49 protein-coding genes, 1 tRNA gene and 3 pseudogenes (1 of these 53 running past the window's edge) are annotated in these 57,671 nt (G+C 43.3%); 21 read left to right on the forward strand and 32 right to left on the reverse strand.

What is annotated here, in order from left to right; all coding sequences use genetic code 11:
- The first annotated feature begins 175 nt into the window (after positions 1 to 175).
- Positions 176 to 781 (forward strand): beta-phosphoglucomutase family hydrolase, encoded by a 606-nt coding sequence (locus AACT42_RS23170; protein WP_094183046.1) that lies wholly within the window; start codon positions 176 to 178, stop codon positions 779 to 781.
- Positions 782 to 808: 27 nt separating this feature from the next.
- On the opposite strand, the gene AACT42_RS23175 is transcribed toward AACT42_RS23170, so the two are convergent.
- Both AACT42_RS23175 and AACT42_RS23180 read right to left on the reverse strand, forming a co-directional pair.
- Positions 809 to 1,282 carry an FKBP-type peptidyl-prolyl cis-trans isomerase gene (locus AACT42_RS23175; RefSeq protein WP_064626184.1) on the reverse strand — a complete coding sequence of 158 codons (474 nt, stop codon included), beginning with the start codon at positions 1,280 to 1,282 and terminating at the stop codon, positions 809 to 811.
- Between the two features lie 19 nt (positions 1,283 to 1,301).
- Positions 1,302 to 1,928: a thiol:disulfide interchange protein DsbA/DsbL gene (locus AACT42_RS23180; RefSeq protein WP_047690361.1), complete on the reverse strand. Its 627-nt coding sequence runs from the start codon at positions 1,926 to 1,928 to the stop codon at positions 1,302 to 1,304.
- Between the two features lie 154 nt (positions 1,929 to 2,082).
- Here AACT42_RS23180 and AACT42_RS23185 point away from each other — a divergent pair, with 154 nt between their 5' ends.
- A complete protein-coding gene (locus AACT42_RS23185) occupies positions 2,083 to 2,700 on the forward strand; it encodes an OmpA family protein (protein WP_013867846.1) in 618 nt (205 codons plus the stop codon).
- A 115-nt stretch (positions 2,701 to 2,815) separates the two neighbouring features.
- Here AACT42_RS23185 and tkt read toward each other — a convergent pair whose 3' ends face one another.
- Positions 2,816 to 4,810: a transketolase gene (tkt, locus tag AACT42_RS23190; protein WP_217899768.1), complete on the reverse strand. Its 1,995-nt coding sequence runs from the start codon at positions 4,808 to 4,810 to the stop codon at positions 2,816 to 2,818.
- A 75-nt stretch (positions 4,811 to 4,885) separates the two neighbouring features.
- The gene (tal, locus tag AACT42_RS23195) at positions 4,886 to 5,836 is read right to left on the reverse strand and encodes a transaldolase (protein WP_094132958.1); all 951 of its coding nucleotides are present in this window, start codon (positions 5,834 to 5,836) and stop codon (positions 4,886 to 4,888) included.
- A gap of 455 nt (positions 5,837 to 6,291) precedes the next feature.
- Here tal and AACT42_RS23200 point away from each other — a divergent pair, with 455 nt between their 5' ends.
- Positions 6,292 to 7,293 carry a sugar-binding transcriptional regulator gene (locus AACT42_RS23200; RefSeq protein WP_094132954.1) on the forward strand — a complete coding sequence of 334 codons (1,002 nt, stop codon included), beginning with the start codon at positions 6,292 to 6,294 and terminating at the stop codon, positions 7,291 to 7,293.
- A gap of 64 nt (positions 7,294 to 7,357) precedes the next feature.
- Here the strand turns inward: AACT42_RS23200 and AACT42_RS23205 are convergent, their stop codons facing one another.
- From AACT42_RS23205 to moeA, 3 genes are read right to left on the reverse strand one after another with little or no spacing between them, the layout of a single operon-like run.
- Positions 7,358 to 8,242 (reverse strand): sulfurtransferase, encoded by an 885-nt coding sequence (locus AACT42_RS23205; RefSeq protein WP_176429096.1) that lies wholly within the window; start codon positions 8,240 to 8,242, stop codon positions 7,358 to 7,360.
- Between the two features lie 21 nt (positions 8,243 to 8,263).
- Positions 8,264 to 9,013, reverse strand: coding sequence for a molybdopterin-synthase adenylyltransferase MoeB (gene moeB / locus AACT42_RS23210; protein WP_017045530.1), 750 nt, complete (start codon positions 9,011 to 9,013; stop codon positions 8,264 to 8,266).
- A gap of 8 nt (positions 9,014 to 9,021) precedes the next feature.
- On the reverse strand, positions 9,022 to 10,257 hold the full coding sequence (gene moeA / locus AACT42_RS23215) for a molybdopterin molybdotransferase MoeA (protein ID WP_017046934.1): 1,236 nt from the start codon (positions 10,255 to 10,257) through the stop codon (positions 9,022 to 9,024).
- Positions 10,258 to 10,409: 152 nt separating this feature from the next.
- Here moeA and folE point away from each other — a divergent pair, with 152 nt between their 5' ends.
- The gene (gene folE, locus AACT42_RS23220; RefSeq protein WP_013867838.1) at positions 10,410 to 11,063 is read left to right on the forward strand and encodes a GTP cyclohydrolase I FolE; all 654 of its coding nucleotides are present in this window, start codon (positions 10,410 to 10,412) and stop codon (positions 11,061 to 11,063) included.
- 114 nt (positions 11,064 to 11,177) lie between these two features.
- Here the strand turns inward: folE and msrB are convergent, their stop codons facing one another.
- The 3 genes from msrB to AACT42_RS23235 form a co-directional block, all read right to left on the reverse strand.
- Positions 11,178 to 12,311, reverse strand: coding sequence for a peptide-methionine (R)-S-oxide reductase MsrB (msrB, locus tag AACT42_RS23225; protein ID WP_094132951.1), 1,134 nt, complete (start codon positions 12,309 to 12,311; stop codon positions 11,178 to 11,180).
- A 145-nt stretch (positions 12,312 to 12,456) separates the two neighbouring features.
- Positions 12,457 to 14,205: a formate--tetrahydrofolate ligase gene (locus AACT42_RS23230; RefSeq protein WP_094132950.1), complete on the reverse strand. Its 1,749-nt coding sequence runs from the start codon at positions 14,203 to 14,205 to the stop codon at positions 12,457 to 12,459.
- Positions 14,206 to 14,323: 118 nt separating this feature from the next.
- The gene (locus tag AACT42_RS23235) at positions 14,324 to 14,467 is read right to left on the reverse strand and encodes a hypothetical protein (protein WP_013867835.1); all 144 of its coding nucleotides are present in this window, start codon (positions 14,465 to 14,467) and stop codon (positions 14,324 to 14,326) included.
- Between the two features lie 132 nt (positions 14,468 to 14,599).
- Here AACT42_RS23235 and AACT42_RS23240 point away from each other — a divergent pair, with 132 nt between their 5' ends.
- The gene (locus AACT42_RS23240) at positions 14,600 to 15,334 is read left to right on the forward strand and encodes an RNA methyltransferase (RefSeq protein ID WP_094132949.1); all 735 of its coding nucleotides are present in this window, start codon (positions 14,600 to 14,602) and stop codon (positions 15,332 to 15,334) included.
- A 128-nt stretch (positions 15,335 to 15,462) separates the two neighbouring features.
- Here AACT42_RS23240 and fdxA read toward each other — a convergent pair whose 3' ends face one another.
- The gene (gene fdxA / locus AACT42_RS23245; protein WP_010318513.1) at positions 15,463 to 15,786 is read right to left on the reverse strand and encodes a ferredoxin FdxA; all 324 of its coding nucleotides are present in this window, start codon (positions 15,784 to 15,786) and stop codon (positions 15,463 to 15,465) included.
- 213 nt (positions 15,787 to 15,999) lie between these two features.
- Between fdxA and AACT42_RS23250 the strand changes: the two genes are divergently transcribed.
- Together AACT42_RS23250 and yjjG are read left to right on the forward strand one after the other, a co-directional pair.
- On the forward strand, positions 16,000 to 17,619 hold the full coding sequence (locus AACT42_RS23250; protein WP_094132947.1) for an NAD(P)/FAD-dependent oxidoreductase: 1,620 nt from the start codon (positions 16,000 to 16,002) through the stop codon (positions 17,617 to 17,619).
- Between the two features lie 158 nt (positions 17,620 to 17,777).
- Positions 17,778 to 18,452 carry a pyrimidine 5'-nucleotidase gene (yjjG, locus tag AACT42_RS23255; protein WP_064626175.1) on the forward strand — a complete coding sequence of 225 codons (675 nt, stop codon included), beginning with the start codon at positions 17,778 to 17,780 and terminating at the stop codon, positions 18,450 to 18,452.
- Between the two features lie 68 nt (positions 18,453 to 18,520).
- Here the strand turns inward: yjjG and rnk are convergent, their stop codons facing one another.
- Entirely contained in the window at positions 18,521 to 18,928 is a 408-nt protein-coding gene (gene rnk, locus AACT42_RS23260) for a nucleoside diphosphate kinase regulator (protein WP_026027712.1), read from the reverse strand.
- Positions 18,929 to 19,101: 173 nt separating this feature from the next.
- On the opposite strand from rnk, the gene phnR reads away from it, so the two are divergent.
- Positions 19,102 to 19,812, forward strand: coding sequence for a phosphonate utilization transcriptional regulator PhnR (phnR, locus tag AACT42_RS23265; protein WP_094132956.1), 711 nt, complete (start codon positions 19,102 to 19,104; stop codon positions 19,810 to 19,812).
- Between the two features lie 111 nt (positions 19,813 to 19,923).
- Here phnR and AACT42_RS23270 read toward each other — a convergent pair whose 3' ends face one another.
- Positions 19,924 to 20,715 (reverse strand): siderophore-interacting protein, encoded by a 792-nt coding sequence (locus AACT42_RS23270; protein WP_094132945.1) that lies wholly within the window; start codon positions 20,713 to 20,715, stop codon positions 19,924 to 19,926.
- Between the two features lie 187 nt (positions 20,716 to 20,902).
- Positions 20,903 to 22,387, reverse strand: coding sequence for a peptide MFS transporter (locus AACT42_RS23275; protein ID WP_040122798.1), 1,485 nt, complete (start codon positions 22,385 to 22,387; stop codon positions 20,903 to 20,905).
- A gap of 305 nt (positions 22,388 to 22,692) precedes the next feature.
- On the opposite strand from AACT42_RS23275, the gene AACT42_RS23280 reads away from it, so the two are divergent.
- Complete coding sequence (locus AACT42_RS23280) at positions 22,693 to 23,565, forward strand: YdcF family protein (protein ID WP_088733388.1); 873 nt, start codon at positions 22,693 to 22,695, stop codon at positions 23,563 to 23,565.
- Positions 23,566 to 23,672: 107 nt separating this feature from the next.
- On the opposite strand, the gene focA is transcribed toward AACT42_RS23280, so the two are convergent.
- Positions 23,673 to 25,124: a formate transporter FocA gene (gene focA / locus AACT42_RS23285; protein WP_026028498.1), complete on the reverse strand. Its 1,452-nt coding sequence runs from the start codon at positions 25,122 to 25,124 to the stop codon at positions 23,673 to 23,675.
- 239 nt (positions 25,125 to 25,363) lie between these two features.
- Between focA and AACT42_RS23290 the strand changes: the two genes are divergently transcribed.
- Together AACT42_RS23290 and AACT42_RS23295 are read left to right on the forward strand one after the other, a co-directional pair.
- The gene (locus AACT42_RS23290) at positions 25,364 to 26,269 is read left to right on the forward strand and encodes a LysR substrate-binding domain-containing protein (RefSeq protein WP_013867825.1); all 906 of its coding nucleotides are present in this window, start codon (positions 25,364 to 25,366) and stop codon (positions 26,267 to 26,269) included.
- 328 nt (positions 26,270 to 26,597) lie between these two features.
- A complete protein-coding gene (locus AACT42_RS23295; RefSeq protein WP_094132943.1) occupies positions 26,598 to 27,104 on the forward strand; it encodes a DUF1097 domain-containing protein in 507 nt (168 codons plus the stop codon).
- Between the two features lie 159 nt (positions 27,105 to 27,263).
- Here the strand turns inward: AACT42_RS23295 and AACT42_RS23300 are convergent, their stop codons facing one another.
- Positions 27,264 to 28,895: an ATP-dependent endonuclease gene (locus AACT42_RS23300; protein ID WP_026028965.1), complete on the reverse strand. Its 1,632-nt coding sequence runs from the start codon at positions 28,893 to 28,895 to the stop codon at positions 27,264 to 27,266.
- A gap of 259 nt (positions 28,896 to 29,154) precedes the next feature.
- On the opposite strand from AACT42_RS23300, the gene AACT42_RS23305 reads away from it, so the two are divergent.
- Entirely contained in the window at positions 29,155 to 30,894 is a 1,740-nt protein-coding gene (locus tag AACT42_RS23305) for a bifunctional metallophosphatase/5'-nucleotidase (protein ID WP_094132217.1), read from the forward strand.
- 244 nt (positions 30,895 to 31,138) lie between these two features.
- Here the strand turns inward: AACT42_RS23305 and AACT42_RS23310 are convergent.
- The 3 pseudogenes from AACT42_RS23310 to AACT42_RS23320 all read right to left on the reverse strand — a co-directional run.
- Positions 31,139 to 31,864: pseudogene (locus tag AACT42_RS23310) on the reverse strand (IS4 family transposase); the annotation flags it as partial.
- Between the two features lie 353 nt (positions 31,865 to 32,217).
- A pseudogene (locus AACT42_RS23315) lies at positions 32,218 to 33,202 on the reverse strand (IS630 family transposase).
- Positions 33,203 to 33,399: 197 nt separating this feature from the next.
- Positions 33,400 to 34,168: pseudogene (locus AACT42_RS23320) on the reverse strand (IS30 family transposase); the annotation flags it as partial.
- 492 nt (positions 34,169 to 34,660) lie between these two features.
- Here AACT42_RS23320 and AACT42_RS23325 point away from each other — a divergent pair.
- Positions 34,661 to 35,824 (forward strand): hypothetical protein, encoded by a 1,164-nt coding sequence (locus AACT42_RS23325; RefSeq protein WP_094133659.1) that lies wholly within the window; start codon positions 34,661 to 34,663, stop codon positions 35,822 to 35,824.
- Between the two features lie 675 nt (positions 35,825 to 36,499).
- Complete coding sequence (locus AACT42_RS23330) at positions 36,500 to 37,387, forward strand: LysR family transcriptional regulator (RefSeq protein WP_069212146.1); 888 nt, start codon at positions 36,500 to 36,502, stop codon at positions 37,385 to 37,387.
- 43 nt (positions 37,388 to 37,430) lie between these two features.
- Here AACT42_RS23330 and AACT42_RS23335 read toward each other — a convergent pair whose 3' ends face one another.
- Positions 37,431 to 40,121 (reverse strand): bifunctional acetate--CoA ligase family protein/GNAT family N-acetyltransferase, encoded by a 2,691-nt coding sequence (locus AACT42_RS23335; protein ID WP_094133658.1) that lies wholly within the window; start codon positions 40,119 to 40,121, stop codon positions 37,431 to 37,433.
- A gap of 219 nt (positions 40,122 to 40,340) precedes the next feature.
- Between AACT42_RS23335 and AACT42_RS23340 the strand changes: the two genes are divergently transcribed.
- Both AACT42_RS23340 and AACT42_RS23345 read left to right on the forward strand, forming a co-directional pair.
- On the forward strand, positions 40,341 to 40,922 hold the full coding sequence (locus AACT42_RS23340; protein WP_094129233.1) for an SPOR domain-containing protein: 582 nt from the start codon (positions 40,341 to 40,343) through the stop codon (positions 40,920 to 40,922).
- Positions 40,923 to 41,093: 171 nt separating this feature from the next.
- Positions 41,094 to 42,098 carry a D-alanine--D-alanine ligase gene (locus tag AACT42_RS23345; protein WP_094133657.1) on the forward strand — a complete coding sequence of 335 codons (1,005 nt, stop codon included), beginning with the start codon at positions 41,094 to 41,096 and terminating at the stop codon, positions 42,096 to 42,098.
- Here AACT42_RS23345 and AACT42_RS23350 read toward each other — a convergent pair.
- Positions 42,082 to 43,041: a tyrosine-type recombinase/integrase gene (locus AACT42_RS23350; RefSeq protein WP_094133656.1), complete on the reverse strand. Its 960-nt coding sequence runs from the start codon at positions 43,039 to 43,041 to the stop codon at positions 42,082 to 42,084. The two genes, AACT42_RS23345 and AACT42_RS23350, sit on opposite strands and share 17 nt — an antisense overlap.
- A 102-nt stretch (positions 43,042 to 43,143) precedes the next feature.
- Here AACT42_RS23350 and AACT42_RS23355 point away from each other — a divergent pair, with 102 nt between their 5' ends.
- Positions 43,144 to 43,515: a DUF3319 domain-containing protein gene (locus AACT42_RS23355; protein WP_017045561.1), complete on the forward strand. Its 372-nt coding sequence runs from the start codon at positions 43,144 to 43,146 to the stop codon at positions 43,513 to 43,515.
- A gap of 7 nt (positions 43,516 to 43,522) precedes the next feature.
- On the forward strand, positions 43,523 to 43,834 hold the full coding sequence (gene yciH, locus AACT42_RS23360; RefSeq protein WP_094167961.1) for a stress response translation initiation inhibitor YciH: 312 nt from the start codon (positions 43,523 to 43,525) through the stop codon (positions 43,832 to 43,834).
- A gap of 516 nt (positions 43,835 to 44,350) precedes the next feature.
- Here the strand turns inward: yciH and AACT42_RS23365 are convergent.
- The 9 genes from AACT42_RS23365 to AACT42_RS23405 form a co-directional block, all read right to left on the reverse strand.
- Complete coding sequence (locus tag AACT42_RS23365) at positions 44,351 to 44,506, reverse strand: YoaH family protein (protein WP_013867794.1); 156 nt, start codon at positions 44,504 to 44,506, stop codon at positions 44,351 to 44,353.
- Positions 44,507 to 44,551: 45 nt separating this feature from the next.
- The gene (locus AACT42_RS23370; protein WP_094132915.1) at positions 44,552 to 45,742 is read right to left on the reverse strand and encodes a conjugal transfer protein TraF; all 1,191 of its coding nucleotides are present in this window, start codon (positions 45,740 to 45,742) and stop codon (positions 44,552 to 44,554) included.
- A 60-nt stretch (positions 45,743 to 45,802) separates the two neighbouring features.
- The gene (locus AACT42_RS23375) at positions 45,803 to 46,687 is read right to left on the reverse strand and encodes a DUF2861 family protein (RefSeq protein WP_094183049.1); all 885 of its coding nucleotides are present in this window, start codon (positions 46,685 to 46,687) and stop codon (positions 45,803 to 45,805) included.
- The gene (vxrB, locus tag AACT42_RS23380; protein WP_013867797.1) at positions 46,684 to 47,343 is read right to left on the reverse strand and encodes a response regulator transcription factor VxrB; all 660 of its coding nucleotides are present in this window, start codon (positions 47,341 to 47,343) and stop codon (positions 46,684 to 46,686) included. The genes AACT42_RS23375 and vxrB overlap by 4 nt, the downstream gene beginning before the upstream one ends.
- On the reverse strand, positions 47,318 to 48,772 hold the full coding sequence (gene vxrA, locus AACT42_RS23385; RefSeq protein WP_017046913.1) for a sensor histidine kinase VxrA: 1,455 nt from the start codon (positions 48,770 to 48,772) through the stop codon (positions 47,318 to 47,320). The genes vxrB and vxrA overlap by 26 nt, the downstream gene beginning before the upstream one ends.
- 151 nt (positions 48,773 to 48,923) lie before the next feature.
- The gene (pntB, locus tag AACT42_RS23390) at positions 48,924 to 50,300 is read right to left on the reverse strand and encodes a Re/Si-specific NAD(P)(+) transhydrogenase subunit beta (protein WP_017046914.1); all 1,377 of its coding nucleotides are present in this window, start codon (positions 50,298 to 50,300) and stop codon (positions 48,924 to 48,926) included.
- An 11-nt stretch (positions 50,301 to 50,311) separates the two neighbouring features.
- On the reverse strand, positions 50,312 to 51,862 hold the full coding sequence (locus tag AACT42_RS23395) for a Re/Si-specific NAD(P)(+) transhydrogenase subunit alpha (RefSeq protein ID WP_094132279.1): 1,551 nt from the start codon (positions 51,860 to 51,862) through the stop codon (positions 50,312 to 50,314).
- A 289-nt stretch (positions 51,863 to 52,151) separates the two neighbouring features.
- A complete protein-coding gene (locus tag AACT42_RS23400; RefSeq protein ID WP_026027783.1) occupies positions 52,152 to 52,436 on the reverse strand; it encodes an HlyU family transcriptional regulator in 285 nt (94 codons plus the stop codon).
- A gap of 10 nt (positions 52,437 to 52,446) precedes the next feature.
- Positions 52,447 to 52,815 (reverse strand): late competence development ComFB family protein, encoded by a 369-nt coding sequence (locus AACT42_RS23405; RefSeq protein WP_013867802.1) that lies wholly within the window; start codon positions 52,813 to 52,815, stop codon positions 52,447 to 52,449.
- A 114-nt stretch (positions 52,816 to 52,929) separates the two neighbouring features.
- Between AACT42_RS23405 and AACT42_RS23410 the strand changes: the two genes are divergently transcribed.
- Both AACT42_RS23410 and AACT42_RS23415 read left to right on the forward strand, forming a co-directional pair.
- Entirely contained in the window at positions 52,930 to 54,294 is a 1,365-nt protein-coding gene (locus tag AACT42_RS23410; protein ID WP_094132280.1) for a GGDEF domain-containing protein, read from the forward strand.
- Between the two features lie 175 nt (positions 54,295 to 54,469).
- Positions 54,470 to 54,682 carry a cold-shock protein gene (locus tag AACT42_RS23415; RefSeq protein WP_013867804.1) on the forward strand — a complete coding sequence of 71 codons (213 nt, stop codon included), beginning with the start codon at positions 54,470 to 54,472 and terminating at the stop codon, positions 54,680 to 54,682.
- An 81-nt stretch (positions 54,683 to 54,763) separates the two neighbouring features.
- On the opposite strand, the gene AACT42_RS23420 is transcribed toward AACT42_RS23415, so the two are convergent.
- Both AACT42_RS23420 and AACT42_RS23425 read right to left on the reverse strand, forming a co-directional pair.
- Positions 54,764 to 54,838 (reverse strand) — tRNA-Gly (locus AACT42_RS23420).
- Positions 54,839 to 55,001: 163 nt separating this feature from the next.
- Complete coding sequence (locus AACT42_RS23425) at positions 55,002 to 56,999, reverse strand: methyl-accepting chemotaxis protein (protein ID WP_029189957.1); 1,998 nt, start codon at positions 56,997 to 56,999, stop codon at positions 55,002 to 55,004.
- A gap of 247 nt (positions 57,000 to 57,246) precedes the next feature.
- On the opposite strand from AACT42_RS23425, the gene AACT42_RS23430 reads away from it, so the two are divergent.
- Positions 57,247 to 57,671: the 5' portion of a fatty acid cis/trans isomerase gene (locus tag AACT42_RS23430; RefSeq protein ID WP_094132281.1), read on the forward strand. It continues 1,927 nt past the right edge of the window; only the first 425 of its 2,352 coding nucleotides appear in the window; the start codon lies at positions 57,247 to 57,249; its stop codon lies off the right edge, out of view.

Here is a 57,671-nt window from a genome sequence, read left to right on the forward strand (position 1 = left end):
ACGTAAGGCACCAAGACAAGAAAGATCAAGAATATGAGGCGCAGTTAGAGTTGAAGATAAACTAGCAGTGCAGGGATGCCCCCTTATAGGGGGCTATAAACCAAAGCCGCCTTCTAAGAAGGCGGATTTTTACTTTGTTGATTCCCATAGAATTTGTTAGAGGCGCTCTGTAAACATGATTGAATTAGAAAATTACCAAGGACTTATTTTTGATATGGATGGTACGTTGCTTGACACCATGCCAGCGCATTTAGAGGCTTGGTCAAAAACAGCGCAACATTTTCGTTTCCCATTCTCAGAACAGTGGTTGCACAGTTTAGGTGGCATGCCTAGCGCTAAAATCGTTTCACAAATCAATAAGCTGCACGATCTCAAATTGGTGCCAGAGCTGGTCGCTCAATTTAAAATGGCGGCATTTTCTTCTATCGAAGATAGTGGCGAGGTAATTTCTTGTACCCATGAAGTTGTTGAGCAGTTTTATGGTAAAAAGAAGCTTGCGGTTGGGACTGGAAGCCAAAGGCAAAGTGCACTCGCATTGCTTAAAAAGTCTGGGCTATTAAATCGCTTTGATGCTGTAGTAACGGCGTCTGATGTTGAAAACCATAAACCTAATCCAGATACATTTTTGCGTGCAGCCTTTTTATTAGATCTCGAACCTAAGCATTGTGTGGTGTTTGAAGATACTCATTTGGGTAAACAAGCCGCTCACGCTGGAGGAATGGATTGTGTGATGGTAGACGAAGGAAAACTGGTGTTTTATCCAGTCCCTTCTCAAGAATAGAGCCGCGTAATGCGGCTCAACTCCGCTTTACTGGATTTCAATTAATTCCACATCAAAAATCAGTACGGATGCAGGTGGGATAGGGCCGCTGCCACTTTTGCCATAACCTAAATTACTGGGTATGAACAGGCGCATTTTTTGTCCTTCCACCATCAGTTGTAGACCTTCCTGCCAGCCTTGAATCACCTGCTTCAAACCAAACACAATCGGGTCGTTACGTTCAACTGAGCTATCAAACACCGAACCGTCAAGTAAAGTACCGTGATAATGCACTTTTACACGACTGTTGGCTTTCGGATGAATGGTGCCAGTACCTTGTTGGAGTACGAGATATTGTAGGCCACTTTCGGTTGTTATCACGCCATCTTGCTGAGTATTTTCAGCCAAAAACGCTTGGCCTTTAGCAAAATTTTCATCGGCAATTTTGTGGTTATTCCACGTACGATAGATGAAAAAGCCAGCCAGTAAAAAAATAATAATTGGAAATACAAATTTAGACATATTTTTAAAGCCTTGTGGATTAGGGGTGAGTCAATAAATATGAGATGGTATTCGCGATATCTGCTACATCTTTATGACCGGAGGTGATGACTAAATATTTGCCTTTCACAATAAAGGTTGGAACGGCATTGATTTGGCCTTTTACTGAAATATCATCAGCGAGCTGAATCTCTTGGAATAACTGTTTTTGCTGCTCATCATCTAACGAATACGGGCTGATTAGCCCTCTCTGGCTGAAGGCCAAATCAATCGCTTCTTTACGCTCACTTAACGTTACTTCTTCATCCATTTGCACGACCGAAAATAGCTGTTCCATCATGGCATGATCGGGAATTGCTCCCAGTTGCATCACGGCTGAATAGTAAATCATGGCTCCAATCTGTGCGCCTTCGTTAAAGGTGACATGCAGTTTACCAAATGTTTCGCCTGTTATTTTCTCTAGCTCTGGGATGACCTTTTCCATTGAACGACAGTGTCCGCAAGTCAGCGAAAACACTTCCGTGACGGCTGGCAGGCGGTATGTTGCAAGACTTACGGGAAGCTCATCATATTGTTTCCCTTTTTGTGGCGTAGTGTTGTCACCGCAGCCTGCTAGAATCAGTAGTGTTGTGATGAGAGTCAACCAATAGCGTGTGTTTTTTTTCATAACGAGTATTGAGTTAAAAAAGAATACTTGAATTCTAACGGCTTACCGTGACAAGGAAAACAGAAACAACCACGAAATTGCTACCAAATATATATAAAGTTTTACAGTCTTGGCCGATACAGTTTAGGTAGTAAGAGAATGGAGTGATGCTTGAATGAAGTATTTAGCCTTACCGTTATTGATGTTGTTAACGGGGTGTGGAACATTAGCCACCGCAGATCGAATGTTTAGCGACAATCTATTGGATGCAGCGCCAAAAGGTGATTTTGACGTGCTCTACCCTGAATGGGGCTATGCGCCGAAGATTGCTTCAACAGGTGTTCAAGGACCGATGGGACAGCAGCGCGTGAGTAGCTATGATTCTTTGCAAAGTTTTTTATTGAAGAATGGCGTTGATTACGAGGTTCTCCCGGGTAACCACATTATGGTTAAATTGAAAGATACGGTGAAATTTGAAACGGGCTCGTCCACCGTCTCCTCTGGCTCTGGTGATTGGCTTACTATGATGGGACGTTATTTAGCCTCAGAACCCGGTATTGATATTGTGATTGATGGTCATACGGACAGTAGTGGAGCGCCCACTTTTAATGATGGTTTGTCTGAACGTCGAGCGAAAGCGGTAAAGAACACTTTAGTGAAAAGTAATGTGGCGATGGACTCTATTTTTACCCGTGGATATGGTGAATACGTTCCGGCTTGTACGAATAAAACCAATGCAGGTAAAGCATGTAACCGTCGTGTGGAAGTGTTATTTATTGTTTCCAATAATTAAGTTATGCCTTTTGGTGGCGTGCCTTTTAAGTGATGTATCTCTTTTTTCACACGCGACAAGATCAAAAAAGCCCAGCGAATGACTCGCAGGGCTTTTGCATTAAAAATAAGAAGACTTAAGCAAGCAGCTCTTGTGCTTGTTTCACCACGTTTTCAGTCGTAAAGCCGAACATTTTGAACAATTGATCCGCCGGTGCTGACTCACCAAAGGTAGTCATACCGATAATCTTGCCGCCAAAACCAACGTACTTGTACCAGAAATCCGCGATACCTGCTTCAATAGCGATACGCTTAGTCACGGCTGCTGGTAGTACGGCTTCGCGGTAGGCTGCGTCTTGTTTATCAAACGCATCGGTCGATGGCATCGAAACTACGCGCACTTTCTTACCTTCGGCTGTAAGTTGCTCTGCGGCTTTTACCGCCAGTTCAACTTCAGAGCCAGTGGCAATCAGGATAAGCTCAGGCTGACCCGCGCACTCTTTTAGGATGTAACCACCTTTCGCAATATCCGCAACTTGCGCTTCGCTACGTGGTTGCTGCGCTAGGTTTTGACGAGAGAAAATCAGCGCTGATGGGCCATCTTTACGCTCAATCGCCAACTTCCATGCGACGGCTGATTCCACTTGGTCACACGGACGCCATGTGCTCATGTTTGGTGTCAAACGCAGTGAAGCCACTTGCTCAACCGGTTGATGGGTTGGGCCATCTTCACCCAAGCCAATCGAGTCATGAGTGTAGACTTGGATGTTCTGAATCTTCATCAGCGCGGCCATACGCATTGCATTACGGGCGTATTCCATAAACATCAGGAAGGTTGCGCCGTAAGGAACGAAGCCACCGTGCAGCGCGATACCGTTCATGATGGCAGTCATACCGAATTCACGCACACCATAGTGAATGTAGTTACCCGAGAAGTCTTCCGCCGTGAGCGACTGAGAGCCCGACCAAATGGTGAGGTTAGACGGTGCCAAGTCCGCCGAGCCGCCCATAAATTCTGGCAGCATTTTACCAAACGCTTCCAGCGCATTTTGTGACGCTTTACGTGACGCAATATTGGCTGGGTTAGCTTGAAGGTCAGCAATAATTTGACTCGCTTTCGCTTCCCATTCTGCTGGCAACTCGCCATTTACGCGGCGTTTGAACTCAGCAGCTTCGGCTGGGTAAGCGGCGGCGTAGGCTTCAAACTTGGCATTCCAATCGTTTTCTTTCGCTTGGCCAGCTTCTTTGGCATCCCACTGCGCGTAAATGTCGGCAGGGATGTGGAAAGGTGCATGCGGCCAACCCAGGAATTCACGCGCTGCTTTGATTTCTTCAGCGCCTAAAGGGGCACCGTGACAGTCGTGTGAGCCCGCTTTATTTGGCGAACCAAAACCGATGATGGTTTTGGTGCAAATCAAGGTTGGACGAGGGTCTGCTTTCGCAGCCTCAATCGCGGCATTAATCGCTTCAGCGTTATGGCCATCAACCGCAGCAATAACATGCCAGCCGTACGCTTCAAAACGTTTTGGCGTGTCATCAGAGAACCATCCTTCCACATGACCATCGATAGAGATGCCGTTGTCATCCCAAAACGCAATCAGTTTGCCAAGGCCCAGTGTGCCCGCCAGAGAACACGCCTCGTGCGAGATGCCTTCCATCAAACAACCATCACCCATGAACACATAAGTGAAGTGGTCAACGATGTCGTGATCCGGTTTGTTGAACTGCGCCGCCAGTGCTTTTTCAGCCATCGCCATGCCGACCGCATTGGTAATACCTTGGCCTAGTGGGCCCGTGGTGGTTTCAATGCCCGGCGCGTAACCGTATTCTGGGTGACCCGGTGTTTTTGAGTGCAATTGACGGAAGTTTTTCAAATCATCAATCGACAGCGCGTAACCGCTCAGGTGCAATAAAGAGTAAATCAGCATTGAGCCGTGGCCGTTTGACAGCACAAAACGGTCGCGATCAGCCCATTGTGGGTTTTGTGGGTTATGGTTTAAGTGGCCACGCCAAAGAACTTCAGCGATATCCGCCATACCCATTGGTGCACCAGGGTGACCAGAGTTAGCTTGTTGAACACCGTCCATACTAAGAGCACGGATGGCATTGGCTAATTGTTTACGTTCCATAATAATTACCGACAAATAATAGAGTTAGAAAGGAAAGGGGAACGTTAATCGTTCCCCAAATTTTAATTCGTAAGTGGATTACAACTTGGCTGCAATCATGACTTCAAGTTTGCCTTGGTCAATGGCAAAGTTACGGATGCCTTCCGCTAATTTTTCTACGGCCATTGGGTCTTGGTTATGTTCCCATAGGAACTCTGCATGGGTCATTGCTGCAGGGCGTTCTTTGTTACCTTGAGAGTCAACCAGTTTTTCAACCACTTCACCTTCAGCTGCTTCGAGTTCTGCCAGTAAAGAAGGGGCAATAGTCAAACGATCACAGCCTGCTAGCTCTAAAATTTCACCGATATTACGGAAGCTTGCACCCATCACGACTGTCTTGTAGCCATGTTCTTTGTAGTAATTGTAAATAGCAGTCACGGACAATACACCAGGATCTTCTTGCGGTGCAAAATCACGGCCTTCTTTGGCTTTGTACCAGTCCATAATGCGGCCGACGAATGGAGAAATCAGGAATACGCCTGCTTCTGCACACGCGCGTGCTTGAGCAAAGGAGAATAATAGAGTCAGGTTACAGTTGATGCCTTCTTTTTCAAGGCTCTCTGCTGCGCGAATACCTTCCCAGGTTGAAGCCAGCTTGATCAAAATACGGTCGTTAGTAATGCCAGCATCGTTGTACATTTTGATCAGTTGGCGCGCTTTTGTCACGCTACCTTCCATATCATAAGAGAGGCGAGCATCGACCTCGGTAGAAATACGCCCTGGAATCGTTTTTAAGATCTCTTTACCGATATTGACAGCAAGCATGTCACAAGTATCTTGAACTTGTTGAGCCTTGTCTGAGCTCTGTGTTTTTGCGTATGCGATAGAAGCATCAATCAGTGGCGCGTATTCTGCAATTTGAGCCGCTTTAAGAATGAGAGATGGGTTAGTGGTCGCATCTTCTGGTTGGTATTTTTTGATTGCGTCAATTTCACCAGTGTCAGCAACAACAGTCGTCATTTTACGAAGTTGCTCTAATTTATTGCTCATATCGATCATCCTATTTCTTTGGGCCAAGCCAGATTTTGAGTTTGCTGGGCATTTGCAAGCGGGTTAGCAATCACATAGCCATGTCTTACACATGCCAGAAAAGCTAACTCAATTATTTCCAGCGACCGAACATTTGCGTTGAACATTTGCTCGATCGTTGAGTAAATGATGTAGCCATATTTATCTTATCCACTGGGAAAGTCAATCGCTGTTCTGAGGTTATAGTGATATCAATCAACTATTTTTTTGTGAATTAATCTAAGTGCTGATAAATAAACGTTTGCTTAGATTTATCAAGGGTTGAAAGCGAACGTTACTGTGCATTGAACAGAGTGAGAAAATGTAATTTCCGTGAGCAAATGTTGCAAAGTAAATGAGGCTTAACCTATGCTAGGTCAATGAGCAAATGCTCAATTGTCGTTATTCTGCGCACAATATTGACCATGAGATCCCGTATGACCACTCCCAATCAAGACATTTCTATCGAAAATACTGACTTATTAACTGAAATTTCAGTGGCTTATTACCAAGATGGTGCAACTCAAGAAGAGATTTCGAAAAAGTTCTCTCTTTCACGAGCCAAAGTAGGGCGAATGCTTAAACAGGCACGCGATGAAGGGATTGTCGAAATTACGGTGAAATATCACCCTGTTTTTAGCGCCAAAATTGAGCAGCGACTAATTGAACGCTTTGGCGTAAAACGTGCGCTGGTTGCACTTGACCAACCTAGCGAAGAGTTGCAGCGCCAACAAGTGGCGGGGTTGGTTTCCAATTACCTGACCAGTACGCTAAAAAACGGCATGGTTGTGACGGTTGGTCAAGGCCGAAATGTATCGGCCGTTGCGCATTATATTGGCGTGATCACACCGCGAGAGTGTAAGTTTGTCTGTAGTATTGGTGGCATTCACCCAAGAGGTGGGATGTTTAATGCGGATCATATCTGTCGGCAACTGGCCAAAAAATACGGTGGAAGCTCTGAAACGCTTTATGCGCCTGCCTATGCTGAAAATCGCGAACAAAAATTAGCATTTATGCAAAATGCAACCGTCAAACAAACCTTAGATTTAGCACGTAAGGCGGACATTGCGTTAGTGGGTATTGGGGATATGAGTGAAAACAGCTACATGGTCGATCTCGGTTGGTTTACCGCCGATGAAGTGGTGCAGTCGCGTTTACAGCAAGGTGTAGTGGGGGATTTCGCTGGTTATGATTTTTTTGATATCCACGGTAAAGCTGCCAATACGGTGATGAGCGATCGTGTGATTGGGTTAGGGATTGACGAATTTCGACCGATTGATGAGGTGATCGCTATCGCGGCGGAAAACAGCAAACCTTTAGCGCTGCTTGGGGCGCTACGCACCGGTGCAATTGATGTGATTGCCACCAGCGTAAGCAACGCGTTAACGGTACTGAATTTAGATGAGCAGATGAAAACCGTCACAGAATCGTCAGTTTGAATTTAACCTATATAATCCTTATGACATGAATCAATCCCCACGACGGTGGGGATTGATTCAGAGACTAAAGCTCAATAGGCAGCTCAGTGCGCGGCCCCCATTCCGTCCACGAACCATCATAAACGCACAGTTTTTCGTAGCCGCAAATTTGCGCAGCCAGCAGCACAATACAGGCGGTTACGCCTGAGCCACAACTGAAAATGTATTGCTCTTTTCCAGCAGTCAGCGTTGCTTGCATAATAGGTTGTAGATCTTGCGGTGATTTAAGCTTATGCCCATTCATCAACTCTGTAAAAGGTAAGCAAATAGAGTGAGGAATATGACCGCTGCGTACGCCTTCTCTTGGTTCTTTCACTTGACCCAAAAAACGGGCTTGTGAACGGGCATCAACAGTTAAGATCTCTGGGTTCTCTATTTGTGCAAGCACATAGTCTGCGTTCACAAAATAGCGAGGATCGAGCGTGCCATGGAAGTTTCCGTGTTTAAAGGCGTGTGTGTACTTTTTTACAACGGGTAAACCTTGGCGTTTCCATTCGGTTAATCCACCATCAAGAACGTATACCGACGTATGTCCCATCGCTTTGAGCATCCACCATGCCCTCGGTGATGCAAACGTCCCGCTATTGTCATAGACAACGACGATCGAATCCTGGTTTAAACCGATCGATTGTGCTAATTGGTTAAAGCGATCTTCACTAGGCATCATATGAGGTAGTGGCGATTGTAGGTCACAAAATTCACCATCATAATCAAAGCGGTGAGCGCCGGGAATGTTATGCAGAGTATCTTTCTCAGTTTCACTGGGAATTTGGAATTCAATACTGCAATCAAGAATAACGGTGCGCGGGTCGCCTAACTTTTGTGCTAGCCATTGGGGGGAGACGAGTGGTGACATGAGTTTAACTCTCCTATTGTGTGGGCTGATGCGGTGGACGAACGAGAAAGACATTATTGAGTCTTTGTCGTTCATTTACTGGCAAGTCTGGCAGTGAGCGAGTTTGATTAAGTTCATTTCTCTCCACGTCATTGAAAGAGCGTCCAACATCAAAATTTTGCCTTGTTTTACCTGCCCATATTGAGCGATCACTTTGATCGCTTCCATAGCTTGTACCGCGCCAATAATCCCGACGACAGGGGCCATTACGCCCGCTTCGACGCAAGTGAGTACGTTACTACCAAAAAGAGCGCTTAAACATTGGTAACAGGGCTCGTCTGGGTGCTGATACATAAACACGCTGACTTGCCCTTCCATACGAATCGCAGCACCAGATACCAGTGGTGTTTTAGTTTGAAAGCAGATTTTATTCAATTGGTTACGAGTATCAAGGTTATCTGATGCATCCAGCACTAAAGAATGCTGTTCAATTAATGCTTTCAATTGTGCATCTTCAAGGCGTTGATCAACGGTATTTACCGTTAAATACGGGTTAAGCATACGCAGTGACTCTGCCGCTGAGTCCACTTTTTTACGTCCAATATCGGCATCGCTATGCAGCACTTGGCGCTGTAAATTAGAGAGCTCAACCACATCATCATCGATGAGCGTGAGTGAACCAACACCTGCCGTGGCAAGGTATTGGCTTGCAGCGCAGCCCAATCCTCCTGCGCCAAGAATTAAAATAGAGCTTTGTTTAAGTGCTTCTTGTCCTTCAAAATCAAACTGTTTGAGAATGATTTGTCGGTTGTAACGCAGTAGCTCTTGATCAGATAGGATCTCCATAGTGATCCTTAATACAAGCTGGGATTAAAAAGTTGGATATTGACGGTTTCGCCCACTTCCACTCGGCCACGATCTTGTTCTAACACCACAAAACAGTTGGCGAGACTCATCGAACGAAATGCCCCCGAACTTTGGTTTCCGGTAGTTTCAACAACAAACTGGCCATTTTCAATTGTGTAAATACCGCGTTGGTAGTCAGTACGGCCCGGTGATTTTTTAAAGGCATTTTTAGTGATGGCTGGAATGGACTCCGGTGCTTTCCACTGAGTGTGTCCAGCCAATTTAGCCAGCATAGGTTGCACCAAGACGTATAGGGTTAATACGGCTGAGACGGGGTTGCCAGGTAAGCCACAGAACCAAGCATGATCTAATGTTCCAAATGCAAACGGTTTGCCCGGTTTTATTGCCAGTTTCCAAAAACCGATTTCTCCGAGTTCTTGCAAAATATCTTTGGTATAGTCAGCTTCGCCTACACTTACGCCGCCAGAAGTAATAACCACATCGGCCAAATGTTGAGCTTTATCGAAGGTAGCTTTTAAAGTGGCAGGGCAATCAGCAATGATCCCAAGATCAATCGCTTCACAACCAAAATTCTCAATTAATGGTTTAATGCCATAACGATTACTGTCATAGATTTGCCCCTCAGCAAGAGGTTCACCGAGTGGTTTTAGCTCATCTCCAGTTGAGAAAAAGGCCACTTTAGGTTTACGAAAAACGGTCACATGGCTGATGCCGAGTGTGGCAATCATTGGGATATCACGCGAAGTCAAGCGAGCCCCTTTATGTAGCACTACATCGCCTTGTTTGATGTCATCACCAGTGGGGCGAATATTTTGCTGAGGCTTTGCATTCGGCTGTAGAAAGCAGATACCATTTTCGTTTTCGGTCGTTTGCTCTTGCATGATCACCGCGTCGCAACCAGCTGGAATTTTCGCGCCAGTCATAATTCTCACGCAACTGTTGGCTGGCCACGGCCCTTCAAATGGAAGACCGGCAAAAGATTTGCCAGCCAGCGGCAGGGTGGTTGACTGTTGCAGGTCAGCTAATCGAATAGCGTATCCATCCATCGCTGAGTTATCGAAAGGCGGCACAAAAATGGGTGAGAGTAACTCTTCGGCCAACACATAGCCTAACGCGTCGGCTAGCGGTAGTTTCAGCGTCGTTTGGATGGGTTTGATATTCGCTAGCATTGTCTCTAACGCTTGTTCGATAGGCATTAAGCCCGGTGAATCACAACAGCCCATGGTCGGTTCCTATAGCTTTTTTCTTTGCGAGGACTTTATCATACATTGCTTACGGGCAATAATGACCATCCTTAAAATATGGATGTAATTATTCAAAATTCCGAGTATCCTTGTCTGCCATCCGAAAGGGGTAAAAAGTAAGAGGAATCGGAATGCTAGGTCTTAGCGAATCAGCAAAGTTGGTCAAAGATGCGCTAGAGAGCCGAGGTTTGGAAACGCCTATGCGTCCAAATGAGGTTACTCGTGAAGAAAAGAAAGAAAAAATCGAACACCATATGCGTGAGATCCTCACATTACTCGGTCTTGACTTGACCGACGACAGTTTAGAAGAGACACCCCATCGAATTGCGAAAATGTATGTGGATGAAGTGTTTTCTGGCCTTGATTATCAAAACTTCCCCAAAATTACTGTGATCGAAAACAAGATGAACGTCAGTGAAATGGTGCGCGTAAAAGAGATTACCGTAACCAGTACCTGTGAGCATCACCTAGTGACTATCGATGGTAAAGCCGCGGTGGCGTATATCCCAAGAGGCAAGATAATTGGTCTTTCTAAGATTAACCGTATTGTACGTTTTTTTGCTCAGCGCCCCCAAGTTCAAGAGCGAATGACACAGCAGATACTGGTGGCTTTGCAAACCTTACTCGGTTCAGACGATGTCGCAGTCACTATTGATGCCACTCATTACTGCGTTAAGTCACGTGGTGTTATGGATGCGACCAGTGAAACGACCACCACAGCATTAGGCGGTATTTTTAAATCTAACCCTGCCACCCGCGCCGAATTTTTCCATGGTTTACATTAATCGAATCTCAGTTGAGTCCATCGATTAATGTTGATCAACTAAAAAAGCCCTCGCAAGTGAAGCCGAGGGCTTTTTCGTTTTACCACGCACGCTTTATTGAAACAGAGCCAAATTTTATTTAAACAGAACCAAGTACTCGCCATAGCCTTCAGCTTGCATCGCCTCTTTTGGTACAAATCGCATCGCGGCAGAGTTCATGCAGTAGCGTAAGCCGGTTGGTGCTGGTCCATCCTCAAAGACATGACCTAGGTGAGAATCTGCAAAACGGCTGCGCACTTCGGTTCTGGTATAAAAAAGCCGAGAATCGCTTTTGGTCGCAATATACGCTTCATTAATTGGCCGAGTAAAACTGGGCCAGCCTGTACCAGAACGGTATTTGTCGGTAGAAGAGAATAATGGCTCTCCGCTGACCACATCGACATAAATACCATCGGCTTTGTTATCCCAATACTCATTGTTAAATGCGCGTTCAGTACCTTCTTCTTGCGTCACGTAATATTGTAAATCAGTCAATTTGGTGCGTATTTCTTCATTCGAAGGTTTGATGTATGCCTTAACGTTGTTTTGCATTTTTTGTGCTTCGATCAATTGACGTAAGGTTTTTGGATGCTCATTACGATCTTTACCGAAGATGGTATCAAGATATTGATCACGTCCGGAAGCATGACGATAGTAGGTGTAACGTACTTTGCTCTTTTTATAAAAGTCTTGGTGGTACTCTTCAGCAGGCCAAAATTGGCTGTATTGAATCAGCTCTGTTTTGAGCGGCTTTTTGAAGATCCCTAGCGCATCGATTTCTTGCATAAAGCGCTGCGCGGTCTGCTTCTGTTCACTGTTGTGATAGAAAATGGCAGGCCGATACTGTGGGCCTCTATCAACAAACGAGCCTTGATCATCTGTCGGATCAATGTGGCGGAAAAAATGATCCAATACATTCTCGTAGCTGACAACTTGCGGATCAAAGGTCACTTGAATCACTTCAATGTGGCCCGATTTTCCTGATGAGACTTGTTTATAGGTAGGGTTTTCAAAGCTGCCACCCGCATAACCAGAGACAACGCTAATGACACCGTTGAGTTTTTCAAGATCAGATTCTGTACACCAAAAACAGCCCCCGGCTAATGTCGCGATTTGCTGATTACCAATGCTGGGCATGGTTTTAGGCTGAGTTTCTGCTTGGCTAAATAGCGAAAACAGAATAGGCACAATAAGTGCTATTGAGAATATAAAGGGAGTAAAACGTTTCATAACCGACCTTACTTATTTTTTATTGATACTGGTAAAGAACGGTGAAAAGCGAAAAAAATTACAGAGAAAGAAAACAAATAGCGTGAAGAAAACCTTTCTGAGCCCGAAGATTTGTGCTCAGAAAGGTTAATTTCGAACAATAATATCAGGTTAGGCCGATAATATTTCCTTTAGAATCAATGTCTAAATGCATGAAGGCGGGTTTTTCAGGAAGACCCGGCATGGTCATCACGTTGCCGCATAGCGCATAGATAAAGCCAGCACCCGCACAGAGCTTTAATTCGCGGATCGGTACATCAAAACCTTTTGGTGCGCCTTTAATCGCAGCGTTGGTTGAAATTGAAAGCGGCGTCTTCGCCAAACAGACAGCAAGCTTCCCGTAACCTTGCTCTTGCATGTTGTGCATTTGACGTCGTGCTTTATCAGTAAAAGTGACGCTTGCCGCGCCATAGCCCTTTTTCGCTACGGCGTTGATCTTATCTTCGATCGTCTGCTGTGCTTGGTATAACGGTGTGAACGTACTCACTTTTTGACACTGCTTAATGACTTTGGAAGCAAGCTCAGTCGTCCCTTCGCCTCCAAGAGCAAAACCTTCACTCAGTGCAACCTCTACCTGGTAGGGTAGTGCGTGAATCATCATGGCGAGCTGCTCAAGCTCTTCTTGGCTGTCTTGTGGAAAGCGGTTAATGGCAACTACGGCGGGTATTCCATACTTACTCACATTTTCAATATGCCATTTGAGATTTTCAAAACCGGACACCAACGCGGCATGGTCTGGCTGAAATAGAGTGTCGGGAACTGGCTGGCCGGGACGCAATTCATACAGACCAGAGTTCGCTTTTAAGCCGCGAAGTGTGGTGACGATAACGGCGCAATCTGGCGCTTTCCCAGATGTCGCGGCTTTAATATTACACGCCTTTTCAAATCCCATATCAGAGCCAAAGCCGCCTTCTGTTACAGTAAATTCGGCTAATCTTGTAGCGATGTCATCGGCGATAATAGAAGAGTTACCGTGCGCGATATTGGCAAAAGGCCCGGCGTGAATCAGTGTCGGTACGCCTTCTAACGTTTGCATTAATGTAGGTTCAATCGCCTCTTTCATACTGACAGCCATCGCCCCAGCGACTTGCAAATCTTCGGTGGTAATCGGTGTACCATGGTGGCTATAGGCGACGACAATCCGCCCAATCCGTTGACGCAGATCGTTTAAGTTTTTGGCTAATGCAAGAATCGCCATTAACTCAGAAGCCGCTGAAATATCAAAACCGTCTTCACGTTCAAAGCCATTGATTGATTTATCCGTTTCATTTCGGCCAACGGTAACCATGCGCAGTGCGCGATCGTTGTGATCCATCACTCGCTTCCAAATCACATTATTCGGGTCGATACGCAGTGCTTTCATTGCGGTGCGTTGCTCGAAATCGTCATAACCAAGGCGCTGTTCGTGATAGATCCGGGCATCTATCGCCGCTGCCGCTAGGTTATGCGCGGCTGTGACGGCGTGGATATCGCCAGTGAGATGCAAATTGAGCTCTTCCATTGGTGCCACTTGTGAATAACCGCCGCCAGCGGCTCCGCCCTTAACACCAAAGATTGGTCCCATTGAGGGTTGACGAATACATGCCATCACCGAATGACCCAATTTTGCCATTCCTTGTGATAGGCCTATGGTCGTGACGGTTTTTCCTTCCCCTAATGGCGTTGGGGTAATAGCAGTCACAAGGATTAACTTTCCAACCGTTTGTGTTTGCAAACGTTCAAGGCAACTTAATGAAATTTTGGCCTTAAAGCGGCCTTGGCTGTGGAATTCGCTGGCGGTGAATCCTGCTTTGTTAGCGATAGCCTCTATGGAGGTTAATGAAGTGGCGCGGCAAATTTCAATATCAGGCAGCATAAAACCCTCATTATTTAGTATTGTACGGGTTGGGAAAACGTTTGCGTCGCGATAATAACGTCAAAAAATGGGTTGTAAAGTTATTTAATGAGTGGATTATAAACTAATGTCTGAGCTTTTAGCTCGATTCTTCGTTCTCTTTTGTGTCATTGTCGTTGGGCTCTTTATGATGATCATCTTCAAGTTGATCACTATCTTGTTGATCATAATGCTTGACGACAAAGGGGGTTAACATAACGGAAGAGGGAAGAAAACGTTTCATATGGATTTCCTTGTTTGTTAGTAACTGAACATATGGTATTGAAACTCGACTTACACTGCTTTAGCTCTGACGGCCTTTACTCTATAATGCGGCGTTTTTACTAGGCCAACCTTACCTCACTGCGGATATTTTATGATTTCAAAAAACCAACTGAAACTACTTCGTGCTTTAGGCCAAAAGAAACAGCGCAAGGCTCATGGCCTGTTTTTAGTGCAAGGCGAAAAGAACGTGTTGGAATTGATTAACAGCCAACTGACGGTAAAGCAGGTTTTTGCCACTGCGGAGTTTATCGCACAAAACCGCGTTGAGCTTAGTGTTTTTGAATGCATTGAGGCCACATTAGATGACTTAACCAAAGCCAGCACTTTGGTGAGCAATAATGCGGCAATCGCCGTCGTTGAAATCCCCGAAGTGACGGTACCTGAAGCGAAAGGATTGATGATCGCTCTCGATGGTGTTTCTGACCCCGGTAATTTAGGGACGATTATCCGTGTCGCTGATTGGTATGGCATTAAACACATTGTCGCTAGTCACGATTGCGCCGATCCATACAATCCGAAGACCATCAGTGCCACCATGGGTAGCTTTGGGCGTGTTACGGTGAGCCAAGTGGATTTGGGTGCTTATTTACAGAGTTCAAATCTACCTGTTTATGGGGCTTTTTTAGAAGGTGAGAACGTGCATCATACGAAATTTGCTGCTGAAGGGATTCTATTGATGGGCAGTGAATCGCATGGTATTCGTGCCGAAGCAGCTCAATATGTCACCGACAAAATCACCATTCCCGCCTTCGGGGGAGCAGAGTCACTTAACGTAGCAATGGCTACGGGTATTATTTTGGATAACCTGCGCCGCCAACATCACTAGATCAAACCAAGATCACTCGGTCAATAAGTAAAGCTTAAAAGTTGTTGCTTTGGATTGTCGTCAAAAAGCGTAATAACGGATGCCGTGTTTGCGCTTTTTTTATAACGCTTAGTTATAAGAAGAAAAGACTACTTCTCTAACATCCCTAGTTTGTTTGGCACGCCATTCCATTTTTCAGCATCATCCATGGCTGGTTTGACTTCGGTTTGCACCGGCCATATGTCGGCAAGCTCAGCATTGAGTTCGATGTAAATCTTCTGATCTTCTGGGAGTTCATCTTCTTGAAAGATAGCTTGAGCTGCACATTCAGGAACACATAAACCGCAATCAATGCATTCAATGGGGTTGATCACCATAAAATTGGGGCCTTCGTGAAAGGCATCTGCAGGGCATACCGCGACACAGTCAGTAAATTTACATTGGATGCAATTATCCGTTACGACAAACGCCATGATGATCAGCTCTTAGTTAGTCAAAAATGAAGAATGGGGATAATACGCATCCCAAGTTAAATTTCAACATCCAACGCTATCAATATCTAGCGTAACGTGTGATGAATTCTGGATTTAGTATGACAGATAACGCCATTTCCCGTAAAATGCGCGCCATTGTGAGCGGGCCGCTTGCGGCTTTGGCTAAGACACCGACTAAAACGAGACACCGACATGATACGTTTAACCGAAATTAAACTTCCTTTGGACCACGAGGAAGGGGCAATTTTTGCTGCTATTACTGAAAAACTTGGTATTGCTGATGAACAAGTTCTTTCATTCAATATGTTTAAACGTGGCTACGATGCTCGTAAGAAAACGAAAATCATGCTGATTTACACGCTAGATGTGAGCGTGGAGAATGAAACAGAGTTGCTTGCTCAGTTTGCTGATGATCCGCATGTGAAAGTGACGCCGGATATGGAGTACAAATTCGTTGCTCAAGCGCCAGCGAATCTTACTGAGCGCCCAGTGGTGATAGGCTTTGGCCCTTGTGGTCTATTCGCAGGACTGATTCTTGCTCAAATGGGGTTTAACCCAATCATTGTCGAGCGTGGTAAAGAAGTGCGCGAACGCACCAAAGATACCTTTGGTTTTTGGCGTAAACGTACATTGAATACTGAATCTAACGTGCAGTTTGGCGAAGGTGGAGCGGGAACTTTTTCTGATGGAAAACTCTATAGCCAAGTGAAAGATCCTAACTTCTATGGTCGTAAGGTCACTACAGAATTTGTCGCTGCGGGCGCACCTGCTGAAATCATGTACGTGAGCAAACCGCACATTGGTACGTTCAAATTGGTGACCATGATTGAAAAAATGCGAGCCAAAATCATCGAATTAGGCGGTGAAATTCGTTTTAGTACTCGTGTTGATGACATTCACATCGAAGAAGGGCAAATTACCGGGCTTACGCTGTCAAATGGTGAAGAAATTAAAACGCGTCATGTTGTCCTTGCGGTCGGTCATAGCGCACGTGATACCTTTGAAATGCTGCATGAACGTGGCGTTTATATGGAAGCCAAACCCTTTTCAGTAGGGTTCCGTATTGAGCATAAACAATCAATGATTGATGAAGCGCGTTTTGGTTCGAATGCGGGTAACCCCATTCTTGGCGCGGCGGACTACAAATTGGTTCACCACTGTAAGAATGGCCGCACTGTTTATAGCTTCTGCATGTGCCCCGGTGGCACGGTAGTGGCGGCTACTTCTGAAGAGGGGCGCGTTGTGACCAATGGCATGAGTCAATATTCTCGCGCAGAACGTAATGCTAACAGTGCGATTGTGGTGGGTATTGATCCTGAACGTGATTATCCCGGTGATCCGCTAGCGGGCGTGCGCTTCCAACGTGAACTTGAATCACGAGCTTATCAACTTGGCGGCGAAAACTACGATGCGCCAGCACAAAAAATTGGTGACTTTTTACAAGGTCGTGATCCGAGTGCGTTAGGTGATGTCGAACCCTCTTTTACACCCGGCATCAAGTTGACGGATATTTCAAAAGCGTTGCCTGATTTTGCCATTGAAGCCATTCGTGAAGCGATCCCAGCGTTTGATAAGCAGATCAAAGGATTTGCCTCTGATGATGGTTTGTTAACTGGAGTAGAAACTCGCACGTCATCACCCATTTGCATTAAACGGGGTAAAGATTTCCAAAGCATCAACCTGAAAGGCTTTTATCCGGCAGGTGAAGGTGCAGGTTATGCGGGCGGGATTTTATCAGCAGGCATTGATGGTATTAAAGCGGCCGAAGCATTGGCGCTTTCTATGGTTAACGAAGTTGAAAAAGCATCATAATTTGCAATATTAAGCATAAGAAAAGGCTCATTGGAGCCTTTTTTATTACAGGGACGATTAGATTCGTTATCACATTGAATTTTAAAAGTTTCTGCTGATAGAGATTATCATTTAACTAAAAACAATTTAAACTAGCCCGAACATTATGAGGAGAGATCATGAAGTACGACTGGATTTTATTTGACGCTGACGAGACCTTGTTTCATTTTGATGCTTTCAAAGGTATGCAGCTGATGTTTGAGCGCAAAGGAGTGTTGTTTACTGAACAAGATTTTGCGCAGTACCAAGAAGTTAATAAACCACTGTGGGTCGATTACCAAAATGGTGATATCACGGCGGCGCAGTTGAAGCATACTCGTTTTGTAGAGTGGGCAGAAAAGCTCGCGACGACGACCACGGAATTAAACAGCGCATTTCTTGAAGCCATGGCAGATATCTGCACTCCACTACCAGGAGCAAAAGAGTTATTGGATGCTCTTACAGGTCGAGCGAAACTTGGCATCATTACTAATGGTTTTACCGAACTTCAAGCGATTCGTTTGCAAAGAACGGGGATGAGTGAATACTTTGACCACGTGATTATTTCAGAAGAGGTTGGTGTAGCGAAACCCGATCACGGGATTTTTGCCTACGCGTTAGACAAAATGGGCAACCCTGCTAAAAATCGTGTATTGATGGTAGGGGATAACCCGCATTCCGATATTCTAGGTGGCTTGAATTTTGGTATTGAGACCTGTTGGCTAAACTCTACTGGCGCAAGTGCTGTTGAGGGTATCGAGCCACACTACCATGTGCGTTCATTGCACGAGCTTAAAGATATTTTGGTCGCATAATTATTTACAATGGTGTGGCTTGGGGTGTGGAGTGATGATATCGACCTCCACACCAACAAATCGATTCGTTAGCGGTTGAATTCACCGTCACGCTCAGGTTGATAAACTACATCAAGAATCTCAATCACTCTTTCTCTACCACCTGGCATTGGCCAACTGAGCTGTTGACCAACAGCTAGGCCCAACAATGCACTGCCTACTGGGGCAAAAACAGAGATATCTTGACTGCTTTTCACTTCATGCGGATACACAAGATTTTTTTCGATCACTTCATCACTGTCGATAAACTTGAAGCGTACGGTCGAATTCATGCTCACCACATTATTTGGCATCTCTTGTGGGGCGACAATGGTGGCTCTATCCAACTCAGCCTCGAGCTTTTCTAACTCTGGCGTTAGTTTAGGCATGCCATCCAGTAATGCGGATATTCTGTCCATATCAAGGCTTGAAACTAAGACAGGTGCTAAGTTTGACATTTTTAATACTCCAAAAAGAAATACCGCCCAAAAGCTAGGCGGTATAAAAATTAACGTCAATGTTATTGCGATTCAGGCTATGACATTAATCTTGTTCGACATAGAATGCAAATAATACGGTATCAGTTTGTTATGAATTTGGCATGCACGTATTTAGGCTGGGAGTGGATGTTGTGCAGTACGTAAAAATTAAAGATGTGATTGTTGAACAAATCGATGCTGGCATGCTTGCCCCTCGTCAAAAATTACCTTCTGAACGAAAACTTGCAGAGTCGTTTAATACCACACGCGTTACCCTGCGTGAGGCTTTGTCTCTGTTGGAAGCGGATGGCAAGATCTACCGAGAAGATCGGCGAGGTTGGTTTATTTCTCCTGAGCCGATACGTTACGACCCAACCCAAACTCTGAATTTTACCAACATGGCTTTAGCACAAAACCGAGTACCAAAAACGGAACTGATAATGGCAAAAGTGCTATTAGCCAATAAACAAGCATCGCTATTATTGGGATTGAAGCCATTTTCGGATGTTTACCAAATTGATCATGTGCGTTATTTAGAAGATCGCCCCGTGGTCTATGTGACGAATTACGTGCGCCCTGAATTGTTTCCCAACTTGCTGACTTTCGATTTGTCTCAATCACTGACGGATATTTATCGCGACCATTTTGCCGTGGAGTATCAAACAGTCCGTTATCGAATTACCACTAGCTCTTTGCTTGGTCATATGGCGCAAGCGCTACGCGCTACATCAGGCACTCCGGCGATGGTCGTTGAGCGCATTAATTATAATCAACAGGATGAACTGATCGATTGTGGCATCGAATACTGGCGACATGACGCAATTTGCATTGAGTCGTTAGCCAAGCTAACCGTGGCCCGCTGAGGCTATGTCCGTTAAAGCTAGGTCTGTTAAAGCTATGTTCGTTGAAAATTGAGCGCATTCAATGAAAAAGGCGACCTCTATTAAGTCACCTTTTTACTGTGTTATTGCTGTTTATGACTGAGTTTGTGCATCCGTTTGTTTGAGCTGTTTATGCCCATCTTCACTGACGCCACGTTTCCAGTAGCTGCTGATATAAATATAGTCTTTGGCTATCTCTTTTTCATTGCGAAAATACTCTCTTAGCGCGCGCATGGTATCAAATTCACACGCACACCATACCGAGCCATTCTCACCCAGCCAATTTTTCTCGATAACCGAAGTCGCCAAATTGGTGCTGCTGTCTTTCACTACCCAAGAGATCTCTATGTTCTCCGGAGCCTGTAGTGCCTGTTTGTCATCCACATGCTCAATTTCAATTACTGCATAACCTTTTGCATCACGTGGTAAGCGTTTTAATTGAGCTGCAAGAGCAGGGATCGCGGTCATGTCAGCGGCTAAGAAAAACCATTTCCCATTGGGATTCAACCCTTGAGCTTTACCTGGGCCAGCGATTGAAATCGTATCGCCAATGGCCGTATGCATCGCCCATCTGACTGCAAATCCACACTGCTTATCTTCCGCCTCATGCCGTACAAAATCGATTTCAATGCGGTTGTTGGTCGCATCAAAACTTCGAATGGTATAAGTGCGCATTATTGGGCGCTGATCAGGGGTTAACCGTGACAAATCAGTGCCACCATCTTCACTAAACAACAGCTTGATATAATCGCCTTCGTTTTCAAGTGTAAAATGCCCAATTGAGTCACCCTGTAACGTAATGCGTTGCAGGGAAGGCGAAATCTGCTGGCTATCCGCAACCGTGAGTGGATAGAAAGAGCGTTTAGGTTCTGTTTCTTTTTTCATTATTCTCTAGATTACCGTTTTGTCTTTTGTAGGTATAACCTTAAACTGAGTGCTCAATTGATTCAATGATAATAACTATCATTTACGTTATTTTACTTTGAAGAGATGGGAATGTGTAACTTTACAGATAAAAAGCCCCATACGCATAATGGTATGAGGCTTAATAATGTTCACATTTTGCTGATGTTTAAACTTCGTTAGGTGCAACTTCTGCAAGTTCATCCCGTTCGTTCATTTTTGATGCTTCAAGCATTTTTCGAACAACTAATGAAGCGACGATGGCCACTGCTACCATCACTACGGCTAAGATCGTGAGCATTTTAAAGTAGTCGCCATAAACGCTTTGGACGATATGCTGACTGATCACTTGACCTTTTTCTAATGCAATGGAGGTTGAGAACACCGCACCCACAATGCCGCTTAAGGCGATGGCGACTGAAAAGAGGCTAACCGAAAAGTTTTCGATGTGCTTGGGAGCCACTGACAAAATGAAGGCCACTACTAAACTACCAACAATGACTTCCGCAAAAGCTTGGAAGAAGTGGATCATCAAAAAGACTTCTGGTCTGATGATAACATCAGCACCAATATTCATGACTGCCATGGTTAAAATGCCAAATGCAATGGCGGTAAAGATGAATGCAAAGCCAATTTTAGTGGCTGTTGAAAAATTAATGCCTCGCTTTTCCAGTGAAGAGAAAGTCATAGCAATGACTGGCCCAGCAACAATGCACCACAGTGGGTTCATCGCCATTGATGCTTCAGGAGCGATTGGAATTAATCCAAATAAGTCACCACGCATCGTATTAATGGTTACCATGGTCATGGAGGTCATCATTTGCCCGTAATAGACAAAGAAACAGGTGGTGAGCACCGTCATGATAAGAATAGTGCCCATTTTCAAGGTATCGGATCGATTCGCTTTAAACATCAAAAAGATGAAGTAAAAAATGGCAGCCGCACCAATGGCATAAACGATGTTTTGACCGATGTCCATATTAGAAAACATGAAGAAAACTAGCCCAACCATCGCGCACGATACTGCACAAAAGGCGAGCCAGTTTTTCACGCTTACGGGAGCTTGATCAATCTCAGCTGCAGCATTCACTAATGATTTGTTAAACACAATTAAAGTGGCAAAGGCGAACGCTGCCAAAATGGCTGAGAGCATAAAGCTACCGTGAAAACCGATCACTAAAACAAACATCGGGAATAAATATTGGCCAAGTAATGCCCCCACATTGTTTACCGAATAATTGACAGGGTAACAGTTTTCAAAATGTTCTTGGGAGCTAAAAGTGCGTTTATATAAACTGGGGTAAGAAGGAGACATTAATCCGCGTGCGTAGCTCGCTAAAGCGATGCCTGCTAATGCCATCGCGACGTTGGTTGTTGAGGCACCCAGCACCAGTAGCGTGTAACCAAGAGCAAAAGCGCCGTAGGCAATGGTTAATGAACGATAAGCGCCAAGGAACTTATCGGCAATAAAACCACCAGCGATCGCAAAAAGGGGGCCAATGGATGAAAATGCTCCTACCACCATCATGGTATCAGCTTCGTTATAATCCAAATCTTCTAGAAAAAAACGGGTTAGGATAACCATTACCCCGTAAAATGATAAGCCAAACATCATTTGGCAGAACATCATTGATTTATTGAGTTTATTCCACATATTAATCTCTCCATGTAGTGGATTTTTAGAGTTTATTCCTGTGGATTTTATCATCGGTAGTTATAAATAAATTGAAACAATTATCGCAGAAACCTTACTTTATACACGAGCATTTCTAATGCGTGGCTATCGTTTGAGTAATGTTTAAAAAGTGATTGTTTATTTTATTTTTTGACTCAAGCATTATGCACATGTAGGAGTATTTACGTGTTACCAAACCATACGTTTTAATACTGCTGCTTTCTTGATGTCGATTGCTATGACACAAGTTTTATGGTGGCTGGAATGGAGAGAGAAAAATAACGATGGTAGCCGAGCATCTTTATATCGTATTAGGTAAACGACTTGTTGATCAGCAATTAACATTAGAAGGGCGTAGCCGTGTTGATGGCCTTGTTAAGGCGTTACAACGTCATGACATCGATCATAGTGTCATTGCTTTATGCGGTGGGCTCACGCTAGGGCAACAGATTTCTGAAGCGAAGGCTATGTATCATTACCTTCAATCGGAGCTTACTCGGCTCAATGTGTCACTTTTGAATAACCGCATTTTGCTGGAAGAACACTCGACCAGCACAGTGGAAAATATCGAAAACGTCGCGTTAGAGCTGCAAAAAAACGGTGACATTGACACGCAAAAAATACTACCAGTCACTTTCATTTCTAACGACTATCACTTGCAGCGTATTTTTGAAATTCAGCAACTAATGGATGAACAAGGGTTACTGCGAGTGCTAAAACAACGCTGTGAAATGATGGGGATCACGCTGGCTATTTCACCGGATCTGCACGATCACCTAGCGGTGAAATACCCTTATACGCATTTAGCCGCGGAACTGTTTCTATTGGCCGATCAACTAACGACTTACCGTGTCTACCTTGAAGGTGTCGTGGCGGGCTCATTTTTGCGCGATCTCACGCAAGTGAGAGCCATTCCCTACCAAATCGCATATGAGGCTATTTTAGCGATCAACCATAAAATCGCAGACAACCCAAAGTGGGTTTTTGTTCGCTGTCTTACGGATTTATTGATGCAGTGTATCAATGCCACAAAGGGGGCGTTAAGTGTCAGTGAGATTCAACCTTATCTCATTTTGTTCGACAGCAACTTAACGTTATTGAATCGATATCTTGATCCTGAAAACCCATGCGTCGGACGCTGGTGGCGTCAGGGATAGTAACAAGCGAAATAGATGAATCAAAGAGACCCCGCAATGCGGGGTCTTTGCTTTTTAGCCAAGCGACTTATTTCCTGACCAAAAACCGTTTTGAACAAAACAACGTGTTAAGCCGTTTCTAACGTACGCTCTTTGACCACGCTTAGACGCTCGCCATAAATTGGACGTAGTGCTGCCAGTACATGGTTACGAGTTAGCATACCGACAAACTTGCCATCTTCAAGGACGGGGAGATTTTGTGGTTTGTTCACTTTCATGCTTTTTGCGCGCTCTTCTAAAGAGAGTGAGCTAAAACGAGTAGCAATGCCCATGCTAGTGGTAGGGTATAACTGTTCTTTATCAATACATAAAAATTCGGCGATATCAATCAGACGGTCAGATGCATCGATGGCGATAACATCGCGGCTCATAAGATCCACCACTTTTTGCCCTTCGGTAGGGAGGTAGTCTTGGCACCATAAATCCACCATGACATCGTGAGCTGAGAAAAATCCGACCAAACGACCAGCCACATCAACCACAGGAGCACTATCGAGCTGGTTATCCAGCAACATATCAATCGCTACTGCGGTTGGCATTTCCACGCCTAGAGTTACAGGTTGGGTGTTCATAATGTCTTTAACTGTAATTGTTTTATTCATTTTCGTTTCCTTCACTGACGTAATTGTTGCTGTTTCCGTAATAGTGCTAATGTTTGCGGCTTTAAGTTGTGGACGGCGGAAAATAGACCAGTTGGCGAGACCAACCAACACAGCACCGCCGACGATATTGCCCAAAGTCACTGGGATAAGGTTTGCCACCACAAATTGATGAATGTTCAAATCTGCGTAATGAGTCGCACTGATACCGATCTGCTGCCAGAAGCTCTCTGGTGCAAAGTTTTGAATCACAATGCCTAAAGGGACCATAAACATGTTGGCTACGCAGTGCTCAAAGCCGCTAGAGACGAACATCGCCACAGGCAAAATTGTCATTGCGGCTTTGGTCATTGCATTGGCTGAGCTAAACGTTAACCAAATAGCAAGACAAACCAGTAAGTTACATAGCACCCCAAGAGAAAATGCTTGAACAGGTGTATGGTGCAGTTTGTGCTGCGCGATGTTCAGCGCATTCAAACCCCATTGACCATCATCCAACTGATAGAGACCAGCCCCAGTAACCAAAAGCAGTAAGAACATGGCACCAATGAAGTTACCGATATAAACCTTGCCCCAAATGGATAACATTTTGCTAAAGCTGATTTGTTTATTGGCCCAAGAAATGCTCGACAATACGGAACTGGTGAACAGTTCACCGCCACAAATCACGATTAAAATCAGCCCCATGCTAAAGGCTAAACCACCCGCTAACCGACTGAGCCCCCAACCTGCGTTAGCACTGCCTGTGGTGACAGTGATGTAGAACAAAAATGCTAAGCCGATAAAAGCACCAGCCATAATGGCAAGGCTCAGTGTCATACCGCTACTTTTCTTGGCTTTGCTTAATGCAAATTTCTCGGCTTCTGCCATCATCTCAATCGGTGAGAACAGCTGTTTATTTTCAGAGTAGGCTGCTGACATACACGCTCCCAAAGCTCAATTTCATAATTACCTCCCAAGTTCAAACAAAGCGTCATGCCTTGCTTCCCATACAGACTAACGAACGAGTCATGAAGTAGTAAAATTGATAATTTTTAGATTACTCATCAAATGAATTGATATGAATAAATGAAAGAGTAGAATGAAACCGTTTGCGCATATTAACTCCCTTGAAATTAAAGGTGTGGCGCGCAGTAGATGAAAGCTAAATAGGAAAAGCAGTGCGGTATTCACTCAAACAATTAGCAGTTTTCGATGCTGTTGCCGATAGTGGCAGCGTCAGTCAAGCTGCGGATAAATTAGCGTTAACTCAATCCGCGACCAGTATGTCGCTAGCACAATTGGAAAAAATGTTAGGTCGCCCTTTGTTCGAAAGACAAGGAAAGCAGATGGCATTAACTCATTGGGGAATGTGGCTTAGGCCGAAAGCGAAGCGTTTATTACAAGATGCTCAGCAGATCGAAATGGGCTTTTATGATCAGCACTTGCTTAGCGGTGAAATCAGTATGGGGGCCAGCCAGACCCCTGCCGAGCACCTCGTTCCAGACCTTATCAGCATTCTTGATAACGATTTCCCAGAGATGCGTATTGAGCTTGGTGTGAAAAGCACCAAAGGGGTGATCGATGGCATCCTCGACTACAAATATGACCTTGGTATCATTGAAGGTCGATGCGATGATAACCGTATTTCCCAAGAAGTGTGGTGCCGAGATCACCTAACAGTGATAGCTTCGGCTCATCATCCTTTTGCCAAATGTAAAACGGTGAGTCTTGCACAGCTTGAACAAGCCAAATGGGTGTTAAGAGAACACGGTTCTGGCACTCGAAATATTTTTGATAGCTCGATTCACCATCTTATTTCCGATTTAGATGTGTGGCGAGAGTACGAACATGTTCCTGTGCTACGCAGTATGGTTGCGAATGGTCCGTACTTAACTTGTTTACCTTACCTCGATGTAGAACGCTTTATTGAGAATGGCCAACTGGTAGCGCTCAATGTGCCTGATCTGAATATGGAAAGAACGTTGTCGTTTATTTGGCGAGCAGATATGGCTGAAAACCCGTTGGTTGAGTGCATTAAGCGTGAAGGACTGCGCATGATGAAAGGACGACCAAGCGTACTTTAAGCTTGTTAATCTTGGTTATGATTTACTTTGTTACTTCTCAATATGGGGTGTGATAAGTGAAGCTGTTGAGTGTTCGCATTTAGCATCATGCCACACACCCTCATCACCTAATCTAACGCTCATGCTCGATTAAAAAGCACTTCAAATGTGTTGATTTATCGTTTGCGTCAACATTTCAATGAAATAAGTGCAGTCATTGCATTTATTTCATGACTTAGGTCACTAGTCATCTGTGGTTGAAGCTTTTAATATCGGCACTTGATTTATTGATGTCGCTATAGCAACGGCTTGTTAAATGACAGGCAGATAGCGGCTAAATGAGGGCGCTATGAGCACACTATTTGCAATTTCACTAACGACAGGCATTCTTTCTGGTGTTTGGGGCTGGATAGCCGTTTCGTTAGGCTTACTATCATGGGCTGGCTTTTTAGGATGTACGAGTTACTTTGCCTCTCCAACCGAAGGTATTAAAGGTCTTGCAGAAAGTTTGATAACTAATATCAGTGGCGTTTTTTGGGCAATGGTCATTATTCATTCATCCAGTTTGGTGAGCTTGGATATTTTGGGCTACGTTGTCACTGCGGTAGTGGCATTTTTAATGTGCATTCAAGCGTCGAAAGCGTGGCTTGGTTATATCCCTGGAACCTTTATTGGCGCTTGTGCCACTTTTGCTGCTGGTGGTGATTGGCAACTGGTTGTTCCATCACTTCTATTCGGTGGCATTTTTGGCTTTGCGATGAAAACAAGTGGTATGTGGTTGCATCAACGATCTAACCAGCCAGCGCTGAGCGACAGCGCAACTGTTGAAACGCATTCTAAATCCTCAACTTGTTAATTTGTGTTTAAGACTAATGCTGGTGAAATCTGCATTGGTAAAGGTTACCCCCAATTGATCCGTATCGATTCATCAAAATTGTTGATATACCCATTCAATATAAGATTAGTCACATATAGCGAAATGGAAATGATACGAGGCACATAATCATGTGTGCCTTTACGTGTGACCATTGGCCATCGTAATCACGCGTTTTAGTGTCCAGCGCAGCAGTACAGGAATAAAGTCCACACCTTGTTGTTCACAATGGGAAACGATGGCAAGCGCCAAATCAGGTTTCGCGTGTTTTTTCAGCACACGTGTGACCACTTTTTTCGCAGGGATTGGATGATCGTAAGGTATTTTAATCAAATCTTTGAAGAAGTGTTCAAAGCCATGAGAGTACAGAAAATGTTCGATATCTCGATCGGGAAGTTCGGTCAGGCGATGCCGTTCTTGATCACCTGTTAGCATACCGCGTACCGTTGACGAATATTTTTTGCCAGCGGGATCGCCATCAGTCACGACATGCCAATCAATGCCAAACGCTTTCGCCACTTTAATTAAGGACTTCAGACCAGACTGAGCAAATTCGACAATTTGTACTCCTTCGGCGGCTAGATTATAGCCACACTGGCGAGCCAGCTCACTAAACAGCCACACCTCAGTTTCTCCTTCAACCAACAACCAGCAGCGAGCAAAAAGCACCCCTGAGCGATGAAAACGGATATGAAAACCGATACGTCGTAGTTCGTCCTTACTCAATCCACGAGAGATCATCGAATTTGCAATGGTACGGTCAGAAGTACGCACCAAACGCCGAATCGAATGAAGGGGAACAGAGCCAAGCAGATCACCACTGTTCGTTGTGAGAATTTTCTGCATGGGTAATAGTTGAAGTAAACTCCAAGCGCGCGCCAGATGAGTAGGGTGCAATCGACCTTCGGGATCTTCGATAATCAGCAGCGGCCTAGCGCAACGTCGTAGGTCTGTTGGGCCTTTGGCTTGCAGATAAGCATTGAGTAAGCCCATCAACAGCAAACGAGTTTGCTTATTTTTAGTTTCTTCAACAAATTGGCTTATGTTTTTATCGGCGGTTGGGCTGGAATAGACTAAGCTGTCACGTTGCTGTCTTGGGTTTTTACGTGTCTGACTTTTGAATGAAAAATAGTGATCAACTAATACATTCATTGAGTTAAGGCTACTTCTCATCTCGCCTTTGTTGACATGTCCAGGAATGGCCAGTAAACGACGACAGGTATTATCAATGCGTTTTTCGGCGCGAGAATTTTTACCGTTACCATTGACGAAAGGTCGCTCGAAACGCCGTGAATCTTTCAAACGGATCACTGGGTGTAAGCTCATCAGCTCTTGCGCTAATTTTTCGGAATGATGCAGCGGTAGTGGATTGCCTTCGAGGTCTAAAAACAGGTAGCGAGTGGTAATATCATATCGCTCACGAGTGGCACTGATGCGATAGAATATCCGTTTCGTACCCGTTTCATCTTCAACCCAAATCGGCCTCAGCTTACGATAACGGCCGGATCGAGATTCATTTTTATCTGTAGAAACAAAGCTTAAGACAATTTGTAAATGCTGAGTTTGAGGATGAGCGATAGAGTAATCGACGTGGAAATCTTGCATTTCAAATTGATAAGGTACACCGTTGGCTGGTAGCACTACTGATAAGGCGTCCAACAATGAGGACTTACCCCAAGTATTTTCACCGATCAATGTGGTGAGTTCATCAAAAGCGAGCGATAAACGTTTGATTCCTCTGAATCCGGAAATTTCAATTCGCTCTAGATGCATAGGCAGACTCCTTTTATAACTCAACAAGTTAGCTTCTCGCTGAGTCTGTTTTTCTTTAAGCATAATGGAAATTATGCAGATAAGTAGGCTGCTGGCTCACATATCAAGTGTTTATGTAGGGGCAGCCGAATGAGACAAAGGCTACAAAGCGTGATGAGGTTGACTTAGCGTAATTATATTTTCAAACTCGTTTCATAAAAGTCACGATTCTGTCATGATTCTTCAGCTAGGATAGAGTGGAAAAAGAAGAGAAAGATAAATGATGCATAAAAAGAATAGACCAGCATCAATTATGCTGGCACACATTAATGACACTCACTCATATTTTGAACCGACATCGCTGCAATTGACTCTCCACATCCAACAGCAGACTTTAACACCGTATGTAAGCGCTGGCGGCTTTGCTCGAATTGCAACACGAGTTCAGCAATTGAAAGAAGATGCGGCGCGTATGAAGCGAGCCTTTGTATTTTTACACGCTGGGGATTGTTTCCAAGGCACGCTCTATTTCTCGCTATTTAAAGGTAAAGCCAATGCGGACATGCTCAACGCATTGAATCTTGATGCGATGGCATTAGGCAATCACGAACTGGATATGGGTAATGAACCCGTTGCCCATTTTGTTAAACGTATTCAATTTCCATTGCTAGCTGGCAATTGGGATCTTTCCAATGAAAGATCGAATAAACCTTTTCCAATAGCCGGTAGCCCGCAAGTGATAAGTTATCAACCTCAAGGTAAATACGCTCGCTGGATAGAAAAACAGGCTGGTGATGAAACGATTGCAATTTTCGGCTTGTCACTCGATAAAATGGCTGATATTGCCAACCCAGATCTCGATACTCCATTTATTAACGCTATCCAAACGGCAAAAAATACGGTTGCTGAAATACGCGCTAAAGGGATCAACAAAGTTGTTCTACTTAGCCATTTAGGTTATGAAGCGGACATTGAGCTCGCACAGCAAGTGGAAGGCATTAGTGTTGTCGTCGGCGGGCATAGCCACCGATTACAAGGTGATTTTAGTGCACTAGGGCTGATGAAAGATGACGAATATGGTTTAAGAATTAACGACACTTATGTCGTCCAATCCGGTTATCATTCTTTGAGCTTAGGTCATTGTTATATCGACTTTTCAGCCGATGGCAAAGTGGACAAATTTCAAGGTCGTAATGAACTGTTACTTGGCCGTCGACTGTTTCTTGATGCCAGCATGAGCGAAGCGGGCACCGATAACACCCATTTAGCGGCGTGCGAATTTTTAAGCCAACACCCTAATGTGGTGGTGTGTAAGAAAGATCCGCAGGTCCAAGGAATATTGATCGATAAATACATGCCGCGAGTACGTCAGCTGCAACAAAATATTATCGCACATGCTGATCGTTTCTTAAGACACGTCAGAATTCCTGATGAAACTGGGCCGAGTGAGTTGGCTCCTTTGGTGGCTCAATCATTCGTCTATGCCATGCGGCAAAGAGGGCACCCCGTGCAGTTTGCAATACATAACGCTGGTGGAGTCAGAAACTCGCTCAACGCCGGACAAGTTTCGGTGGCAGACATTGCCGGAAATTTATTGCCTTTTGCCGTTCCTATTGGTGTCTACCGAGTGCAGGGAGAAACCTTAGTTGAGATGCTTGAAGGGGCGATTAATAATGCGCTGGGCAATGGGGTCGACGGCACAGGTTCTGGCAGTTATCCTTACACCCACAATCTCTCGTTTACTTATGCCGCCGATCGGCCTGTAGGACAACGCATCACAAATGTGTTGTTATTTGATGAACAAAAAGGTTGGCAACCAATTGATCTTAATCGTTATTATTGTGGAACCTCTTCGGCCTATACCATGAAAGGCAAAGAGGGATATGATGCGATACTGAAAATGAAGGGAGAAGGTTTTGTTTCGAATGTGTCAATGGCCGATGCGTTTATTGAACTGCTGACGGAAAAACCTGAAATACTTAACCACGCAGGAACTCAACCCCAACATCATTATCAGTAACTCGGTTTGACATAAATTTACTGGCATAGACTTTGCTTTTTAACTTTCAGTCTTAACGCATCTTCAACCCGATGAAGGTGCATGAAGATGTGAAAGGGGAAAGTATAATGTGGATTAGAGATTGGTTAGATGCTGCTGTCGTCGTTGCTTGGGTCAGTGCATGGTCTGTATTGGTGTATTTATTACCACTGGCAGGCGTATAAAATTCTAAGCTAAAAAGGAGCATAAATGGCTCTAATGCCGTTCACTTAAGGTGAGCGGCATTGTATTTTCTAGGGTATCGGCTTGGCTTTTTCTTCACGACTCTAGGGAAGGCTCTTTCTCGCCTTGGCTCAAGTATTAAGCTCCCACTCATTGCGTAGAAGTTTTGGAGTTGCCTCGGTATGGCTCCCGGTGACGAGTAGGGAAGCCCCACTATTAGGCGCATGATGTGGGCTAACGCTCCATTGAAGCTAAGTTGGTATGGCAAGTAGTCTCCATTCAACGTATTACACATCTGTACCATTTGATATCTGACTAAGTTGTATGTCAGTAGTATTCCCCAGAGCTCTTGTCTCACGAGCTCTGGGAGTCGGCTTCGCAGTGTAAGGCGGTTACCAAGCATGTATTGTTTTTGCTCTCGGTATCCCAGTTCAATTTCCCAACGGTATCCATATAAACCGACTATATCTGATTTGGGATAAAGCATAGAGTCAACCATTGAGGTGAGAACATCGTATTGCTTACCCTCCTTGATTATCGAGATTAAACGTACTACAACCTCTTCTTCTAACTCTGGCCATTTCTTACGCGTTTACGGGTTACTCTTCAGTTTTATCAGTTTATCTTGTCGGCCAAAAGACTGAACGACTTCATAAATCAGCCCTTTTTTCATCGGGATAAGCCAATGGCGATTGATGCCGTGCGAACGCCATGCTTGAAGTAAACCTAGGGAGTAAAAGCTTTTGTCGAAGAGCGTTAAGCTGTTATCGAGGGCTTGAGAAACGTGCATAAAAAAATCCGATAAACAAGGTCTATCGGATTTTTACATAAAGGTAGGACCATTCAACTGATCTGCCGATTAAAGTCTTAACTGATCGGCATTGGAGCAAGTACACTATCTTTAATAGTGCACTTAAGCAATAAATAATCATCACATATTTGCTGTTTCTTGCTCGCGTTGAGTTGTTTAGTGCTGTGAACTCAGCGGCAAAATAACCTTCAGCATCCAAACGTCCGCCGAGCATGCTACGCTCGTCACTTTTCTTCCAAACCGCTAAATTCTAGTTTTTGTTTCTTTGCTGAGTTAGCATTTTGGTTTATAAATTAATGGTTTATACCCGTTCAACGTGAAGATGCTGGTTCCAATATCTGAAAATTATCCGTAATTCTGGACGTAAGTGAGTCTGCAACTTTTGGTAATGTTACATCGAAAAAGTTTTTGATTGCAGAGGTAAATACCGCTGTGGAGGAAAAATAAACATTGTTCCTCACATGCTCATTCATTACTTTCCAAAGTCGCTCTATTGGATTTAAGTTTGGGCTGTATGGTGGTAAGTAATGAAGCTCTATCTCTATATTGAGCACTTTTGCCGCATTTCTCACCAGCTCTGACCGATGGTAGGCGGCTCCATCAAGTACGATATGAACCCTCTGCTCTAATCGGTAATGTTCCTTTTTGAGCTTCCAAAAGAAACGAACGATGCTCTCGCTATCTATCGTGTCATAAGTATCTGTGATCGTTGCGCCAATGTCTTTCAGTGCAAGAGCACCGATTATATTCAATCGTGTACGACTTCCTGTTGTCTCAATAAGCTTATCCTGCCCCTTACGGAGCCAACCATAGCTAAGCTTTGTTGATTGAGTTGGATGAACGGCATCCATAAAAAGCACAGGTGCATCGTTAAACTTAAGCACTTCGCTGTAATACTCGATAAATGGTTGCTGCTCTTCAGGTTTTAGCTTGCGCGGTACGCCTTTGGGCTTTTTGTATGAAAAACCGTGGTGATGTGACCACTTGTTCATACCTTCAACGGTGTAGCTTACACCGAACTCCGTCTTGACGTAAGTAACGATTTGATGGGTATGAAAGTAGGTTTTCTCAGTCAAATGCACAATGAGCTGCATCGTCTGAGTCACAGAAAGTCGACTTTGGCTACCACCATTCTCAGGTTTAAGTTTTTCAGAGAGAACATAATCACTAAGATGGCGAGCACAACGGTCGATTCGTGAATACGAAGAGCTTGTGAAATCATCGTCTGACTCCAGACGCGAGTAAAAGCGCTTTAATACGGTCTCGCACCCGACCATCACGAGTTGAGTCGTGCATCTCTTCGAGTTGCTACTTCTGCTTTGGAGTAAGTGTAATTTTCATGGCGCCTAGCATGATCCTACGTTCATGGAAAATCAAGCATCTTCAATGATCACGGGTATATCATCAGTTTGTTAAAGGTCTCTATCTTAGATGGCAATCTGAAAAATCATCGATGCCCGTGGCTTAGTATCAAGTTTGAAGTGCGACACTTTCTACAGATGCGCATGAATATACTCCGTTGGTGTGCGGTACCCAAGTCTTTTGCGTGGGCGCGTATTCAATTTGTGTGCAATTTCATTACACAGCTTCTGTGTCACGTGTGACATGGAAGTTCGTTTTGGTAAGTATTGTCGTATCAAGCCATTGGTGTTTTCATTAGCACCTCGTTCCCATGAGTGGTATGGATTTGCAAAGTAAAACAGACAGTTATGATGTTTTTCTAAGTTGTGCGTAACCGTGAAATTTAGTGCCGTTATCAGCAGTTATCGTCTTAAAAGGTAAGTCAGAGCGGGTCATAATTTTGCTCATTCTTACGTTGAGTGATTCGCTTGTTCTATCGTCCATTTGCCCAATAAAAGTGTAGCCAGTCATTCTGTCGACTAAAGTGACGATACAGTGCTTGGTTCCGCGACCAATGACGGTATCAATTTCGCAGTGGCCCGGCTCTTCGCGATTCTCAGCTTCTGCCAGTCTTTCGGAAATATGACGCTTATTGGCAAGGCGTCCTCGACGGTCTTTTGAGTTGTACCGCTTACGCCGCTTTTTGGTCGATTGACGAAGATGTTTCCACAGTATTCCTCCTTCTGCTTTGTCGTTCCAAACATATTGGTAAATGAGCTCATGGCTAATTGTTGGATAGCGTCTTCCCCTTAGGTATCCGACAATCTGCTGCGGGCTCCAGTCCAGCCGTAGCAAGGCTTCAACCAGTGTGAAGTCGCTTTTGGTATAGCGTTTGTTGCGCCTTGAGCGTCTTAATCTACTTATTTAGTGTGGTTGTTGCTACCCTAATTTTCGTTGAGGATTACGTCAGAAACAACCTGCTCTGGCTCTCACCACTTAGTGCAGAAGACAAAAAGTTCAATATCGAGCAGCTCAGACTATACGCCCAACTGCTCACTGCAATATTCTCGATCTACTTCGCTACAATTGGAATTATACTGAGTGCTGGTTACACCAGACTTCGCCGGGATATCATCCAAATGCTCAGCAACGAGCAAGTGGGTAGCGTATATTCTCGAGTTTTGGTGCTTTCAGCGATGTTCTGTTTAACAGTTTTTGTAGCGAAACTTGGCCATTGGTCTAAGTATTTAAGTGAACTTAGCTGATCAGATCGTAGGTTGATAATTTAGTTCCATGATTTAAGAAACAAAGCCATTTTATGTAGGATTTTTCTGGGATTATGAGTCGTCTATTGTCTGCTTTTACTGATGATTATATTGTTAAGTGAATGAAATCTAGTCTAGGAATCTCGGAATGATAACCAATAACATAACTAATGCTCAACTCAGCGGCATTGAGCGAAACGCTCCTCAATTGGGTCCCCAAAACGTCGAGACTTACCTTGCAACGATTGAGAAAGCCCAGAAAGACCTTGAAAAAATCGATCCTTCCATTGCATCAGTCGATGAGCAATCAGCAGATTCTGAAGTACTAGCTATGGTAGCGGCTCATCAAAAACAAGTTGTCCAGTCTATGGTGGGTAGTAATCCTGAGGATACTATTGCATTGAAACTAGCCTCTGGTATCGAAGCATGCAGTGCTCGACTTGAAGCGATACAGCAGCAAGCTATGGGCTTAGGTGTATTTGTAGATTCCATGGAAGCGATGTGGGAAGACATATCAAAAACATCACCATTAACAGGGTATGCGTTAGAAGACGCTTTTCAACTAGTGCTTATGGATGTATTGATCCACATTGACGATTACAATTTAACAGCGGATGAAAAAGATGCCCTTCAACGTTTTATGGAGTGTGGTGGTTCAGGGATGCATGGTTCTCATGAAAACTATGATCAAAATGAATTTGTTGCTGACCTTCCTGGACTTTTTAACAAAATTCATGACCACGCACCCAAGGACAGTTTTGCTTATACAATTACTGATTCTATGAAAAATAATTCTGGTTGCCCCGGGGCTTTAGTAACGCAATTTCAGGATAATTGGGGTACTGCTAGTGAATGGTATTCTAACTGGACTAATGGCATAGGCGATGTCTCTCCAATTATGCGTATGGCATTACTCTCTAGTGTGCTGACTGATTCATCTGTGGAAATCTCCAGCGACGAATATAATATGTTTCTTACTGGTAGCCTGTCTGATATTGATACCTTTATGAACGAAAAGTACGGTAAAAATACCATTGAATACATTAACGAGGATCTTGCTATGTGGAACTATTACTTCGATCCTAGTGAGAATCCAGTTACCGGTTTTGGTATGAATTTCCATTCTTCTAGTGGAATGCAGGTAGACTACTTCACTGCATTATCAGAGAATTTACCTTCTCGACCTCTCACCGACGAGGAGCTGAAAGAAGTCAACCGCATCGGTGATCAGGTAAGAATGCTGCAAGAGACTCTCAAATATTGGTTGCAAATTTGCCGAGACGAGCTAGTGGCCATTGCACGTAACATCTAGTTCAGAACGGTCAATTAGGTTAGTTCAGAACGGTCAATTAGGTCGGTCGAAATAAAAATGGGTTGTGGCATCTGAAACACATATACACATTCATGCATTCAAGAGGGACTGCCAACGCGTGGCGGCTTTAGCGCAAGTGTTTACAGTGGGTTTTTGAGTTCGGCGGTGCGTTGTTAAACACCGCTGTAGCTTCAAGTAGGAAGAGAATATAACAATCTAGAGTTACGGATGTGATGAAAATTACCATTTTTCTGTATTCACGCTCTTTTTGAACTGAGTCGCTAAAAACGTTAGCAATACGTTAAAAGCTGTCTATATTTTTCCAGTCTGCTAGAATCGCGTTGTTTATATTTTAGCCTTTAATTTTACACACTTATCGAGGTTTTACATGGAGCTTGGATTAATCATCGTTTTTATCGTGGCTGCAGCGGTCATGGTTAAGAAAGAGATGTCAGAAAATAAGAAATAGACTCACTCATTGATAACTTTTCTACCCCTTTTTAAATGAATGTGTCTCAAAGCCAGTATTAAACTGGCTTTGTTATTTCTACGATTTTTGGTTCCAAACCAGTTCCCCTCGTCTATTTTCCATCCCGTCAGAGATACCACAACGATGATAAATAAGGCATACTCGTTATTGCATACTCACTGCAATTTCACCAAAGGATGTCTATTTTGCAAAGTCCAATTACCTTAGAAGCGCTTCATATTTTAGATGCGATTGATAGACGAGGCAGCTTTGCTGCGGCGGCAAATGAGCTAAGCCGTGCACCATCATCGCTGAGTTATCAGATCCAAAAATTGGAACAAGATTTAGATATCACTATTTTTGACCGTTCAGGGCATAAAGCGACGTTTACTGAAGCCGGCTTGCTCATTCTTGAGCGGGGTAGAGCCATTTTATCGGCGACAGAAAAATTGGTGAATGACGCAACCTTGTTAGCGAATGGTTGGGAACTGGATTTGACGGTCGCATTTGACGGTATTATCCCTATTCATAATTTTTTCCCAATGGTTGAAGCGTTAGGTAATGTCAGTAAAACACGAATCCGTCTTCAAGAAGAAATTTTAGCGGGGTGTTGGGAGTCGCTTTCAACCGATCGAGCCGATTTGCTGATTTGCCCACGTATCGATACGTTACCACAAGATGTAAAAGCAGAAACCATAGGAACTATGTCAATGGTTTGGGTAGCGGCCAGCTCGCATTACGTGCACAAACGAAGCGGTGCATTTGATGAAGAAGCAAGGCAAAAGTATCGAGTGATTGCGATTGCCGATACCGCGCGTGACCAGCCTGCAATGAGCGTGAATATTTTGCAAAAACAACCGCGTCTGACGGTAACTAATTTCAGTGCAAAATGTGCCGCGTTAGTGGAAGGGTTAGGTATTGGCACATTACCGAAACAGATAGCAGAACCATTGATCGCCGCAGGTAAACTGAAAGCAATTAGCGGATCTGAAGAAAAATCGATGCAGATCATTATGGCATGGCGGCGTAATAAAATGGGCGAAGCAAAGTCGTGGTGTGTGCAATACCTCAAGAAAAACTGGGTGCTAAGTTAAAATTTTGGGCGGATCACAGTGATCAAATCTGATCGCTACGGCTTTATTCTGGTTTATTTAAGATCAAAACCATATCTGCCGTCCCATCTTCGAAATGCACTTCAATCTCAAAACCTAATTTTTGCGCTAGCGTCAACATGCCTCGGTTGGTTGGCATGGTCATGCCGGAAATTTGTAAGGTTCCTTTCAAGCGACAATAGTCGATGATTTTTTGCAGCAAGATTTTACCCAAACCTTTTCCTTTTAAATCAGAACGGATCAAGATGGCGAACTCAGCATCGCTATTCTCAGGGTTAATGAGTGCCCGTGAAACGCCAATAATACTCTCTTGATCATTGGTATGATCCACTGCGACAAAAGCCATCTCTCGGTCATAGTCAATTTGAGTAAAATTGGCTAAGGCTTCATGGTTAAACTCGCCGACATCCGAAAAAAAGCGTTTATACAAATCTTCTTTTGATACGTTACGGATAAACTCTGCATGATGCGGCTCATCTTCGGGCAAGATTGGGCGTAAGGTAATGGCCGAGTTGTCCTTTAGGATCATATTTTCTTCAAACTCACTTGGATAGGGGCGGATAGCTAATCTACTTTGTCCGTCGCCTTGGTAATCTTTTAGGACTAAGTTGGCATCCAATATGGTGAATTGATTGCCATTGGCTAAAACCGGGTGAATATCTAATTCATCTATTTGTGGACATTCAATAATCATCTGCGAGATACGAACTAAAAACTCAGATAACCCATCAATATTCATTGGCTCTGGTAGTTTTTGCAGCCGAATTTTCCCGCTGCGTATTGCTCTGACAATCAGATAACGAGCGAGCGTCATATTCAGTGGGGGGAGTGCGGCGGCGGCATCGATTGATTCATCCCATTCTGAACCACCTTGTCCCAGTAAAATGACCGGGCCAAAGGTTGTATCAGTAATCACTTTGATCCTGAGCTCTTCGCCGCCAGCGAGCTTTGCCATTGCCTGAACCAATAACCCATGAATATTAGCGGAAGGATACGAGATCTGCGTGCGATCCAATATCGCTTGCGCTGCGCTTGCCACTTCGTGGCGGTTGCGTAGATTGAGCATCACTCCTTGCACATCTGATTTATGCGCAATATCGGGCGAACGCAATTTCACCACGACTGGGTAACCAATTTGCTCGGCAATATGTACCGCTTCACTGGCATCAGAAGCTATCCAAGTTGGTAATACATTAAAATTAAAATATTTAAATAACTTACCTATTTGGTGTGTATCAAGGTGACGGGTAGGGTGTATGCCTAGTTGCTCCGCTATCCATTGCTGCGCGCTGTGTATTTCTGATACATGGACGGGTTCTGCGGTTGTCGGCGTTTCCATTAGTTGTTTTTGATTTCGACGGTACTCGACTAAGTGCATGAATGCCACCACTGCACTTTCTGGCGTTCGATAGGTTGGGATGCCCGCTTGGGTAAATATTTGTCTAGCCGGGCGCGCGGTAAGTTCTCCTGACCAATTGGTTAGGATGTTAAAACGTTTATGGCGAGGGTGCACTTTAATGGCATCGACCACCGCTTGAGCGGTTTGTTCAGACTGCGCAATCGCAGATGGGCTGTGCATAATGAGAATGGCATCGGTTTTATCACTATCTAGCAGCACATTTAGTGTATTAACGTAGCGAGTATGATCCGCATCACCCACCATATCGACCGGATTACTGTGAGACCAACTTTTAGGCAGGCACTGATTTAGTTTTTGATAAGTAGACTCTTCAAGATCGGCAAGTTTTCCGCCTCGATCTAACAAGGTATCGACGGCCATAATAGCTGGCCCGCCACCATTGGTAATAATAGCAAGACGTTCACCTCGTAATGGAACGGAGTGAGTGAGTGTCTCAACAGCGGCAAAGAGTTCATGGGTATTGCTCACCCGTAACATACCCGTGCGTTGAATTGCGGAGTCATAAATAATGTCGAGTGTATTGTCTCCACCAGTATGTGCTTGCGCCGCTTTACGTCCAGCAAGCGTTCTTCCTCCTTTTAATACTAAGATTCGCCGGTTACGTGACGCGGCACGCGCTGCCGACATAAAACGGCGAGCATCCTTAATCGTATCAACATAAAGCAAAATGGCTTGGGTGTGTCTATCCGTGCTCAGGCAATCAAGCAAGTCAGAGAAATCGATGTCGCTGGCATTACCAAGAGAAATAAATGCTGAAAATCCGATTTCTTTGTCATTTGCCCAATCTAAAATCGTGGTACAAACCGCTGCAGATTGTGAAATAAAGGCAATGTTACCTTTTAAGGCTGTGACAGGAGAAAACGAAGCGTTGAAATTTAACCAAGGTAGGATCAGCCCTAAGCTATTGGGGCCCAAAATGCGCATTCCTGCCGATTTTGCAATTCTAGAACATTGGGCTTGGATTTCGACTCCTTGAGCATCTTCAGTATACATATCAGATGAAAGTACGATGACGGAGCTGATGCCTTTATCTGCCAATTGCTTAAATAAGGTAACGTTGCGTGTTGCGTGCGTGCATAAAATCGCAATATCAGGGACGATAGGCAGAGATTCGATACTTTTGTAGGCCAATACGCCACAGACGGATGGATAATAAGGCGTGACAGGCATAATCGCACCATCGAAGCCTCCTTGAAGTAGGTTCTTCATCACAATATTGCCAGCACGAAGCGAGCGTACTGATGCACCAACAACCGCGATCGATTTTGGTTTCAGGAATGGATTTAAATTGTTCATGTTGATGAACCTTTCACTCACGAATTACCGTTAGCTTAGCGAACAAATGCTATCCTTGTTCACTATATTGGTTTGATTGTGATCATTACGTCGTGAGACAACTGCGACTTTGTGCCATAAATCACAGTACAAAGGTATATAATCACAAAGCGAGCTTGATTCTGAGCGTCGCTATCGGCATGATTTATAGTAATTTCTACTTAAGGCGTTGAACAATTCATGAAAAAAATCACAATTGTCGGTTTATCAGTGCTTCTGGCTGCCTGTGCATCTGATACATACATTACCGATGTCACCTCTGAAAGCCATCGTGAAGAGTACAAAGTTGCTCCGGTTCAGCAACCAGTAGTCGCTCAAGAAGGCATGGCTACTGGAATTTCTGAGAGCAATGTCGAAACGAATGTGGTGAAGATGTCTCCTAACGATACAGAGAAAAAAGTCGTTAAGATGAGCCCTCAAAGCAAAGCCGCAGTAGCGCTCATTCCACCGACAGCTAAACAGACGGCAATGAATCCGCGTTTTGGCTACACCATTCAGGTCGTTGCTGTTGGATCACAGAATAAAGTTGATCAGTTTGCCAGTAAACTGCCCAATTCTGACGGCCAACCTATTTGGGAAAATTATAAAGTAGTGAATGGAACCAAGTGGTACACTGTACTTTATGGTGACTACGCAACTCGTGCCGATGCTGTTGAAGCAATTGAAACACTGCCAACCGAGTTTCAAGCAATGAAACCTTTTGCCAAAAGTATTGATACCATCAAAAATTCGGAATTTCCGACACTCAATAAGTTGAACTGATTCTGGATTTTATCGCGAATAAATGATCAAAGGGGCTTATGCCCCTTTATTGCTTATAACTTAGCCTGTTACAACAGTAAAAAGGTTTTCCTTGGCTAAAACCGTGTAACTTCACACTGAATTGATTATCATGCTTTATAGTTTATTCGTCAGCAGCATGGACAGATTTTAATGACTCAAACAACAATCCTATTATTATGTGGTGGCGGTTCGTCAGAACATGAAGTTTCACTTGTGTCAGCCAACTATTTACAAGCACAACTTGAAAAAACAGAAGGTTTTCAAGTTATTCGCGTCGAAATGCGACCCGATGGTTGGTACAGTGAAAAGGGCGATCTGAGTTTCTTAGACACGAATGCTGCAACGTTGAATACCAATGGTGTTGCCGTCAATATCGATTTTGTGGTTCCTTGCATTCATGGTTATCCAGGGGAAACGGGCGACCTTCAATCGATGCTCGAGCTGGCTGGCATCCCATATTTAGGTTGTGGTCCAGAAGCCAGTGCTAACAGTTTTAATAAAATTACATCTAAGCTTTGGTACGATGCGCTGGGTATTCCTAATACACCTTATCTTTTTCTTTCAGAAAATAATGCACAAGCGCATCAGCAGTGTAAGCAGGCTCTGGAAAAATGGGGAAGTGTGTTTATTAAAGCGGCGAGACAAGGCTCATCTGTTGGTTGTTACAAAGTCACCGAGGTTTCCCAGCTCAACAGCGCAATCGATGTGGCTTTTAGCTACTCGGAACAAGTTCTGGTTGAAAAAGCAGTGAAACCTAGGGAATTAGAAGTTGCCGCTTATCAGCTTGATGGTGTTTTATATCTTTCTAAGCCGGGTGAGATCATCGCACCAGAAGACGCATTTTATACTTATGAAGAAAAATACAGTGCGGCTAGCCATTCGATGACTGAAGTACAAGCTCAGAATTTAACCAGAGATCAATTAGAAATGATAAGTGATTGTGCTGCTAGGGTTTTTACCCACATGAAGCTTAGGCACCTTGCACGTATTGATTTCTTTTTAACCCCAGAGGGAAACATTTATCTTAATGAAGTTAACACCTTCCCTGGCATGACTCCCATTTCAATGTTTCCTAAAATGTTAGAGCATAATGGGCATAGGTTTCATGAATTTCTAGCCAATTGCGTGACAACGTCACTCAATCAAAAGGTTTAATGACCTTAAATTTCATCTGTTCACTTTCTGCAATGTCGAGTTTACCAATGTATTGAGCTGGCATTGCAGGGCTTAACCATCGTCCAAATTGCTGAATATCTTGAGTTTTATAACCTTGTTTAGCCAGTTCTTGAGCCGCACCAACACGGGTTGATTGGCCTGAAAACCTCAAGTCAAATATGCCTAAACGTTGCCCTGCATGACGTAAGATACGGAAAATAGACGCATCATTTAAAGATCTATTTGAAATATTACCATGGCGATCGATTGAACAAAACACAATGTTCGACTCTTTATTGAGTAATTGTAGCCACTTTTTAAGTGCAAGAGAGGCCGATTGAGAAAGATAATAATCGACATTTCCCACGATGATCTTCATTTGCCCATCCACAGTTAAGACTTGTCCTGTACTTAGTTTTTTAAGCTCACTTCGTTTCCAAGCACACTCAAACATCACATAATAGATTGCAAGATCGCGGATATCCTTTTTGTTAGGTGAATGAATAAGTTGTATATCTAGTGCTAATAAATGTTTTTTCGTTAACGGTGTCGCTTGCTTAGCATCATCACCTTTCTCTCCTTTAAGACGAAACAAAGAAAGTTGAGTGAGTCGGTATTGTGTGGGGTCTTTCATCGAAAGTAGGTGATGGATGATACCAATGGTGACCATGTAACGCCTGATAGTCGCGTATTTTCTCACACGAGCTTCCGTTTCGATAAATTGCCTAACAGCTGTTGTTGAGCCAGGAAGAGGAGTAACACATCTTATTTTGCAAAATGTAACAAAATGATTCCAATCTTTAGTCATGGCCAAAGCGGAGTTCTTCGAATATTGCCAATGTGTCAAATGTTGAAATTGTTCAAAGCAAACTGTGTCGGAAAATTCGGTAACCTTTTGTTTTAAAATCATAGGATCTGTGATGAGAGGGATGTTTTTTTTCATCTTGATGCACTATAACAATATGGTTTATCGATAAATATACTTGATAACGGTGAAGATACAATTATTATTTAACTAACCTATAATTAAAAAGACCAATAACATATGGCTATAGCGACGTATCGAGGATTTACCCTTACATCTGCGCCTAACTCTACAGATATATGGCAAGTTAAGATCAAAAACCATGTTTTGACTGGTAACCTTGCGGCAGTTAAAAAAAGCATAGACTGGTGGTGTGATACTGCCTCTATCATTGATCCTAGAGAGTTCAGTGCGGTAGGTAAGAAGAGAGAAGATCCAAATGGTAAACAAGAGCAATTTGGCGGCTTTACACTGAAGAATGATACAGGTGAGCTCAATGGGTGGTATTGCTTTTTCAATGGTCGCTTAATCAAAGGTTCAAAAGTGGCTATTCAAAAACATATCGAAGCTTATTTGCTTGCAAAACAGAAAGCAGAACAATTAAAGAAGTAAATGATTTATGACACTTGTATATTCTACGGATTTAGGCCGTATCAAAGCTGAGCCTGAAGTTATAGAACGCCCTAAAGGAGATGGAGTGGTTAGAATCCATCGTCAAACAAAAGGGCGAAAAGGGAAAGGCGTGAGTATCGTGACCGGCTTGGATTTAGATGATACTGCACTAAAGCTATTCGCGGCAGAACTCAAGAAAAGTTGTGGGTGTGGTGGCTCAGTAAAAGATGGTGAAATAGAAATCCAGGGTGATGCTCGAGACAAAATTAAAGCTTATTTAGAAAAGAAAGGTTTCATAGTTAAACTAGCCGGAAATTAACGTATTAATAACTAGAATGAAATCTTCGATTATCAGACTAGTTATTAGGTATTTTATGGTAAATACTGATTATGTTTAATGGCCACATCCCTAGAAAGCGTACAAAGGCGTGGCGCTTTCATTTTGTCATTATTTATTGAACATAAGATATATAATGCGCACCATGAATTAGGGGAAGATTAAAAGTAGGCTTGTTCAGATTAACGTTACAGTGTATTGATCTGGAGTTTTATCCTGACATGATCCGCACTTATTCGAGATGAACGCAGTGACATGTAATAAAATTACACCAAGTTGATTCGTGATATCCGTACGGTTTTTTATTCTGTCATATCTTATTGTTTTTATTTAATATTATCCTTTTATGTTCGATTGAATTTATGTTCGATTGAATTCGATATGTGCAATGAATTCGTTTCTGGTTTGTAATGATTTTAAGTCGAGATAATAAGGGTATAAAAAAGCGTCCACTAATGAGTGAACGCTCTTATGCAATGGATATAGTTAGGTTGAGAATTAATTCGTTTTATCTGCAGATTTTTCTGCTCTAATTTGGGATGCAACGATTTTTATGGCTTCTGCGGTACTGATACCTTGAGCCATTAGTTGTTGAATTTTCTCCACAGCTTCTTGCTGTTCTTGGTGAGATAAAGTAGGAATATCATCAAACATTTAAAAAGGCTCCGGTTGATTAGGAGCCTGACTATAAAGATCGAGTTAATAACTAGCAAGGAAATTTATGTAAGCTCCCATCGCATTATCGTTTGTATAGCTAGCTCCAATGTCCAGTTGGAAGAGATTGAGAGGTGAGATCCCTACCCCTGCTGTGATTGTTCCATCAACATTATCGTATGCTAAGTTCTTCTTATATCCTGCTCTTAATTTTAACTGACGCATGATATCGATTTCACCACCTACTCGAATCATCTGTGTATTGTCATTAAAATTAGTGTAGCGCTCTTCTTCGTTAAGATCATAATCCATGCTTAATGTGGCATAGTCTGCAACAATACCTACGCCTACTGTATAAAGTGGCCTCATTTGGTATGCGTAGCCAATATTGATGTCTCGTGTTTTACCGAATTGGCTCTTAAGACTCTTAGTGTAAGATTGAGTTTGAATGTCTCTCTTGACTAAATTGGTTGCGGAAAATCCAACTCTTAAAGGCCCATAAAACCACAATGCGCCGGCATCAAGGTTGAACATGGTTTCACCTTGGCCATTATCTCGTGCATCTTTGATATCGTAATCGGTTACGCTTGCTGAATATACATAGGTGTAGATGCGTTGAAGTTTAGGTGTTACACCAAAGGCAATATGTTGGCCTAAAAATGTTTGGTACTTGGCTAGCGAGAAACCCACTTCTGTTACCCCAACGGAAACAGCATTCACTGCACTGAGCTCGGCGTTTTCAACAGATTGTAGCTCTGGAGTTAATGAAGCAGTGTTTTCGCCGCTGTAAACATCAGGAGTGACAAACGTTTCGGTATAGGCTTTGGCGAATAAATTAGCCGCTATAAATTGGTTAGGAATGGCAAAGGCGACAACACCGCCAATTTCGGCTTTTAGTTTATCATTTTGTAAATTATCTAAACTTTTCTGCAGCTGTTCAGTATTTGTGTAATCTTTTTTTTCTATGAAGCTTGAAATGCTGTCTAAATCATCGACCATGTGGTCTTCATCATTATAAGAAATCCCGAAACTGGGAACGATCATACCTACGTCATCGTTACGACGATAAATAGCCACAAGTGCAGGGTTATAAAATGGAGCAGTGAGAAAGTTCGCAGATACAACCCCTACACCACCCATCGCATCCCCTCGTGCCTCTATTGCATAATTGGCTGCGAAGCTGAAAGATGGTGTAAGTACGACTGCAAGTGGGAGTATTTTAATGAAATTTTTCATAATGTTATAAACGTGTCGTTTCCTTTATGTCTATAACGGCACATTGTCTATTATCTTTAATTATTCATCTACTGAAACATCGTAGGTTTTACTGATTACTTGAGATTGCTCAATGATAATCGGCCCTTGCCAACGCTGTTGAGTCATTGATACCGCTAATACATAACGGTCTGCAGCCAAATTAGTGATTTCAAGTTCATTAGGATACTCAGACTCGTAGCGTTGACTCCATATTTCAGAGTATTTTCCATCGATATAATCATACAGCGATACATTGAGTTCAGGTAAAGGACAATATGGATTAAGTAGCGCTTTTTTTTCAATTTGCCATTGATCTTTTGAAGCCCAACGTACAATTTGCTTTGCTTTGGGTTCACCAAGCACAATCCATGCGCTCCAAGATTGCTGATCTTTGGCTGTTATATCAAGACGGTATAAACCCATTGTAACTTTACTATTGAGATTATAACGCTTTAAGTAATGTGCCTTTCCAGTGACGCTATCACTCGAAGTGGTCGTTAACAAGCTATCGGTTGATAAACTTTTATCAACCCACTGCGCCAGCCTGATATCAGCAAGTGGTTTTTCAGCGTCCACTTCTATATCAACATGAAATGCATCTCTTCCTGGGCTCTGGATCTCTTGCCTATTAATGGTGATTGATTTAAGCCATTCAGGGAGTGGTTTTTTGTCTAAACTTTTACCGCAATCAACGGTTAATGATTGTAATAATAATTCATTGAGATGGCTCTGAATGTTTTTGTTATGTTCAAGCTGCCACACTTCGACAAGTGAGTTAAACATTGCTTCTAAATTATTATTTAAAAGATTCTGATGCGCTTGGGTAAGCGGTGTGATTTGATCAAACCACTCAACATTTTGTGCTTTGGTAGGAATAGTCACAAATGCTATGCCTACCAATAGTAAACGAGATTTCTGCATCACGCTTTCATCTTGTATCCAACACCGCGCAAGGTTTCAATCTCTAAGCCTGGAAGTTTTTGGCGCAATTGCAACACGTGGGTATCTACGGTTCTTGTCGTTGGAAAGTGGTTATAACCCCATACATGATCAAGCAATTCGTCACGCGTAAACACTCTCCCGAGATTGCTTGCTAAAAATAAGAGTAAGTCAAATTCAGTACGCGTTAAGGTAATTGAATCTTCTTTAAAAAAAACTTCTCTTGTGGCTTTATCAATAACAAGATTGGGTGTAACCACTTTCGTGTCATCCTGCCCTTCTGATTCTGGTGAACGAAGTTGGGCTCGAATTCGTGCAAATAATTCAGCCTCGGCAAAAGGCTTGGTTAAGTAATCATTTGCCCCTGCGTCCAATCCGGCCACTTTGTCTTTGACCGTAACAAGTGCGGTTAAAAGAATTACTGGCAACTCTTTTATTTTACGCCATTCTGGCAAATGCTGAACAGAATCGCCATCGGGTAATTGGCGATCGAGGATGACTAAGTCTGCACTGTCCCAATGCTGTTTAACATCTGCAATAGTTTCTGCATGTAAACAGTCATACCCTGCTTGTTCAAGGCTTACTAATAAGCCATCGGCAAGGTTTTTATCATCTTCAACGAGAAGCAATGTCTGTTTCACAGGGGATCTCCAATATAAATGTGGTTGGCGGTCCTGCGAGTGTCATCTTACCACCCATCCGACCTACCATTGATTCTACAATAGTCAAACCTAAACCTAAGCCACTTTTGCTGACAAAAGGTTTACGTAAATTTCTCCAATCTCGATGATTTAACAGACCTTGATCTGTAACTTTGATCGTGATTGAATTTTGTTTAGTTGTTACCTCTAACGTAACTGGAGCAACACCGTATTTTACTGCGTTTCTAATTAAGTTATCGATGCATGTCCCAAGCCAATAAACATTCAGCTTAGCTGCAATATCTTTGTTTATAACAAGATCTATGCTTTCACGAAACTCTTCTTCCACTTTGTATTGTAACCATTCTTCAACGGAAGGTACCCAGTCTGTTGCAAGCGGCCTGCTCTCTGACTGTAAATAATCCTTACTGGCTTCGGCCAGTTGCCGTAAACGTCTGGAATCTTCGCATAGGCGTCTAAACTCATCGTAAACAGTTGATGGTAACCTTTCAAATTCGCGCCTAAATCCTTCAACGGTTAGCGATAGACTTGCAATGGGTGTTCTGAGCTCGTGAGTAAGAATCTGCAGCACCAACATACGACTTTTCATTTCCTGTCGTTTTGAATTCCAACGATAAAGGGACCAGCCTAATACAAGTATTATGTTAGCTAGGACAAGAATTACCATACTTATCCGTAACACGTTGGAATGATCTTCAACATTCCAACAAATGTTGCCTCTTTGAATAAAACAGGTCGAATTTTCCGAGGCCATGCTATAGCTGAGTCCTGCTTTACTCGCGTTGTCTAACCATACGTCTTCGTTAAAAACGTAATACATATCCCCTTTTCTCAGCCAAAGATCGCTGTTCTCTACAAACATGGTTGCACCTGATATAAGTGCTAAGATCGTATCTTCATTCATGTTTTGGATGCGGCCAAGCAAAGAATCCACACTTGCTTTGGTGCGCTCTCGTATGTGCATATATTGTTGCAACTCGACAAATTTCTCAGGGTATTTTTTCACATAACGAGCCGCATATGTCCCACCTCCAGGGTGAATCAAAGCGCTTCTCGCAAACCATTTCGACGGTAATTGAGATCCTTTACAGATAGCTCTCGTGAAGACTAATGGCTCTGTTATGAGTGGGCTCAGCGGCAACTTACCTGTACAGCTTTGAGATAATTTGTATAACAACTGTAGATCTTTTAAAGGGTATTCAGCCGTTTGCGGTAACATTGATTCGGGAGTCAATAAGCGAGTTGGATAATCAACCTGCAAAGTACGGATATCATAACTTACATCAGCGGTACTATAATCAAAAAGCGACGCAAAAAGGTCGATGCGTTCTGGCAACGAATCGGCATAGGTTTGAATAGGTATTAGAACTAAAATAGTCCAAAAGTAGGTCTTAATCGCTTTAAACAAGTTTTATTTTCATTAATGGTTTAGATTAAAAACTATATAACATTATTAACTAATAATACATTGCACGTGTTATATCCATGTCAATAATGATTGCTCAAAAACAGAAGAAGCCAGCATTTTGCTGGCTTCTTCATTATCCTAATCGTAGATGCTATAACGCTTTTGAGATGGCGTCTACACTCTCTTTTGCATCACCAAAAAGCATATAGGTATTATCTTTAAAGAAAAGAGGGTTTTGTACACCTGCGTAGCCAGTATTCATTGAACGCTTGAATACAATGACATTTTGCGCTTTCCATACTTCCAACACTGGCATTCCGGCGATCGGACTGTTCGGATCTTCTAATGCTGCTGGGTTTACTGTGTCATTTGCACCGATCACCAAAACCGTATCCGTTTCAGTAAAATCATCGTTTATTTCGTCCATTTCTAACACAATGTCATAAGGCACTTTTGCTTCAGCAAGCAGTACGTTCATATGGCCAGGCAAACGTCCCGCTACTGGATGAATACCAAAGCGAACTTTAATGCCTTGTGCACGTAACTTCTCCGTGATTTCGTGAACAGGATACTGTGCTTGAGCTACTGCCATGCCGTACCCTGGAGTGATGATCACTGACTTAGAGTTTTTCAGCATTTCGGCTACTTCTTCAGCGTTTATTTCACGGTGTTCACCGTATTCAACGTCTGCGCTGATAGCCACATCCTGACCAAAGCCCCCGGCAATCACACTAACAAAAGAGCGGTTCATCGCTTTACACATAATGTAAGAAAGAATGGCACCTGAAGAACCAACCAGTGCTCCGGTTACGATCAGCAAATCATTCGCTAACATAAAGCCAGCCGCTGCCGCTGCCCAACCTGAATAGGAGTTAAGCATCGATACCACAACGGGCATGTCTGCACCACCAATCGAAGCCACCAAATGGTAGCCAAACGCGAACGCTATCAGAGTCATAATAATCAATGCAAACATGCTGCCACCATTATTAACAAAGTAAATCATTAATAATGTGGAGACAACAATGGCCGCGAGGTTGAGCTTATGCTTATGAGGGAGATTGAGCGACGACGACGAAATGATTCCACGCAGTTTACCAAAGGCGACGATAGATCCTGTAAAGGTGACGGCACCAATAAATACCCCAATGAACACTTCAACCAAATGAATCACGTGTTCAGCGTGATCGAGTACAATTGGCGCATCGATATAGCTGTTATAACCCACTAATACCGCAGCCATGCCCACAAAACTGTGGAGAATAGCCACAAGTTCGGGCATTTCGGTCATTTCTACTTTTTTAGCATAATGAATACCGATACCGCCCCCAATTACCATCGCCAGCAATACCCAAGCTAAGCCCTGCGCATCTGGACGAAAAATAGTGGCGATGAGTGCGATAGCCATACCCGCTATACCATAGTAGTTACCAGCTCTTGCTGATTCCTGCTTTGATAATCCAGCAAGGCTCATGATGAAGAAGATAGCAGCAATAATATATGCGGCTTGTACTAATCCTGCAGACATATATTACTCCCTTAGTCTTTACGGAACATTTCAAGCATACGTTTGGTGACTGTAAAACCACCAAAGATGTTAATGCTTGAAATTAAAACAGCGATAAACGCGAGGAAAGTGACCACACCACTCCCTTGACCTATCTGCAATAAAGCTCCGACCACAATAATGCCGGAAATTGCATTGGTAACGGACATCAAAGGAGTATGTAAAGCATGAGTAACATTCCAAACGACGTAGTAACCTACGACACACGCTAAAACAAAAACGGTGAAATGGCTTAAAAAAGCCGCAGGTGCGACCGATGCGATCCAAGCAAAAGCGCCAACGGCAGCAACTAAGCCAGCAATTTTTTTCGTCGCAGAAACGGGTTCTTGTTTTTTGGGTTCAGGTCTAGTTGGTGCGGTCTTGACTTGCGGTTGCGCATAGACTTGGATCGGTGGTGCTGGCCACGTTATTTCGCCTTCTTTCACGACCGTCACACCACGTAAAACAACGTCTTCAAAGTCAATATTGATGGACCCATCTTTTTCCTTGCATAACAATTTCAGCAAGTTAACGATGTTTGTTGAATATAATTGAGAGGATTGTGTTGGTAAGCGGCCAACCATATCAGTATAACCGACCACTTTCACACCATTGGCGGTTGTAATCACCTGATCGGCAACCGTGTATTCACAGTTCCCCCCGTTTGCAGCTGCAAGATCGACGATCACGCTACCAGCGTTCATACTGTCGACCATCTCTTTGGTGATCAGCTTAGGGGCTGGACGTCCAGGGATCAAAGCCGTCGTGATAATGATGTCGACATCTTTAGCTTGCGCAGCATAAAGTTCAGCGGCCTTTTTATTAAAGTCGTCAGACATCTCTTTGGCGTAACCATCGCCTGAACCAGCCGTTTCTTGGAAATCGACTTCCAAAAACTCTGCACCCATTGATTGAACTTGTTCTTTTACTTCTGGGCGAACATCAAAAGCTCGTACAATTGCCCCCAAACTTCCTGCGGCACCGATAGCAGCGAGGCCAGCAACGCCAGCTCCGGCAACCAGTACTTTTGCCGGCGGGACTTTGCCCGCTGCGGTAATTTGCCCTGTAAAGAAGCGGCCAAATTCATGTGCAGCTTCAACAACAGCGCGGTAGCCAGCAATGTTAGCCATTGATGACAAAGCGTCTAAAGCTTGTGCTCTGGATATTCTCGGCACTGAGTCCATCGCCAGCACGTTGATTTTTTTACTTGATAACTGTTCCATCAATTCTGGGTTTTGTGCAGGCCAGATAAAACTGATTAGGCTTGCCCCTTCTTTGATCAAAGCAACCTCATCAATCGATTGTTTTTCATCAACAATCGGCGCATTGACCTTCAAGATAATGTCTGAATTCCAAACATCTTGTGTCGAAACAATCGTGGCACCAGCCGCCTCAAAAGCCGCATCATCAAAACTGGCTAAAACCCCAGCTTGAGTTTCAATGGAGACGTCGAAGCCTAGTTTGATTAATTGCGCTACCGAACTCGGTGAAGCTGCAACCCGTGTTTCACCCGTAAGGGTCTCTTTTGGTACACCAATTTGCATAGTTATTCCTTGACTATTGGCACAATGATTATTCTGTTTTTATCTAACCACCAGCATAACTGCAAGCAGTTTGTAATAAAAATACAAAATGCTATTACATATAAGGTTAAGTAATGAGTGATTGTCATAGGTGAAAGACAAAAACACAACGACATCCAAACAAAGCAGAGGTCGAACCACTTATCACAAAGCTCTATAAAAACAGGATATTAGCCATGTATTTTACTCAATGAATAAGGGTATCGACTAATGAGGATATTCATTATGATTTTTATCAAGTTGGACGATGTTAGGAAAAGATTTTCTCGCCCATCTGATCGATGAGCATTTTTGCTTTTTTAAGCATAAGCTCATCAGCGTCGCTTTTACTAGCTACGACATCGGAGCGGATAAAACGGTGAGTACATATTTCACCATTAACATCTTTACTAATTTTACCAGCGACACGATATTGCCCTGATTCAGACATTGCATCTTGGTAAATTAAAAAACCTTTATATTCAATGGGATCTAAAAGCTTCATTTTTGAGTCATTGCCTGACCCTTGATTAAATAAACGAGAAAAAAATCCCACAAGAACTCCTTTAAGACTTGTTTGTTTCAATAATCGGCTTCTCGAACCACTCTAGTTCTAAGTTATCGTCAAAGCGCAATTGGCCTAGAATGATAGGAATATCATCTTCTCTGTGTCTACGTCGATCATTAACGATCATGCTTTCCGCCGATTCAACGGCAACTTGTGCATTCTCTTTAAGTATGACCAATTTTTCTTCAGGTAGCGCAGAGAGAAAATCTATGTCGTATCGAATATAGATCGGTCTCAATTGAGCAAGGGATAAGCAAGCAAGATCGGCAAGCTGCTCATTATCATAGTGATTTACATACTTATCTTCAGCCAATACGCGTCCGACAAGTGTTTCCATGTAATTATGTACATCAACACTGATTTGCATCCTTACACTCCTTCCTCTTCGTACTAATCAAAATATTTAGATAGAACTTAGCAGTAACAACTTAGCGTACCTTGGTGATTTTATACAACTTTTAGATGCGTTGTCGTCTAAACTTTGTTCAAGTGCTCGCTTTCATTTAGTAAGTCTAGCAAAAAGCTTGGCAATCTATTAAATAAAAGTATGCTATGGGCCTTATTATCAATTTTAATTTTAAATGCCACAAAGGTCATATTTGTATTATTAATGCCGACAAGTTTTGTATCATCTCATTGGTTTCGATTCTTATTCCCAATAGGGTTGCTAATAGCCATTATGTTGGGGATGGAAAACGTCATTCTGATCACTAGCGCCAATATTGGCTTCGCTAGTAACCTGCCTTATATTCTTTTCACGGTAGCAATCGCATTAGGACACATTTTTAAGCAAGGGCGCTTGGCTATGATCTCGACAGCGATGATGGTGGCCTACGCAATCATCCAGTGGCGCTTACAGATGCCCCTTTCTACGGGAACAACCTTGCTAGAGCTTTCGTTATTAAGTTTGTTATTACCCGTTTTGTGTTTAGTACCTTATGCGTTAGGAAGTAATGCTACTGTATTGAGTAAAACTTATGGCTTATACATCGCTATTTTGCTGCTGTTAATGTTTTGGGCCGTTGTTACTTTGATGTACGTCAGTGATGGCGGATTTGAGAATTTTAGCCAAGTTTTTTTAGTAACTATACCGAAAATATCGAAATTGCCATTTTTGTTGGTGATGTACCTCTTGGCATTAATTGGGGTCTCCGCAATATTTGTGCTCACGCGAAACCAGATCTTAGACACCAGCATTTACGCCAGTATTTTACTTTCCTCCGTCACCTTTATTTTTTTCCACGTGAGTTATATCTCAAGCACACTTTTCTCTCTAGCCGGGGTTTTATTGATCTTATATCTAATTTCGGCGGGTCATAAAATGGCGTTTATTGATCGCTTAACGGGTATCCCAGGTCGCCACGCCTTAGATCTTGACATCAAATACTTAGGCAAAAAATATGCGATAGCGATGCTAGATATAGACCATTTTAAGCAGTTCAATGATCGCTATGGTCATGACACTGGTGATGATGTGCTTAAGTTGATTGCTAGCCGTTTATTGCTGACTCAAGGAAACGCACGTGTTTATCGCTACGGTGGTGAAGAGTTTACCATCCTATTTAAAGGAAAAAATGCACAGCAAGCTGCAATCTACTTAGATTTGCTTCGCAAAGATATTGAACAGTACCAAATGGTCATTAGGAACGCAGAAGACAGACCAAAAGACGATAAGCTCGGTTCCAAGAAGCGTGAGCAGAAAACACCATCAAATCTTGTCTCTATTACGGTTAGTATTGGCGTGGCTGATAGCTACGCCTCAGAAAAACCTGAAGCAGTGTTAAAAATTGCGGATCAAGCGCTCTATAAAGCTAAACAAAATGGCAGAAATAGAGTTGAAGTATGAACAGTTACCTTGATTTAATGCATCACATTTTGGTATAGAAATCGCAAAATTTGATACTCAACAAGGCGTACATCACATTCACAGAAACTTCATTAGATTGTGCAAAATACTTTGGTTAAGTTATTCATGTTGCAACTGTTTTGCAACGTCAAAACAACATAGCAAGAGTAAGATTATGAGTGAAAAAGTAAACGGAATTGTAAAGTGGTTCAACCAAGATAAAGGTTTTGGCTTTATTACCCCAGATAATGGCAGCAAAGATGTATTTGTACATTTTTCCGCTATTACGGGTGAAGGGCGCCGCAACTTAGTCGATGGCCAAAAGGTGAGTTTTGTAATCACTGATGGTCAAAAAGGGCCACAAGCTGAGAGCGTCAGTCCCGTTTAAATTTTTAAAAAGAACGACTCTAATCCACTCTTTCTAGGGTGGATTTTTTGTTTCTAGTAGACTGGATAAATACGAGAATATTGGAGCGGGCAGCGGGAATCGAACCCGCATCATCAGCTTGGAAGGCTGAGGTAATAGCCATTATACGATGCCCGCGCACCGAATTGACGCTGTCACTATGCCACAGTTAGCAAAAAAGAAAACCCATTTTTTATCAAAACCCGTTCAAGCGAACAGTAAATAAACAAAGTAAATTCAATTGGTTGAGATTTGTGTGCTTTTGGTTGTTTTTAACTCAATTGAATATCTACTCTTGCGTTTAAATTTTGAACTTTTCCATTTCTTGATTGAGTACAGTGACATTATCTTTTACTTGCGCTGACGTTTGGTTTGAGATTTGGCTAATACTTGCCACACTTTCCACCGAATTGACAACCTCTTGCATGAATTGAGTCATTTGGTGTGTTGATTGTTGTTGCAGATCCGCCGCCGAGGATAATTGGTGCATTTCCTTATCTAACGCCGTTATTTTTCCTTGTACGTCCATCATTTTGTTGAAGGCGTGGATGGTCTGCGCCGCACCCTCATTGGCAAGGTTCTGACTCATGTTAATTTCATTGACCACAGCCGCAGTCGCTGACTGTATGGCGTTTATAATAGTGTTAATTTCTGTGGTTGATTGAGTGGTTCGAGTCGCCAGCAGCCTAACTTCATCCGCTACCACAGCAAAGCCTCGTCCATATTCTCCGGCTCTTGCGGCCTCAATCGCCGCATTTAAGGCCAGAAGGTTAGTTTGTTCCGCTAATCCCTCTATTACTTCGGTCACACGCCCAATCGATTCGCTTTCTCGACTAAGATCGAGCACCAATTGCGTTGCCTTTTGTATGGTTTGATCAAGCTTATCAATACTTTTTCTATTTTGTTCTAGCGCCGAGGCTCCCTCTTTGAGCTCATTTTGTGATAACAAAAGAGATTGCGTAGATTGTTCAGCTTTTTCTGCGGTCGCCATAGAATACTGCGCCACATCGCTCAAACGTACTGTAACCTGCTCAATACTTGCTCGCTGCTGCTGTACTTGCTGCCGAGTGTTTGAGTTATAGTTCAGAAGCTCATCCATGTTTTGACTGACCTGTTGCGCTTTGGTACTGACTCCCTGAACGATCGTTCGCAGTGAGTTGTTCATATTGTTTATCGCGGCGGTAAGCTGAGATAGCTCGTCGCTACCTTCACACAAAAGTGCTGGTTGAGAGACATCTCCTGCCGCAATGATTTCGGCTCTCTTTCCGATTCGACTCACTCTGCGGCCGATATTCTTACCTAAGTAATTGGAAAGCAAAACAGCAACTGAAACAGTCACGGCAATCATGATAAATAACACGTTAATCACATTACTAATGCTACGACTCATCCTTTCGCCACTTTGTTCTGCTTTTGATTGTTGAGTGGCGATAACATCTTCAAGACGGTTAGTCATTTTATCTACGGCAGGCATAAGTTGTGTGGCCATTTTTTGATTAACGCCGTTCCATTGCTCAGATTGGCGTATTGCAATCACCTGCTGTGCGAGTGGGAAATAAAGCTGCTGCATCTCATTAAATAATGACCAAAGACTCTGTTCATCATCCGATAGCAAAGAGGACTTTTCCACAATTTCAGCAACAGATTGGTTATGAGAGTTAATCAGGTCTTGATATTTTTCGAGATGTTCAGGCTTCGCATACAGTAAGAAATCTCGCAACGATGCAAGTGCATTAGCTAACGAATTATAGCTGTCAGCATACAATTTAAAGAGACGTTTCCGCTCCCCTCCTTCTTTGTTAGTCGACTCGTCGTTAATCAGCCCTTGTAACTGGTCAAGTGCAACTTCTGCTATGGGGGCGGCCTCGTTAATGAATAATGTGTGGGCAGGTAAATTATCCTCACTTTGGCTCAGTAATACGATGCCTTGGATATGCGCTTTGATTGCAGCCCATTCGCTTATGATCGCGGTGTATTGCTCACTGAGAATCAGCGTTTCTAACACCGGTACCGTTTTGTCCATCTGTCCAATAATAGTTTCAAGTTTTGTCAGTTGCGTTGCACCCACTGCACTTTGAGAACCCACCAATAAATAGGCGCGTAACGTTGAAATAACCTCTTGCATCGACTGCTGAATATTTCGACTAGTATTCACGGTTGGCAGATCCGTTTGCAGCAATGAATTGGTGTGAGTTTCGACTTGCGTAATACTGCGATAGGTAAAAAAGGTCGAAATGATAAGAAGCACCACCAGCAATAAAAAACTTAATTGCAACTTCCCTGATATCGAGAGTTTCATCCTTTGACTCCTCAAAATTTTCTTCGTTTAACTATAGTGGGTTCAATGTGTTTATTAAATGCGTATAGCCAATGCGAGTCTACCGTATACTCGTCTTATAACCCTAAATTGAGCATTGTGCGTTCAGTTGTGGAGTTTATTCCACTCGGGCGATTTATCATCCCTAATGCGCTATTGTCATCGTTTTGTGGTGCATTTTGTTAATCTTTGCTTTAATTGGGACAAATATTCCTAAATTTCTCATGTTATGTCTTTTCATCGACTTATTATTCTTAGCATCGTGTTTTTTTCAGGATGTGCAATGTATGCGGGCTTGAACTATGACCAACTGTTTGGTGAAGCAAGCGTTCAATCAAGACAATCGCCAGTAGATTCAAAAGAAGCCTCTTTCTTTTTAAATGATGTTAAACCCATCATCGATCAGCGCTGCGTGGTCTGTCACGCCTGTTATGATGCGCCCTGCCAGCTAAAAATGTCTTCAGTTGAAGGGATTGATCGTGGAGCCAGTAAAGCGTTGGTTTATCATGGTACGCGTCTGACGGCGTCGGCTCCTACCCGTTTGTTTGAAGATGCACAATACACAGAGCAGTGGCGAGATTTTGGTTTTCATCCTGTGCTGAACGAGAGATCTCAAACGCCTACCGCGAATCTAGAAGCAGGATTAGTCGCGAA

It is taken from the genome of Vibrio sp. V15_P4S5T153 (assembly GCF_963874485.1).
GTDB lineage: Bacteria > Pseudomonadota > Gammaproteobacteria > Enterobacterales > Vibrionaceae > Vibrio > Vibrio anguillarum.

Coding starts and splice junctions, on each gene's coding strand:
- AACT42_RS23170 (WP_094183046.1), top strand. CDS start 176: ATGATTGAATTAGAAAATTACCAAGGACTTATTTTTGATATGGATGGT.
- AACT42_RS23175 (WP_064626184.1), bottom strand. CDS start 1,282: ATGTCTAAATTTGTATTTCCAATTATTATTTTTTTACTGGCTGGCTTT.
- AACT42_RS23180 (WP_047690361.1), bottom strand. CDS start 1,928: ATGAAAAAAAACACACGCTATTGGTTGACTCTCATCACAACACTACTG.
- AACT42_RS23185 (WP_013867846.1), top strand. CDS start 2,083: ATGAAGTATTTAGCCTTACCGTTATTGATGTTGTTAACGGGGTGTGGA.
- tal (WP_094132958.1), bottom strand. CDS start 5,836: ATGAGCAATAAATTAGAGCAACTTCGTAAAATGACGACTGTTGTTGCT.
- AACT42_RS23200 (WP_094132954.1), top strand. CDS start 6,292: ATGACCACTCCCAATCAAGACATTTCTATCGAAAATACTGACTTATTA.
- AACT42_RS23205 (WP_176429096.1), bottom strand. CDS start 8,242: ATGTCTTTCTCGTTCGTCCACCGCATCAGCCCACACAATAGGAGAGTT.
- moeB (WP_017045530.1), bottom strand. CDS start 9,013: ATGGAGATCCTATCTGATCAAGAGCTACTGCGTTACAACCGACAAATC.
- moeA (WP_017046934.1), bottom strand. CDS start 10,257: ATGGGCTGTTGTGATTCACCGGGCTTAATGCCTATCGAACAAGCGTTA.
- folE (WP_013867838.1), top strand. CDS start 10,410: ATGCTAGGTCTTAGCGAATCAGCAAAGTTGGTCAAAGATGCGCTAGAG.
- msrB (WP_094132951.1), bottom strand. CDS start 12,311: ATGAAACGTTTTACTCCCTTTATATTCTCAATAGCACTTATTGTGCCT.
- AACT42_RS23230 (WP_094132950.1), bottom strand. CDS start 14,205: ATGCTGCCTGATATTGAAATTTGCCGCGCCACTTCATTAACCTCCATA.
- AACT42_RS23235 (WP_013867835.1), bottom strand. CDS start 14,467: ATGAAACGTTTTCTTCCCTCTTCCGTTATGTTAACCCCCTTTGTCGTC.
- AACT42_RS23240 (WP_094132949.1), top strand. CDS start 14,600: ATGATTTCAAAAAACCAACTGAAACTACTTCGTGCTTTAGGCCAAAAG.
- fdxA (WP_010318513.1), bottom strand. CDS start 15,786: ATGGCGTTTGTCGTAACGGATAATTGCATCCAATGTAAATTTACTGAC.
- AACT42_RS23250 (WP_094132947.1), top strand. CDS start 16,000: ATGATACGTTTAACCGAAATTAAACTTCCTTTGGACCACGAGGAAGGG.
- yjjG (WP_064626175.1), top strand. CDS start 17,778: ATGAAGTACGACTGGATTTTATTTGACGCTGACGAGACCTTGTTTCAT.
- rnk (WP_026027712.1), bottom strand. CDS start 18,928: ATGTCAAACTTAGCACCTGTCTTAGTTTCAAGCCTTGATATGGACAGA.
- AACT42_RS23270 (WP_094132945.1), bottom strand. CDS start 20,715: ATGAAAAAAGAAACAGAACCTAAACGCTCTTTCTATCCACTCACGGTT.
- AACT42_RS23275 (WP_040122798.1), bottom strand. CDS start 22,387: ATGTGGAATAAACTCAATAAATCAATGATGTTCTGCCAAATGATGTTT.
- AACT42_RS23280 (WP_088733388.1), top strand. CDS start 22,693: ATGGTAGCCGAGCATCTTTATATCGTATTAGGTAAACGACTTGTTGAT.
- focA (WP_026028498.1), bottom strand. CDS start 25,124: ATGTCAGCAGCCTACTCTGAAAATAAACAGCTGTTCTCACCGATTGAG.
- AACT42_RS23295 (WP_094132943.1), top strand. CDS start 26,598: ATGAGCACACTATTTGCAATTTCACTAACGACAGGCATTCTTTCTGGT.
- AACT42_RS23300 (WP_026028965.1), bottom strand. CDS start 28,895: ATGCATCTAGAGCGAATTGAAATTTCCGGATTCAGAGGAATCAAACGT.
- AACT42_RS23305 (WP_094132217.1), top strand. CDS start 29,155: ATGATGCATAAAAAGAATAGACCAGCATCAATTATGCTGGCACACATT.
- AACT42_RS23325 (WP_094133659.1), top strand. CDS start 34,661: ATGATAACCAATAACATAACTAATGCTCAACTCAGCGGCATTGAGCGA.
- AACT42_RS23335 (WP_094133658.1), bottom strand. CDS start 40,121: ATGAACAATTTAAATCCATTCCTGAAACCAAAATCGATCGCGGTTGTT.
- AACT42_RS23340 (WP_094129233.1), top strand. CDS start 40,341: ATGAAAAAAATCACAATTGTCGGTTTATCAGTGCTTCTGGCTGCCTGT.
- AACT42_RS23345 (WP_094133657.1), top strand. CDS start 41,094: ATGACTCAAACAACAATCCTATTATTATGTGGTGGCGGTTCGTCAGAA.
- AACT42_RS23350 (WP_094133656.1), bottom strand. CDS start 43,041: ATGAAAAAAAACATCCCTCTCATCACAGATCCTATGATTTTAAAACAA.
- AACT42_RS23355 (WP_017045561.1), top strand. CDS start 43,144: ATGGCTATAGCGACGTATCGAGGATTTACCCTTACATCTGCGCCTAAC.
- yciH (WP_094167961.1), top strand. CDS start 43,523: ATGACACTTGTATATTCTACGGATTTAGGCCGTATCAAAGCTGAGCCT.
- AACT42_RS23365 (WP_013867794.1), bottom strand. CDS start 44,506: ATGTTTGATGATATTCCTACTTTATCTCACCAAGAACAGCAAGAAGCT.
- AACT42_RS23370 (WP_094132915.1), bottom strand. CDS start 45,742: ATGAAAAATTTCATTAAAATACTCCCACTTGCAGTCGTACTTACACCA.
- pntB (WP_017046914.1), bottom strand. CDS start 50,300: ATGTCTGCAGGATTAGTACAAGCCGCATATATTATTGCTGCTATCTTC.
- AACT42_RS23395 (WP_094132279.1), bottom strand. CDS start 51,862: ATGCAAATTGGTGTACCAAAAGAGACCCTTACGGGTGAAACACGGGTT.
- AACT42_RS23405 (WP_013867802.1), bottom strand. CDS start 52,815: ATGCAAATCAGTGTTGATGTACATAATTACATGGAAACACTTGTCGGA.
- AACT42_RS23415 (WP_013867804.1), top strand. CDS start 54,470: ATGAGTGAAAAAGTAAACGGAATTGTAAAGTGGTTCAACCAAGATAAA.
- AACT42_RS23425 (WP_029189957.1), bottom strand. CDS start 56,999: ATGAAACTCTCGATATCAGGGAAGTTGCAATTAAGTTTTTTATTGCTG.